General features: G+C 63.7%; 50 protein-coding genes (1 of these 50 only partly in view). 37 read left to right on the forward strand and 13 right to left on the reverse strand.

From position 1 onward, the window contains the following. Positions 1-11: 11 nt before the first annotated feature. The 6 genes from JQ587_RS04740 to JQ587_RS04765 all read right to left on the reverse strand — a co-directional run bounded on the left by JQ587_RS04740 (position 12) and on the right by JQ587_RS04765 (position 6,398). A complete protein-coding gene (locus tag JQ587_RS04740; RefSeq protein WP_212424541.1) occupies positions 12-716 on the reverse strand; it encodes a hypothetical protein in 705 nt (234 codons plus the stop codon). A 152-nt stretch (positions 717-868) separates the two neighbouring features. After that, positions 869-1,882 carry a serine hydrolase domain-containing protein gene (locus tag JQ587_RS04745; RefSeq protein WP_212424542.1) on the reverse strand — a complete coding sequence of 338 codons (1,014 nt, stop codon included), beginning with the start codon at positions 1,880-1,882 and terminating at the stop codon, positions 869-871. Between the two features lie 385 nt (positions 1,883-2,267). Next, positions 2,268-3,296, reverse strand: coding sequence for an ABC transporter permease (locus tag JQ587_RS04750; RefSeq protein ID WP_212424543.1), 1,029 nt, complete (start codon positions 3,294-3,296; stop codon positions 2,268-2,270). Between the two features lie 12 nt (positions 3,297-3,308). After that, a complete protein-coding gene (locus tag JQ587_RS04755; RefSeq protein WP_212300907.1) occupies positions 3,309-4,811 on the reverse strand; it encodes a sugar ABC transporter ATP-binding protein in 1,503 nt (500 codons plus the stop codon). 23 nt (positions 4,812-4,834) lie between these two features. After that, positions 4,835-5,857, reverse strand: coding sequence for a sugar ABC transporter substrate-binding protein (locus tag JQ587_RS04760; RefSeq protein ID WP_212300906.1), 1,023 nt, complete (start codon positions 5,855-5,857; stop codon positions 4,835-4,837). A gap of 136 nt (positions 5,858-5,993) precedes the next feature. Then, on the reverse strand, positions 5,994-6,398 hold the full coding sequence (locus JQ587_RS04765) for a globin (protein WP_212424544.1): 405 nt from the start codon (positions 6,396-6,398) through the stop codon (positions 5,994-5,996). Between the two features lie 481 nt (positions 6,399-6,879). Between JQ587_RS04765 and JQ587_RS04770 the strand changes: the two genes are divergently transcribed. The 8 genes from JQ587_RS04770 to JQ587_RS04805 all read left to right on the forward strand — a co-directional run bounded on the left by JQ587_RS04770 (position 6,880) and on the right by JQ587_RS04805 (position 16,017). Continuing rightward, on the forward strand, positions 6,880-7,254 hold the full coding sequence (locus JQ587_RS04770; protein ID WP_212300904.1) for a DUF2946 domain-containing protein: 375 nt from the start codon (positions 6,880-6,882) through the stop codon (positions 7,252-7,254). A gap of 85 nt (positions 7,255-7,339) precedes the next feature. Continuing rightward, the gene (locus tag JQ587_RS04775; RefSeq protein WP_249154176.1) at positions 7,340-9,808 is read left to right on the forward strand and encodes a TonB-dependent receptor; all 2,469 of its coding nucleotides are present in this window, start codon (positions 7,340-7,342) and stop codon (positions 9,806-9,808) included. A gap of 39 nt (positions 9,809-9,847) precedes the next feature. Then, positions 9,848-10,372 (forward strand): copper chaperone PCu(A)C, encoded by a 525-nt coding sequence (locus JQ587_RS04780; protein ID WP_212424546.1) that lies wholly within the window; start codon positions 9,848-9,850, stop codon positions 10,370-10,372. A 31-nt stretch (positions 10,373-10,403) separates the two neighbouring features. Next, positions 10,404-10,922, forward strand: coding sequence for a YcnI family protein (locus JQ587_RS04785; protein ID WP_212424547.1), 519 nt, complete (start codon positions 10,404-10,406; stop codon positions 10,920-10,922). Next, the gene (locus tag JQ587_RS04790) at positions 10,922-12,484 is read left to right on the forward strand and encodes a copper resistance CopC/CopD family protein (RefSeq protein ID WP_212424548.1); all 1,563 of its coding nucleotides are present in this window, start codon (positions 10,922-10,924) and stop codon (positions 12,482-12,484) included. Before JQ587_RS04785 ends, JQ587_RS04790 begins: the two co-directional genes overlap by 1 nt. Positions 12,485-12,631: 147 nt before the next feature. Beyond that, positions 12,632-13,951: a proline--tRNA ligase gene (proS, locus tag JQ587_RS04795; protein ID WP_212424549.1), complete on the forward strand. Its 1,320-nt coding sequence runs from the start codon at positions 12,632-12,634 to the stop codon at positions 13,949-13,951. 73 nt (positions 13,952-14,024) lie between these two features. Beyond that, on the forward strand, positions 14,025-15,305 hold the full coding sequence (locus JQ587_RS04800; protein ID WP_148773669.1) for a lipoprotein-releasing ABC transporter permease subunit: 1,281 nt from the start codon (positions 14,025-14,027) through the stop codon (positions 15,303-15,305). 7 nt (positions 15,306-15,312) lie between these two features. Then, positions 15,313-16,017, forward strand: a complete 705-nt coding sequence (locus tag JQ587_RS04805; RefSeq protein ID WP_212300898.1) for an ABC transporter ATP-binding protein — start codon at positions 15,313-15,315, stop codon at positions 16,015-16,017. A gap of 128 nt (positions 16,018-16,145) precedes the next feature. Here JQ587_RS04805 and JQ587_RS04810 read toward each other — a convergent pair whose 3' ends face one another. Next, positions 16,146-17,225, reverse strand: a complete 1,080-nt coding sequence (locus JQ587_RS04810) for a quinone oxidoreductase family protein (RefSeq protein WP_212424550.1) — start codon at positions 17,223-17,225, stop codon at positions 16,146-16,148. A 108-nt stretch (positions 17,226-17,333) separates the two neighbouring features. On the opposite strand from JQ587_RS04810, the gene JQ587_RS04815 reads away from it, so the two are divergent. Further along, positions 17,334-18,107: a helix-turn-helix transcriptional regulator gene (locus JQ587_RS04815; protein WP_212424551.1), complete on the forward strand. Its 774-nt coding sequence runs from the start codon at positions 17,334-17,336 to the stop codon at positions 18,105-18,107. A 98-nt stretch (positions 18,108-18,205) separates the two neighbouring features. On the opposite strand, the gene JQ587_RS04820 is transcribed toward JQ587_RS04815, so the two are convergent. After that, on the reverse strand, positions 18,206-18,919 hold the full coding sequence (locus JQ587_RS04820) for an SDR family NAD(P)-dependent oxidoreductase (protein ID WP_212424552.1): 714 nt from the start codon (positions 18,917-18,919) through the stop codon (positions 18,206-18,208). 180 nt (positions 18,920-19,099) lie between these two features. Here JQ587_RS04820 and JQ587_RS37010 point away from each other — a divergent pair, with 180 nt between their 5' ends. Then, positions 19,100-20,038: an AraC family transcriptional regulator gene (locus JQ587_RS37010; RefSeq protein ID WP_212424553.1), complete on the forward strand. Its 939-nt coding sequence runs from the start codon at positions 19,100-19,102 to the stop codon at positions 20,036-20,038. A gap of 6 nt (positions 20,039-20,044) precedes the next feature. Here the strand turns inward: JQ587_RS37010 and JQ587_RS04830 are convergent, their stop codons facing one another. Further along, on the reverse strand, positions 20,045-21,037 hold the full coding sequence (locus JQ587_RS04830; RefSeq protein ID WP_212424554.1) for an alpha/beta fold hydrolase: 993 nt from the start codon (positions 21,035-21,037) through the stop codon (positions 20,045-20,047). Here JQ587_RS04830 and JQ587_RS04835 point away from each other — a divergent pair. The 5 genes from JQ587_RS04835 to JQ587_RS04855 all read left to right on the forward strand — a co-directional run bounded on the left by JQ587_RS04835 (position 21,036) and on the right by JQ587_RS04855 (position 26,574). After that, entirely contained in the window at positions 21,036-21,374 is a 339-nt protein-coding gene (locus JQ587_RS04835) for a hypothetical protein (protein ID WP_212300892.1), read from the forward strand. The two genes, JQ587_RS04830 and JQ587_RS04835, sit on opposite strands and share 2 nt — an antisense overlap. 220 nt (positions 21,375-21,594) lie before the next feature. Further along, complete coding sequence (locus JQ587_RS04840) at positions 21,595-22,761, forward strand: serine hydrolase domain-containing protein (protein ID WP_212424555.1); 1,167 nt, start codon at positions 21,595-21,597, stop codon at positions 22,759-22,761. 84 nt (positions 22,762-22,845) lie between these two features. After that, positions 22,846-23,889: a LacI family DNA-binding transcriptional regulator gene (locus tag JQ587_RS04845; RefSeq protein ID WP_212424556.1), complete on the forward strand. Its 1,044-nt coding sequence runs from the start codon at positions 22,846-22,848 to the stop codon at positions 23,887-23,889. A gap of 226 nt (positions 23,890-24,115) precedes the next feature. Continuing rightward, the gene (locus JQ587_RS04850) at positions 24,116-25,513 is read left to right on the forward strand and encodes an ABC transporter substrate-binding protein (protein ID WP_212300889.1); all 1,398 of its coding nucleotides are present in this window, start codon (positions 24,116-24,118) and stop codon (positions 25,511-25,513) included. A 128-nt stretch (positions 25,514-25,641) separates the two neighbouring features. Next, positions 25,642-26,574 carry a dihydrodipicolinate synthase family protein gene (locus tag JQ587_RS04855; protein ID WP_212424557.1) on the forward strand — a complete coding sequence of 311 codons (933 nt, stop codon included), beginning with the start codon at positions 25,642-25,644 and terminating at the stop codon, positions 26,572-26,574. Between the two features lie 36 nt (positions 26,575-26,610). Here the strand turns inward: JQ587_RS04855 and JQ587_RS04860 are convergent, their stop codons facing one another. Then, positions 26,611-27,870: a hypothetical protein gene (locus JQ587_RS04860; RefSeq protein WP_212300887.1), complete on the reverse strand. Its 1,260-nt coding sequence runs from the start codon at positions 27,868-27,870 to the stop codon at positions 26,611-26,613. A 21-nt stretch (positions 27,871-27,891) separates the two neighbouring features. Between JQ587_RS04860 and JQ587_RS04865 the strand changes: the two genes are divergently transcribed. From JQ587_RS04865 to lpxB, 22 genes are all read left to right on the forward strand, one after another. After that, entirely contained in the window at positions 27,892-28,800 is a 909-nt protein-coding gene (locus tag JQ587_RS04865) for a transglutaminase-like domain-containing protein (RefSeq protein ID WP_212424558.1), read from the forward strand. A gap of 375 nt (positions 28,801-29,175) precedes the next feature. Further along, a complete protein-coding gene (locus JQ587_RS04870; RefSeq protein WP_212300885.1) occupies positions 29,176-29,898 on the forward strand; it encodes an outer membrane protein in 723 nt (240 codons plus the stop codon). Positions 29,899-30,424: 526 nt separating this feature from the next. Then, entirely contained in the window at positions 30,425-33,928 is a 3,504-nt protein-coding gene (gene dnaE, locus JQ587_RS04875; RefSeq protein ID WP_212424559.1) for a DNA polymerase III subunit alpha, read from the forward strand. Positions 33,929-34,157: 229 nt separating this feature from the next. After that, positions 34,158-34,556: a DUF2846 domain-containing protein gene (locus JQ587_RS04880; RefSeq protein WP_349629475.1), complete on the forward strand. Its 399-nt coding sequence runs from the start codon at positions 34,158-34,160 to the stop codon at positions 34,554-34,556. 61 nt (positions 34,557-34,617) lie between these two features. Continuing rightward, positions 34,618-35,358, forward strand: coding sequence for a carbonic anhydrase (locus tag JQ587_RS04885; RefSeq protein WP_212300883.1), 741 nt, complete (start codon positions 34,618-34,620; stop codon positions 35,356-35,358). A gap of 99 nt (positions 35,359-35,457) precedes the next feature. Then, positions 35,458-36,801: a S1C family serine protease gene (locus JQ587_RS04890; RefSeq protein ID WP_349629477.1), complete on the forward strand. Its 1,344-nt coding sequence runs from the start codon at positions 35,458-35,460 to the stop codon at positions 36,799-36,801. Next, entirely contained in the window at positions 36,798-37,760 is a 963-nt protein-coding gene (locus tag JQ587_RS04895; RefSeq protein WP_212300882.1) for an FHA domain-containing protein, read from the forward strand. The genes JQ587_RS04890 and JQ587_RS04895 overlap by 4 nt, the downstream gene beginning before the upstream one ends. Before the next feature lie 180 nt (positions 37,761-37,940). Continuing rightward, positions 37,941-40,442, forward strand: coding sequence for a caspase family protein (locus JQ587_RS04900; protein ID WP_212300881.1), 2,502 nt, complete (start codon positions 37,941-37,943; stop codon positions 40,440-40,442). Positions 40,443-40,651: 209 nt separating this feature from the next. After that, positions 40,652-41,641, forward strand: a complete 990-nt coding sequence (locus tag JQ587_RS04905) for a 30S ribosomal protein S2 (protein ID WP_212300880.1) — start codon at positions 40,652-40,654, stop codon at positions 41,639-41,641. Positions 41,642-41,777: 136 nt separating this feature from the next. Then, the gene (gene tsf / locus JQ587_RS04910) at positions 41,778-42,701 is read left to right on the forward strand and encodes a translation elongation factor Ts (RefSeq protein WP_212300879.1); all 924 of its coding nucleotides are present in this window, start codon (positions 41,778-41,780) and stop codon (positions 42,699-42,701) included. 61 nt (positions 42,702-42,762) lie between these two features. Then, positions 42,763-43,479 (forward strand): UMP kinase, encoded by a 717-nt coding sequence (pyrH, locus tag JQ587_RS04915; protein ID WP_212300878.1) that lies wholly within the window; start codon positions 42,763-42,765, stop codon positions 43,477-43,479. A 69-nt stretch (positions 43,480-43,548) separates the two neighbouring features. Further along, positions 43,549-44,112 carry a ribosome recycling factor gene (gene frr, locus JQ587_RS04920; protein ID WP_212300877.1) on the forward strand — a complete coding sequence of 188 codons (564 nt, stop codon included), beginning with the start codon at positions 43,549-43,551 and terminating at the stop codon, positions 44,110-44,112. Between the two features lie 12 nt (positions 44,113-44,124). Then, positions 44,125-44,883 (forward strand): isoprenyl transferase, encoded by a 759-nt coding sequence (locus JQ587_RS04925; RefSeq protein ID WP_212300876.1) that lies wholly within the window; start codon positions 44,125-44,127, stop codon positions 44,881-44,883. Beyond that, positions 44,880-45,722, forward strand: a complete 843-nt coding sequence (locus tag JQ587_RS04930; protein ID WP_349629478.1) for a phosphatidate cytidylyltransferase — start codon at positions 44,880-44,882, stop codon at positions 45,720-45,722. The genes JQ587_RS04925 and JQ587_RS04930 overlap by 4 nt, the downstream gene beginning before the upstream one ends. Positions 45,723-45,726: 4 nt before the next feature. Beyond that, on the forward strand, positions 45,727-46,950 hold the full coding sequence (dxr, locus tag JQ587_RS04935) for a 1-deoxy-D-xylulose-5-phosphate reductoisomerase (protein WP_212300875.1): 1,224 nt from the start codon (positions 45,727-45,729) through the stop codon (positions 46,948-46,950). Positions 46,951-46,994: 44 nt separating this feature from the next. Next, positions 46,995-48,146, forward strand: coding sequence for an RIP metalloprotease RseP (gene rseP / locus JQ587_RS04940; protein ID WP_212300874.1), 1,152 nt, complete (start codon positions 46,995-46,997; stop codon positions 48,144-48,146). A gap of 173 nt (positions 48,147-48,319) precedes the next feature. Next, positions 48,320-50,854: an outer membrane protein assembly factor BamA gene (gene bamA, locus JQ587_RS04945; protein WP_212424560.1), complete on the forward strand. Its 2,535-nt coding sequence runs from the start codon at positions 48,320-48,322 to the stop codon at positions 50,852-50,854. A gap of 148 nt (positions 50,855-51,002) precedes the next feature. Beyond that, a complete protein-coding gene (gene lpxD, locus JQ587_RS04950; protein WP_212424561.1) occupies positions 51,003-52,070 on the forward strand; it encodes a UDP-3-O-(3-hydroxymyristoyl)glucosamine N-acyltransferase in 1,068 nt (355 codons plus the stop codon). Then, positions 52,067-52,528 carry a 3-hydroxyacyl-ACP dehydratase FabZ gene (fabZ, locus tag JQ587_RS04955; RefSeq protein WP_036010015.1) on the forward strand — a complete coding sequence of 154 codons (462 nt, stop codon included), beginning with the start codon at positions 52,067-52,069 and terminating at the stop codon, positions 52,526-52,528. The genes lpxD and fabZ overlap by 4 nt, the downstream gene beginning before the upstream one ends. 192 nt (positions 52,529-52,720) lie before the next feature. After that, a complete protein-coding gene (gene lpxA / locus JQ587_RS04960) occupies positions 52,721-53,512 on the forward strand; it encodes an acyl-ACP--UDP-N-acetylglucosamine O-acyltransferase (protein WP_212424562.1) in 792 nt (263 codons plus the stop codon). A 19-nt stretch (positions 53,513-53,531) separates the two neighbouring features. Further along, the gene (locus JQ587_RS04965; protein ID WP_212424742.1) at positions 53,532-54,392 is read left to right on the forward strand and encodes an LpxI family protein; all 861 of its coding nucleotides are present in this window, start codon (positions 53,532-53,534) and stop codon (positions 54,390-54,392) included. Further along, a complete protein-coding gene (lpxB, locus tag JQ587_RS04970) occupies positions 54,389-55,567 on the forward strand; it encodes a lipid-A-disaccharide synthase (RefSeq protein WP_212424563.1) in 1,179 nt (392 codons plus the stop codon). Before JQ587_RS04965 ends, lpxB begins: the two co-directional genes overlap by 4 nt. A gap of 110 nt (positions 55,568-55,677) precedes the next feature. Here the strand turns inward: lpxB and JQ587_RS04975 are convergent, their stop codons facing one another. The 3 genes in view from JQ587_RS04975 to JQ587_RS04985 are tightly spaced (at most 10 nt apart) and all read right to left on the reverse strand, a layout consistent with a single transcriptional unit that may run on beyond the window. Beyond that, positions 55,678-56,445 (reverse strand): SDR family NAD(P)-dependent oxidoreductase, encoded by a 768-nt coding sequence (locus tag JQ587_RS04975; protein WP_212424564.1) that lies wholly within the window; start codon positions 56,443-56,445, stop codon positions 55,678-55,680. Beyond that, the gene (locus JQ587_RS04980) at positions 56,442-57,557 is read right to left on the reverse strand and encodes an ABC transporter ATP-binding protein (RefSeq protein ID WP_212424565.1); all 1,116 of its coding nucleotides are present in this window, start codon (positions 57,555-57,557) and stop codon (positions 56,442-56,444) included. Before JQ587_RS04980 ends, JQ587_RS04975 begins: the two co-directional genes overlap by 4 nt. Before the next feature lie 10 nt (positions 57,558-57,567). Further along, positions 57,568-57,671, reverse strand: partial view of a carbohydrate ABC transporter permease gene (locus JQ587_RS04985; protein ID WP_212424566.1) — the 3' portion only. 754 nt of this gene lie beyond the right edge of the window; the window shows 104 of its 858 coding nt (coding positions 755-858); its start codon lies off the right edge, out of view; it ends in the stop codon at positions 57,568-57,570.

The following is a 57,671-nucleotide window of genomic DNA, read 5'->3' on the forward strand; positions in this document are numbered from 1 at the left end:
ACGAGAACGCCTCAGGAGCGGCTTCCGCTCGGGCTGACCGGTTGAATTATGTTTCTATTGTCATCCACATATCCCTCAGTGAGATGCGGAATGTAAAATGCGATGAAAGTGACGAACAGGTCGTCGGGAGGGCCTGTCCATCCGTGAGCGATGAAGAGCACCGCGATGTTGGTCTCGCGGGCCAATTCAGTCGCGACTTCCTGCCAATCGATCTTCTGTGAGGAGGCATCGTTGAGACGTTCGAAGACAAATACTCCCGGCTTCGGATGTCGGTTGAAGAATTGTATCGACAAGCTGGTCCGTCGCTCAATTGCAGCTCTGATCGCTTCTTCAAAAGGGAGCCGGTCATAATCGAGCAGCGCCTCAAGCAGGCGCAGTATGCCATCCTTGAGCTGATCAAGGTTGTCAAAGCCGCCGCCAATTTCGAAGTGCTCGTCAAGCACAGGACGAAGCAGCAGATTTGCTCGGTCTCCGAAAATTTCGATTTCATAGTCCTCGAAAGTTACCGATACATATTTTGAACAGAACAGGCCCGACCATCTGTACGTACTGCCTGGCAGAATTCCCCTTCGTTGAAGTAAGGATATCGCTTCTTGGTGAAGCGCGGACTGAAAGTCTGAGAGGTAGGCGTGTCCAGGGAGAATAGGTGGCCAAGACCGCTCGCTCCGAGAGACCTCAACCATTACAACTTTCGGCATTTTATCTTGATCAGTCACGCGAGCGCACCTCGACAGAGATGCAACTTGCCACTTCCATACATCTCACACCAGTAACGACAGTGACGCCTAATGGCCCATAGGCAAAAGCGCGGTTTGCCTCATCGCGGCCTGCTTCGCGGGGCCTCGCGGACGCGACCTGCTAGCGTTCCTCAATTGCCGAGAGCGACGATTTGCCGAACCAGGTCGAGAAAAGTCGCGGAGTGAATTCCCTTCTGGCTTTGATCCAATTCAACGACCTGAACGGCGACCAAACGCTTCTCCGGCACGATCACGATCAACTGTCCTCCATAGCCGTTCGCAAAGATGGCGTCTCGTCCCCAGGTGCCGCCATCGAGGATCCACCACAGATAGCCATATCCCCGGTCTTTTCGATCGGTCTCCGAATAGGTCTTGGTCGACTCCGCCGTCCATTGCGATGGAATGACGGGGACATCGTTCCATCGCCCCTTGTTGAGGAACAGCAATCCAAAACGTGCAAGATCCCGCGCGCTCATGCTGAACACATAGGCGGGAAAAAGAGAGGAATGATCTCCAATGAATGTCCCGTCACGGGCCGTGAAATCCTGCATCCCCAGGGGACGTGCAACCAGCTTCTCGAAGCTGTCAAACACGTTCGAGCCTGTCGCCTTCTCGTAGATCGCACCAAGCGCATTGAAGTCCCAGTTGTTGTAATACCAGAACGTTCCAGGCGAATGACTGCCGCGCGGCGGGCGCATCGATTTCTGGTCGCGCGTCTCGTAAGCCGCCGGGTGATAAACCCCGGAGCGGGCCATGAGCAGCTGGCGAACCGTTGCCTGCTTCTCGCCGGCCGTCAGCGACGGGGCGGTGTCGTCGATGCCCAGCTCCCCCAATGTGCTTTCGAGTTTGATCTGGCCGCGTTCGATGGCGACGCCATAGAGAGCACTCAGAAAACTCTTTCGAACAGAGCGAACATTGACCTTGCGGGTGACGTCGCCCGATGTCGCGACCACGAGGCCGTCCTGCACGATCATGACCGCGACCGGCATGTATTTGCGGGCGTAGCTCTGCACGGCGCCTTGAAGCGGAGAGAGCGGCGCGGGTCCGGTGGCTCCGAGGAACTGCCATTCAGCCCCGGGCTCGGCACTTGCCCATCCCGAAAAGACTAGCAAGGTCACGACCAGTGCTGAAAACCGCTTGACCATGGCTGGCTCGGAGATTTGGCAGAGGAGTGAGGGAGACGACTGCGGGGCGTATCACGCAGGCGAAGGCGCCGGGTTGAGCTCAGTGCTGCCCAGGCACCCGGTCATTGCCATGATGACATGCTACCCCTGTTTTGCCCGACGCGTCAAACTTTATTTCGGAAATAGCGCAGGTCGTTCCGCAGGAAATTCCCCCATGATTTGTACTGTGCATGGGGTTGATTTTGCGATTCTTCCTTCACCTCGCCCCGCTTGCGGGGAGAGGTCGGATCGCACTTGCGATCCGGGTGAGGGGGGTACCGGTCCCTCGACGATCTCACGTGTGGCGAGAGACCTCTCACCCCAACCCTCTCCCCGTAAGAACGGGGAGAGGGGGAAACAGCATCGGCTAGTCCGCCGCCTTCTCTCGCAAGTGCTGCGCATAGACGTTGATGATCAGGGCCGCCAGCAGGATCACGCCGCGGATCAGGATCTTCAGAAAGCTGTCGATGTTGACGTGGTCGAGGCCGTTATTGAGGACGCCGAGAACGAAGAGTCCGACAATGGTGTTGCCGATGCCGCCGCGGCCGCCGAACAGGCTGGTGCCGCCGACGACGACGGCGGCGATGGAGTCGAGCAAATAGGTGTCGAACTCGTTCTGTTGCGCGCTGCCGAAATGGGCGACACCGAGCATGCCGCCGATGCCGGAGCAGACCGCCGAGATCACCATGACGCTGCTTAGGATGAGCTTGACATTGAGGCCGGAATATTCGGCCGCCTCGCGATTGCCTCCGACCATGTAGACGTAGCGGCCGAAGCGCGTGTAGGTCAGCACCAGGTGTCCGCCGAGCAGCATGATGGCGGCGACGATGACGATCCAGGGGATGCCGCCGATCGAGCCGGAGCCGAGCGTCGAGATGAGGCTTGGCACCTTGTAGGCGATCTGGCCACGCACCAGGAGGGCCGAGATGCCGGCAGCGATCTGCATCATCGCCAGCGTCATGATGAAGGAGGGGATGCCGATCACGGTCAGCCCCAGCGCGTTGACGAGGCCGAGAGCAGCACAGAGCAGGAGCGCCAGCAGGATCGCGGCGACACCGGGAAGCGGGATGTTGGGAATGTTGACGTAGGATTCCTGCAGCGTGAAATAGGCGACCGCGATGCCGGTGACGTTGGCGATGCTGGCGATCGACAGATCGATCTCGGCGCAGAGGATCACGAAGGTGAGGCCGACGGCGATGATGCCGGTCACCGACACCTGCGTGAGGATGTTGCCGAGATTGTCGATCGTCGCGAAGGAAGGGCTGGCAAAGGCGAAGAAGGCGGACAGGAAAATCAGCGTCAGGAACGGGGCGATGTTGCGCATCTGCGAACGCAGAAAGGATGCAAGGCTCCGTGTGCGCTGATCCGCCGCTGGTGCCGTCTCACTGCTCGCCATTGTGCTTCTCCGTCACGCCGCTTCCAGCAGGCGGTCTTTGCTGACCGGCTCGTTCTTGAATTCCCGCACCAATGCGCCGCGCTTGAGCACGAGGATGCGGTCGGCCAGCGACAGCACCGTTTCCGGCTCGGTCGACAGCACGATGATCGCGAGCCCCTTGGCGCGGAGGTCGCGCACGATGTTGATGACGTCGTTCTTGGCACCCACATCCATGCCGCGGGTCGGCTCGCACAGCACCAGCAGCTTGGGCGGATAGGTCAGCCATTTCGCCAGCGCGACCTTCTGCTGGTTGCCGCCGGAGAGCATGCCGAGGTCGAGGCCGACCACCGGCGGCCTGATCTGGAGCTGCTCGACCTGGCGCTTGGCGATATCGCGCTCCTGCGCCGGCTTGAGCAGCAGCGACGAGATGCGGTCAAGGATGCTGATCGAGATGTTCTTGTAGACCGGCTCCTGGTGAAACAGCATGGCGCGCCGGCTCTCCGGCACCAGCGCCACGCCGGCCCGCCGCGCCGCCGCCGTGCTGGCAAAGGTCTTTGGCTTGCCGTCGACGGCGAGCGTGCCGGCGTCCGGCTTCAGCTTGCCGAACAGGATGCGCGACAGCTCCTGCTGGCCGCAGCCCATGAAGCCGTAGATGCCGAGGACTTCGCCGGCGCGGGCCTCGAACGAGACGTCCTTGAGGCTGCGGGCCAGCGACAGCTGATCGACCTTGAGGACGATCGAACTGTCGCTCGGCCGCGGCAGCATCAGATCGTCGGTGTAGCTGTGCTCGAGCACTTCGCCTCCGCGGCCGATCATGGCCTCGATCAGCGCGCCCTTGCTGGTTGCTGCGCTTGCGGTTTCCGCGACCTTCCGCCCGTTGCGGAACACGGTGACCGTGTCGGACACGCGCAGAATGTCCTCGATGAAATGTGAGATGAAGACGATGGCCGTGCCTTCTTCACGTAAGCGCCGCAGCGTCGTAAACAGCCGTTCGACCTCGGGCGGGGAGAGGGCGGAGGTCGGCTCGTCCAGGATGACGATGCGCGCGCCCGAGAACAGCACGCGGGCGATCTCGATCAGCTGCTGCAGCCCGATCGGCAGGTCGCCGAGCCTGCTCATTGGGTCGACGTCGATGCCGAAGCGTGCGAGCTGCTCGCCGGCCTCACGCGCCATGCGCCGCCATTGCACGAGGCCGAGGGCGTTGGTCGGCTGGTTACCGAGAAAGACGTTCTCCGCGACCGTGAGATCGGGTGCGACGGAGAGCTCCTGATGCACCATGGCAATGCCGGCCGCATGCGCATCGCGCGCCGAGCGGAAATGCGTTTCCTGGCCGTCAATCAGGAAGCGACCGGAGAATTCCGTGTGCACGCCGGCGATGATCTTCATCAGCGTGCTTTTGCCAGCGCCGTTCTCGCCGACGAGACCGTGGATCTCGCCGGGGAGAAGCGCGAAGTCGACACCACGAAGCGCCTCGACGCCGCCGAAGCTCTTCGTGATGCCCTGGAGTTCCAGGATGGGCTGTTGACCCTCAGGCATGCAAGATCAGATCTTGGAGGATTTCAGATCAGGAAGTGATCCTGCATCCACTGCATGCCGGCGGCATTGGCCTTGGTCACGACCGGTCCGTCGGTGACGACGTTCTTGGGAATGCCCTGGCCGCTCTTCTCGCCGCCGGCGACCGCCGCAACACCGGCGATGATCGCGCCGCCATGGATGCGGCAGGACGGATTGCGCACGGTCGCGTACATCCGGCCCTCGCTCACCGCCTGGATCGCCGGCGGCATCGCGTCCACACCGCCGATCAGGATGTTGGTGCGGTTGTGCGCCTTCATGATGTTGGCGGCCGCCAAAGCCATGTCGTCGTTGTGGAAGAACGCCGCGTCGATCTGCGGATATTTGGTCAGATAGGTTTCCCAGAGCCGCGCGGTCTTGGAGACGTCCCAATCGGCCGGCTGGGTGTCGAGCACCTCGATACCCGGGAACTGCTTCACCACCGAGTTGAAGCCCTTGGCACGGCCCTGCGCACCGGTATGGCCGAGCGCGCCTTGGGTCATGATGATCTTGCCCTTGCCGCCCATGGCGTTGCAGAGCGCCTGCGTCACCGAGGCCCCCATGAACTCGTTATCGGGGGCAAGGAAGGAGTGGACGTTGATCTGGTCAAGCGGCGCAATCAGCGTGTCCATGTCGATGACAGGTGTGCCGGCGTCGATCATCTTCTGCACGGGCTGGGTGAGGGTGCCGATGCCGAAGGCCTGGATCGCGACGAAATCCCATTTCTGCGAGGCCATGTTGTCGATCGCCGCGCGCTGCTTCACTGCGTCGAGCTGGCCGTCGAACCAGGTGACTTCGACATTGAACAGCTTGCCCCAGAATTCCGCGGCCTGCTTGCCCTGGGCGCACCAGGTCGCCTGAAGGCCTGCGTTGGAGAACGCCGCCTTCAGCGGCTTCTCGCTTCGTCCAACTTCGGCTGCAAGTGCTGGGTTTATGCCCATGCTGCCGAGGATGGCAGTCGCGGCGCCGGCGGTCGCTGCCGCCTGAAGAAGATCGCGCCTCGTCGTCGAGAAATCTTTCGTCCCGGACATCGCTCGCTCCCATAAATTTTATCGTCGGCGCGTCATTGATTGCGCTACCGAGACGGAAAGTGTCTCACAAGAGTTGATGCCACTCAATGTGCAATCAACGCGGAATCGTCGCGGGGTCTTGGTGCAGCGCAAAGCGCTACGCTGTGATGCCGGCGAAGGCTTCGATGTCCGTGAGAAGCTGCTCCCATGCGCATGACATCTCGGGTGACCATTCATCGCCGAGCAGGTCTCGCAGCGTATCCCTGATGACGGTGAAGAAGGCGATGAACAGCTGGCGAGGCGTGCCGTACCCATCGTGCGAGGCGACTTCGCAGGCAATCATCCGGAATTGGCCACTGCGCTCGCCGGCGAAGTCGAGGGTCGCCTCGATCGTCAGTGCAAGCATCGATCCCATCACGAGTTCGCTGCCTTGGGACCGGAACATCGCCCGCGTTTCGGGATGCTCGCTGAAGAGCCGTTGACAGACGAGGGGCGTGAGATCGGCGCAGCGCCAAGCCGCAAGCTCAAAGCTTTGCTCGATCGGGTTGGGAGAAGTACTCATCGGCCCATCAGCCGCAGATAAAAAAAGAGCGGGGCCCTAGCCCCGCTCAAAAATTGTGTCGACCCTATTATCCCCGATTCTAAGATTTGATCTTGATTGGCGGGGCGACGCTGCGTTTTGCGCGCCAGGGGCTCCTCCCGAGACTTGGACCACCAGACCTCAACCTCACGGTCAGGCCTGAGCAAGGGGGATGCTAGATCAACTTTTCTCACTTGTCATCATTTTCGGCAACGATTGTTCAAAATTCGAGCAGTTGACGCAATGATCGGGCTGTTAACCCCTTAAGTATATGACAAATATAAGAATTATGTGGGTATTTCAGGTCGGGCGGACTGCCACAAATGGTGGACGCGGTCCCCCGGCGGGTCCCGCCGAACATATTTTTCGAGAAATTTGCGCAGCCCCAACCAGCTGGCCGAAGTGACCTCGACTCGGACGAGGCGTGGTGTTTAGTTAGCCCGGCCAACGAATGGTTCGGCGGATGCGCGGACGGCTGCAAAAATTCCTACCGATTGTCTTGCTCGCGCTGGTGATGCAGGTGCTGGCGCCGATTGCCGCGTGTTGGGCGGCCGGCCAGGCCGTTGCCGATCCGCTTGGCGCCGGCGTCATCTGCCATAGCGCCGGCGAGCAGGGCGGCCCGAGCGGCCAGAATGGCTCGCCGACCGCACATGCCGGCGCCTGCGCGCTGTGTTGCCTCGCGCAGGCCAACGCATCTTTCGATTCGCCGCCGCAGGCAGCGTTCTCCGTTCCCTTCCGCCACGCCGAACGCGTGGCGTGGCACGAGGCCGCCGCGTCCGTTGTCGCACCCCACAAGGGCTTAAGCGCGCAGGCGCGGGGGCCTCCCCACTTTTCCTGACGACCCTTCGTGATTGCCTCGGTTCATCCGTTGGCGATTGATGCTGTCGAATGGCCGGAAAGAAAGCCGGCGTCAGGAATGCCCCATGTTATCTCGTCATGCCCGCTGCGGCGTGAGTGTCGTTGCCGTTCAGGCCGCGCTGCTTGCCTCGTCGAGCGGCGTTTTCGCCCAGGGCAGCCCAAGGGAGCTGCCAAGAGAGCTGCCCGCAGTGACCGTCGACGCCCCCGCGACTGTGAAGCCCAAGCCGCGCAAGCCCGTGCAGACCGCCGGCACCAGGAGGAATTCGGCAAATCCGGCGGCCGAACGGCCGGCCTCGGCCGCTGCAGCCGATGAGCAGGGCGCGGGCAGCGCCCGGGCATCGCTCGATCAGCCGGCGGCGGTGGCGCGCTATCAGCTGCCGCAGCGCTCGTTCAGCATCACGGCAAAGCAGGTCGACGAGACTATCAACCTCAAGGACCCCGAGGACGCCGTCAAATACATGCCGAGCCTGTTCGTGCGGAAGCGCAACGACGGAGACAATCAGGCGGTGCTCGCGACCCGAAGCTGGGGCCTGAACTCCAGTGCTCGAACGCTGATCTATTATGACGACCTGTTGATCTCGGCGCTGATCGGCAACAACAACTCTGGCGCCGCGCCCAAATGGAATCTGATCTCGCCCGAGGCGATCGGACGGGTTGATTTCCTGAATGGTCCCTTCGCGGCCGCCTATCCCGGCAATTCCATCGGCGGCGTTCTGCTGATCACGTCCAAGATGCCGGACAAGCCGTTTGCGGTTGCCAAGGAAACCGTCTCGGTGATGCCTTGGAATCAATACGGCACCAAGGACACCTACGTGACCAGCCAGACCAGCGCCGCCGCAGGCAATCGCGACGGCAAACTATCCTGGCTTGTCAGCGCGAACCATCTCGATAGCTACCAGCAACCGTTGTCTTACGTGACCAACGGCAGCCTTCCCGCGGGAACGACGGGAGGTTACCTTGCCCTCAACAAGACAGGTCAAATCGCGGATGTGGTCGGCGCAGGCGCGTTGGCGCATTCGCAGCAAACCTCGGGCAACCTTCGGGTAGCCTACGACGTCTCTCCGCTGGTGCAAGCCACGTACTCATTCGGTGTCTGGAACAATCATCAGACGTCGGATCCCCAGACCTATCTGAAGTCCACCGTGACCGGTTTGCCGACTTTCGCCGGCATCACCGGCTTTGCCAGCAACAAGTATACCTGGGATCAGACTCACATCAGCAATGCGGTTGCGCTCAGAAGCGACACCAAGGGGACGTTTGATTTCGATTTGTCTGCGTCGAGCTACAACTATCTCCATGACACTTTGCTCAATCCCTATACCGTGGTCCAGTCGCCGGGGCTCGGCTACTCGCTCAATGGCAAGGCGACACGGATGGACGGCACCAATTGGCAGAATGCGGATGCCAAAGGCATCTGGCGTCCGTTCGGCATTGATGGTCCGCACGAGATCAGCTTTGGCGTGCACGGCGATCGCTACCGGCTCGAAAATCCCGTCTACGCCTCGACTGTCTGGTTCAATGCGCCCTCGACCGGCAACGGACAGCTTTATTCGACCGGTGTCGGCGAGACGCGCACTGAGGCCCTCTGGGCGCAGGACGCCTGGAAGATCACCCCGATCGTCAAGCTGACGCTTGGCGGACGGCTGGAGAGCTGGCAGGCGGTCGAGGGCTTCAACCTCAACACCACGACGACGGGCGCCGGCGTCGTCACCTCGGCAGTGCCGACGTGGCAGCCGGGGCTGTCTTCAACCAACTTCTCGCCGAAGGCATCGCTGTCGTTCGATCCCAACAAGGACTGGAATGTCACCGCGAATTTCGGCGAAGCCTACCGCTATCCGACGGTGACCGAACTCTATCAGAACATCAGCGTGGGCGGCGTCACCTATCTCGCCAATCCTCTGCTGTCGCCGGAGCAGGATTTCACCGGCGAACTCAATCTCGAACGGCGCTGGGTCGACGGACGGGTGCGGCTCACCATGTTCGGTGAGCGGACCAACAATGCGCTGATCTCGCAATCGACCACAGTGACGGACGCAAGTGGGGCTCAATCGGTGCAGACCGCGGTCAGCAACGTTGCGGCGATCCGCATGCAGGGCGTGGAGTTGTCGGCGGACAAGGACAATGTGCTGGTAGGCGGCCTGCAAGTCTTCGGCAGCGTCATCTACGTCGATTCCAGGATCATCTCCGATCCGAACTGGAAAGGCCCGACCAGCGTGGTCGGCAAGCGCGTACCCTTCGTCCCTGACTGGCGCGCCAAGTTCGGTGTTACCTATCGGCCGAACGACAGCTGGGCCTATACGGTTGCGGCGCGCTATAGTGGCAAGCAGTATTCGACGTTGGACAACACCGACAGCGTTTCGCACGTCTACGGCGCCTTCGATAACTTTTTCGTTGTGGACTTGAAGATCCACTACAGCGCGACGAAGAATTTCGCGTTCGACTTCGGCATCGATAATCTCTTCAACGAGCAGTATTTCCTGTTCCACCCGTTCCCGGGGCGAACTTTCGTTCTCGCCGGCAAGTACACATTCTGACAAATGAGACTCTCAACGACGACAAGAAAGGCAACCGACATGAACAATCTCTCACGCATTCTCGCGCTCGCGGCGTTCTCGGCCGTTGTGATCGCGGCTCCCGTCCGCGCCGACGACGTCAAGGCTGGCGATCTCGTCATCTCGCAAGCGTGGAGCCGGGCAACGCCGGGCGGTGCCAAGGTCGCCGGCGGCTTCCTGACCATCGAGAACAAGGGCTCTGCACCCGACAAGCTCGTGGCAGTTACCGCTGAGATCGCCGGTAAGGCCGAGGTTCACGAGATGGCAATGGACAATGGCGTCATGAAGATGCGTCCGCTGGACAAGGGCCTCGTCATCGAGCCGGGCAAGACCGTGAAACTCGCTCCCGGCGGCAACCATCTGATGCTCCAGGATCTGAAGGGTCCGTTCAAGCAGGGTGAGAAGGTGCCGGTGACGCTCGAATTCGAAAAGGCTGGCAAGGTCGTCGTCTCGCTCGATGTCCAGGGCGTCGGTGCCCAGGCCCCCGGGGGTGGGGGAGGCATGATGATGAAGAAGATGCCCGATCATTCGGGAATGAAGATGTGATGCGTGTGATCTAATTTCCGGGAGATCGAGTATGTCGAAGGCACTCTGGCTGATCCTGATGGCTGCGCTGGCCGCGTCACCTGCGGCGGCGCATGTTTATCTGGAAGGCAAGCAGGCTGCGGTCGGTGCATCCTACAAGGCCGTCTTCGCCGTGCCGCATGGCTGTTCCGGCTCGCCGACGGTCAAGATCCGCGTGCAGATCCCGGAAGGCGTGATCGCAGTGAAGCCGATGCCGAAGGCCGGCTGGAACGTCGATGTCGTGGAGGGCCAATATACCAGTGCGTACGACTATCACGGCAACAAGCTGACCTCGGGTGTGAAGGAAGTGGTGTGGTCCGGCGGCAAGCTGCCGGACCACAATTACGACGAGTTCATCGTCAGCAGCTTCCTCACCGACAGCCTGAAGCCGAACACCACGCTGTATTTTCCGGTGGTGCAGGAATGCGAGAAGGGCGTCAGCCGCTGGATCGAAATCCCGGCGGAGGGCGCTGGGCATTCGCACGACGACAAGTCGCCGGCGCCCGGCGTGAAGCTGCTGTCCAAACCGTAATGCGTCTTCTCGCTGCGTTCGCGATGCTGCTTGCCATCGCCGGCACTCCGACCAGCGCGTCGGCACATGCGGCGCTGATCTCGGTCGAACCGGCGAGCGGAAGTATCCTTGCGAGCGCGCCGAAGGCGGTGGAGCTGCGCTTCAACGAGGCGGTGACGCCGGGCGCGATCCAGTTGATCGACGGTGCGGGCAGGGCGCGCGACGATGCGCGTGTCACGACATCGGGCGAGGCAATCACGGTTGCGATGCCGCCGGACTTGCCGAAGGGCACCGCGGTCGTGAGCTACCGGGTGATCTCGCAGGACGGTCATCCCGTCGCGGGATCGGTGATCTTTTCGATCGGCGCGCCGACGGCCACGCAGCCCCGGGCCAAAGCGGATGGCCGATTGAGCGCGATGATCTGGTTGTCTCGGATCGGTCTCTATCTCGGGCTCTTCGTCGGCGTCGGCGGCGTGTTCTTTGGCCGCTGGATTGCTTGGTCGATGACGGCCATGAGGGTACCGCGCGCAGCGCTGCTTTTGGGTCTGCTAAGTGCCGCTGTCTCGTTGGGCGTGTTGGGTCTCGATCTCCTTGGGCTGCCGCTGGCGGCGATCGTGACGGCGGCTCCTTGGACCATCGCATTTGCGACCAGCGCCGGCCTCGCCTCGAACGTTGCCATCGCGGCGATGCTGCTCGCGCTGATGGCGCTGAGTCGCGTGTGGTACGCGCGCGCTCTTGCGGTCGTCGCCTTCATCGGTGTTGGCCTATCGCTCGCCATGACCGGGCACGCGGCAACGGCATCGCCCGAGGTGCTGACGCGACCGGCGGTCTTCGTCCATGGCCTCGCTGTCGCCTTCTGGATCGGCGCGCTGACGCCGCTTGCAGCGCTGCTGTCGAAGCCGACACCGGCGGTGCTACCGCTCCTCAATCGCTTCTCGCGCATCGCAGTGCCGGTGGTCGCCGCGCTGGCGTTGACCGGTCTCGTGCTCGCAATCATCCAGCTTGAAAAGCCGGCGGCGCTGGTCGAGACGACCTACGGCCTCATTCTCTCGGTCAAGCTCGTGCTGGTCTTGTTCCTGCTGGCGCTTGCCGCGCTCAATCGTTACAGGCTCACACCGGCGCTGGTGAAAGATCGGGGCGTCGCAACCGTACTCAAACGCTCGATCCTGCTCGAATGCGCTGCCGCGCTCAGCATCTTCGCCGTTGTCGCCGGCTGGCGCTTCACGCCGCCGCCGCGGACCATCGTGCCGGAGACGCCCCTGGCGATCCACATCCACACCGACAAGGCGATGTTCCAGGTGCTGGTGTCCCCAGGCAAGGCCGGCGTCGACGATTTCGTGCTCCAACTCATGACCGGGGAGGCGACGCCGCTGCAGGCCAAAGAGGCGAGCCTGACGCTGAGCCTGCCGGAGCGCGGCATCGAGCCGATGGAGCGTGACGCCGAACTCGGGCCTGATGGCTATTGGCACGTGCGCAAGGTCGAGTTGCCCTTCGCCGGCCGCTGGCATGTGCGGATCGACGCGTTGGTGACCGATTTCGAGAAAATCACACTCGAGGACGACCTCGAGGTCGCGCCGCCTTAAGGCGAGCACGGTTCGAGTCGAACCTGAAGTCGACGGAAAAATGACAGGAATTCCGTCACGTTAGCGGCTTTTCCTCATTCCCGGCCTTGTGTTTTCGCTCCCAATCCGGTTTCACTGCAACTCCTCACTGATTCCCAGAGTATTGCCATGCGGTTGTCGCGGTTCTTTCTGCCCATTCTGAAGGAAAATCCGAAGGAGGCGGAGATCGTCTCGCATCGGCTGATGCTGCGCGCAGGCATGATCCGGCAGGAGGCGGCCGGTATCTACGCGTGGCTGCCGCTCGGCTTCCGGGTGCTGAAGAAGATCGAGCAGATCGTGCGCGAAGAGCAGGACCGTTCCGGCGCGCTGGAACTGTTGATGCCGACGCTGCAGCTCGCCGACCTCTGGCGCGAGAGCGGCCGCTACGATGCCTACGGCCCGGAGATGCTGCGCATCGCCGACCGGCACAAGCGCGAGCTGTTGTACGGGCCCACCAACGAGGAAATGATCACCGAGATCTTCCGCGCCTACGTCAAGTCCTACAAGAACTTGCCGCTCAATCTCTATCATATCCAATGGAAATTCCGTGACGAGCAGCGTCCGCGCTTCGGCGTGATGCGCGGCCGCGAATTCCTGATGAAGGATGCCTATTCCTTCGACCTCAACGAAGCCGCTGCGCGCGTCGCTTACAACAAGATGTTCGTCGCCTATTTGCGCACCTTCGCTCGGATGGGGCTGAAGGCCATCCCGATGCGTGCCGAGACCGGCCCGATCGGCGGCGATCTCAGCCACGAATTCATCGTGCTCGCGGAGACCGGCGAATCCGGCGTTTTCATCAATCGCGACGTGCTGGATTTGCCGGTGCCTGGCGAGGACGTCGACTATGACAGCGACCTGACGCCGATCATCAAGCAATGGACCTCGGTCTATGCCGCGACGGAGGACGTTCACGATCCCGCGCGGTTCGAGCAGGAAGTGCCGGCGGAGAAGCGGGTGAACACGCGCGGCATCGAAGTTGGCCAGATCTTCTATTTCGGTACGAAATACTCCGAGCCGATGAAGGCGATGGTGGCGGGGCCTGACGGCGTCGATGTACCGATCCACGGCGGCTCTTACGGCGTCGGCGTCTCGCGCCTGCTCGGCGCCATCATCGAGGCCTGTCATGACGATGCCGGCATCAAATGGCCGGAGGCGGTGGCGCCGTTCCGCGTCGCGATTCTCAATCTCAAGCAGGGCGATGCGGCGGTCGATGGCGCCTGCGAGAAGCTCTATGCCGAGCTCACTGCCAAGGGCGTCGACGTGCTCTATGACGACACCGACCAGCGCGCCGGCGCCAAATTCGCCGCCGCCGACCTGATCGGCATCCCCTGGCAGATCATGATCGGGCCGAAGGGGCTGGCCGACGGCAAGGTCGAGATCAAGAAGCGCAGCGACGGCTCCCGCGAGACCATGTCGCCAGCGGACGCGGTCGCCCGGCTGGTCGGCTGAATATTGTTCATCGCCCGATATCGCGGCCGCCAATCCGGCCACAATTGACCCCGAATCATGGGATTATCGAGCGATGGATGAAACCATGACCGAGACCGTTCAAACCGCGCCTTTCGCGCCCTTCGAGTGGATGCTGTCGGCGCGCTATTTGCGGGCGCGCCGCAAGGAAGGATTCATCTCGGTCATCGCCGGGTTCTCCTTCCTCGGCATCATGCTCGGCGTGGCGACGCTGATCATCGTGATGGCCGTGATGAACGGCTTCCGCAAGGAGCTGCTCGACAAGATCCTGGGGCTGAACGGCCATATCCTGGTCCAGCCGCTGGAATCGCCGCTGACCGACTGGAAGGACGTCGCCGAGCGCATCAGCCAGGTTCAGGGCATCCGGCTGGCTGCCCCGGTCGTCGACGGCCAGGCACTGGCGTCCTCGCCCTGGAATGCCTCGGGCGTGCTGGTGCGTGGCATCCGGTCAGACGATCTCAACAACCTCACCTCGATCGCCAAGAACATCAAGCAGGGCTCGCTCGAGGGCTTTGACGACGGGCAGGGCGTCGCGATCGGTCGGCGGCTCGCCGATCAGCTGTCGCTGCATGCCGGCGACAGCGTGACCCTGGTCGCGCCGAAGGGCGCGGTCACCCCGATGGGCACCACGCCGCGCATCAAGCCTTACAAGATCGTCGCCGTGTTCGAGATCGGGATGTCCGAATACGATCTCGGCTTCGTCTTCATGCCGCTCGCGGAAGCGCAGGCCTATTTCAACCGCAGCAGCGACGTCACCTCGATCGAGGTGTTCACCACTAATCCCGACCGCATCGACGCCTTCCGCAAGGCGGTGACGGAGGCAGCGGGCCGGCCGGTGTTCCTGGTCGACTGGCGGCAGCGCAACTCAACCTTCTTCAACGCGCTGCAGGTCGAGCGCAACGTGATGTTCCTGATCCTGACCATGATCGTGCTGGTCGCAGCGCTCAACATCGTCTCCGGCTTGATCATGCTGGTGAAGGACAAGGGCAGCGACATCGCGATCCTCAGGACGATGGGGGCCTCGCAGGGCTCCATCATGCGGATCTTCCTGATCACGGGCGCTTCGATCGGCGTGGTCGGCACGCTGGTCGGCTTCTTCGTCGGCCTCGTGATCTGCCTCAACATCGAATCCATCCGGCAATTCCTGTCCTGGCTGACCAGCACCGAATTGTTTTCGCCGGAACTCTATTTCCTGTCGAAGCTGCCCGCCGAAATCGACGTCGGCGAGACCACGGCCGTCGTCATCATGGCGCTGACGCTGTCGTTCCTGGCGACGCTGTATCCGTCGTGGCGCGCCGCGCGCCTCGATCCCGTCGAAGCGTTGCGGTACGAGTGAGGGGCTGATGGAGCAGCAGCAGGGGGCGGAAGATGTACCGGTCATCTATCTCCACGAGATAAGACGGCAGTACCTTCAGGGCGAGGCGGCCCTGACGATCCTCGACAACGCCAAGCTCGCGCTGTGGGCGGGCCAGTCGGTCGCGCTGGTGGCGCCGTCGGGCTCGGGCAAGTCGACGCTGCTGCACATCGCGGGCCTGCTCGAGGCGCCCGATTCCGGCGAGGTCTACGTCAATGGTGCGCCGACCTCGCAATTGCCTGACATCGAGCGCACCCAGCTTCGCCGCAGCGATATCGGGTTCGTCTACCAGTCGCACCGGCTGCTGCCGGAATTCTCCGCGCTGGAGAACGTGATGATGCCGCAGATGATCCGCGGCCTGAAGAAGTCCGAGAGCGTCAAGCGTGCCAAGGAGATCCTCGGCTATCTCGGCCTCGGTGATCGCATCACGCATCGGCCTGCGGAGCTATCGGGCGGCGAGCAGCAGCGCGTCGCGATCGCGCGCGCGGTCGCCAATGCGCCGCGCGTGCTGCTGGCGGACGAGCCGACCGGCAATCTCGATCCGCACACCGCCGACCACGTGTTCCAGGCGCTGATGCAGCTGGTCAAGGCGACCAAGGTCTCCATGCTGATCGCGACCCACAACATGGAGCTCGCGGGCCGCATGGACCGGCGCGTGTCGTTGTCGAACGGCCAGGTCATCGAGCTCGAATAGAAAACGCGAAAACAACCCCATGCACAGTAGACGGCCGTTGCCGGCTACGGTCGGGGGAATGTCTCCCAACCATCTGACATATCGGACAAACCGGCTGCGACGGCGCATCGCTGCAGCGGCGGGGCCTGTTATGGCCGGATCACCGTCAATTTGAACGGCCCGCCATTGGCCGCGGCATGCGCCACGGCCTCATTGACGTGGTCGAGGTCGAAGTTCGTCGTCTGGTACTCGTCGAGCCGCAACAATCCCGCGCGCACCAGGCCGATCAGGCGGCTCGCCGCATCCGGCGGATACATCCACACGCCGTGGATGGAGATGCAGTTGCGCATGATCCAGGGGTAGGGCAGTTCGAGGCCCGCACCGCCGGCCATGCCGACACCACCCATCAGCACGACGCGACCATAGGCGCGAACCGTCATGACCGCCGCGCGCACCACGCTCGTGCTCACCGAGGGCGGCATGATGTCGAGCACGCAGTCGATCGAGCCTCCCGCCGCGCGCTTCATTGCCTCGCGGTCGTCGTCCTCGTGACCGGTGAGCCTGACCGGCTTCACCCGCGCGCCGAAGCGGCGGACGAGGTCGGCCAGGATCGTCTCGTTGCGGCCGGGCGTCACCACGCAGGCCGCCCCCATTGCGAGTGCGACGGAGACGGCGGCGCTGCCGAAATTGCCGGTGGCCCCGCTCACCAGCACGGTCTCGCCCGCTTGCAGGTTTGCAGCGAGAAAGCCGCCATAGGGCACCAGCGCCGTTCCCAGCGCGCACCATTGCGAGGCTTCCGCGGAGGTGATCTGGCCAAGCTTCTTCACGTTCTCGGTCGGCACGCGCATCTGCTCGGCATACGAGCCGTGGCGAAAATGCTGCTGCAGGCGCATGCCGCCAGGGCCGGCGGCCGTGAGCCCTTGCAGGGCGATATCGGGCGCCACGATGTCGTCGCGCGAGCGCACCGTCGGGTCGCAGAACACCCAGTCGCCAATGCTGAGCTTGGTGGCATCAGGGCCGATCGCGCGCACCCGGCCGATGCCGCCAGGGCCGGGGATGATCGGCAGGGCGAGCGCGCAGTTGCGCTCCCCGCTGAAGACTTCGTTCATGTAGGACAGGACGCGCGTGGCGACGACATCCACGATGACCTCGCCGGTGCCGAGCACCGGATCCGGCGCGGTCTCGACCACCAGCGGTGATCCCAGGGATTTAAGGATGGCAGCTTTCATGATGTTCACCTCAGAGACGGGTGATGCTCATATGCGGCGGCCTTGAAGGGACATGAAGGCCTGGTATTATCCTAGTATTCCCAAAACCCTCCATCACGGGAACACGCCATGGCCGATCCACGCCGCGTCGAATTCGGCGATTTCCTCCGCTCCCGCCGCGAAAAGCTGTCGCCGAAGACTGTCGGGCTCCCCGCAGGCCAGCGGCGGCGGACCGCGGGGCTCCGCCGCGAGGAGGTCGCCCAACTCGCCGGCATCGGCGTCGACTGGTATATCCGCCTCGAGCAGGGACGCACCGTCAGCCCGTCGGTCACGACCATCGATGCGCTGGCGCGTGCGCTACGCCTCAGCAAGACCGAGCATGCGCATCTCAAGGATCTCGCGCGCGACGGCGCGAGGGGCACGTTCACCCGCGAGGTGGTGCCGCCGCCGATCCTGCGCCTGGTCGAGAGCCTGCCGCACCCGGCCTACATCACCGGGCGGCGCTGGGACGTTCTGGCCTGGAATGCCGCCGCCGAGGAGATCTTTGCGTTCGGGCGGCTGCCGGAGGATGATCGCAACACGCTGCTCTTGATGATGACCAACAAGAAGACCCGGAAATCCTATGGCGCGGGCTGGGCTGACGTGGCCAAGCGCATGGTCGCGATGTTTCGCGCCACCCACGACGTCTGGGCCGGCGATCCCGCCTTTGCGGAATTGCTGACGCGGTTGCGCGAAGGCAGTCCCGAATTCGTCAAATGGTGGGGCGCGCACGAGGTGCACGGCACCTTGTCGGGCCACAAGACCATGACCCATCCGACCAAGGGCGTGCTGCATTTCGAGCACACGAGCTTTCAGGCCAATGACGATCCCGCGCTGAAGCTCGTGATCTATACGCCGGTGTGAGGATCGATGCTGACAACCGCGCCCATGTATTCTCCTCGAAAGATCAGCTCGTGGTGTTCGGCTTTAAGTACGGGGACAGTTCGCGCTGGCCTGCTTGTTCAAAGTCCTGGCGGCGGTGTGATGTAGCCGGGCATCTCGGCTGCGAGCGTACCCTTCAGCATCGCCGTCCCCTTGTCGGCCATCACCTCGCTCTTGCCTGCGGCGAGAGCGTCAAAAGTCTGGCGCACCACGTCGTCGGGGCTCGCCTTCGGCACGTCGATGCCGTTGGTCAGGTCGGTCTCCATGAAGCCGACATGGAGCCCGAGCACCTGGACGTTGCGCTCACGCAGGTGAAAGCGAAGCTGGTTGGTGAAGCTCCAGGCGGCCGTCTTCGATGCGGCATAAGGCGTCAGATAGGGCCGCGGCAGCCACACGATATCAGAAAGCACGTTGATGATGGCGGCTTGCGGCTTGGCCGCCAATATGTGCTCGAACGCCTGCGTCACGCGTATGACGCCGTAATAGTTGGTGTCGAACATCCGGGTCGATTGCGCCTCCATGTCCGGGGCAAGAGGATTGGCGATCAAGGCGGCAATGCCGGCGTTGTTGATCAGCAGATTTGTGTCCGCAGCCAGTTCGGCAGCTGCGGTGATCGACGACCTATCCGTGACATCGATCCTGACCGGGATCGCGCCGGGCTCCAGGAACCCGGTCGTGTTGCGCATGCCCGCGTAGATCTTTCTTGCACCGCGACGACGTGCCTCGCGTGCAAAAGCCAATCCCAGGCCACGATTTGCCCCAGAGATGAACACTGTTGCGTTTGCGACGTCCATGACGGATCACCTTTCGAAGACGCGTCTTTGTCAAAAGGCACGTGTCTTGATCTCGACCATAGGGTCGCGCCCTGATCTGGTCTGGTAGGAAACAGCCTCCACTGGTATGAACCGCCCAGCGGCATCTGACGATCTCGTGAAGATTCCGCGTTCGCTTGCTCCGCATTCTGATGCGTGCATGTGAACGGTTCGTCAGAGATCCAGGGGATTGCCAGCGTGCTCGCCGACCGGATTTCCGCAGCAATTGGCCGGGGATTCAAGATCCCGCCACCGCCGACGATCGCCGCACGAATTGCGGGAACGTCTCAGATCGCCTTTTCGCGCTTCAGGAATCTTGAATCCAAGCCGGGACTCTCCACTCCATCTACTCGGGAGGAGGCGTTCGTCCTCAATATCCCGTTGATGCCGGCAAAATACGCGGTCGTCTCGATCGACGGCAGGCGTCAGTCGGTCGTTCAATCGCCGGGCAAGGCTTATCTCTTTGACCTGACCTCCAAGAACGAAGTGAGCCTCGACGCGGTCTATGACAGCGTGCGTTTTCACGTTCCTCAGGCGTCCATCGATGACGCAGCCTATGAAAGGGGCTTGCCTCGCGTCGGCGGTCTCCATGCAAAGTCGCTTGGACAGGATGACCCGGTTCTCTATGGATTGGCTCTTGCGATACTGCCGGTTGTGATGGATCCCACGCGAGCGACGGCGGCATTTCTGGAATATGCAGCCCTGGCCGTGCATGACCATTTGATCTACACTTATGGCGGTCTGCCCAGAGGAATTCAGGCGGTGGGTGGATTGGCGCCGTGGCAAATCCGCCGGGCGTGTGACTTCATCGAAGCCAATCTGGCCGGCGATCCATCCATCGTGGCGCTCAGCCAGGAGTGCGGCATTTCAGCCAGTCATTTCGCGCGCGCCTTTCGCGTGTCGCTCGGCATGACGCCGCATCAATGGATCACGAAGAGGCGCATCGCGCGTGCAAAATCATTGATGAGCCAATCGGCCGCGACCCTGGCCGAGATCTCGCTTGTCTGCGGATTTTTCGACCAAAGTCACCTCGGCCGTCATTTCCTGAAGGAAGAAGGTCTCAGCCCGGCTCTGTGGCGTCGCAGGCAGGGCGCGCGATAGTCACGATCAGCCCGATGCGAGCAGGAGCTGCGCAACCTCGGCCGGCCTGTCGATCATCAACCAGTGACCGGCCTCGACCGGCTTGACCGTGCTGTGCGAGTAGTTCGCCGCGATCGCGGCTGCTGTGGTGGAGGTCAAATAGGGATCCATGACGCCCCAGATGAGCGTGACTTTCGAGGTGGACCTGCGGACGTCAGGGAGGCGCGACGTATTGTAGGCCACGCTCTCGCGCACCTGCCCGGTCATCTGCGCAAAGGCAGGTCCCGCCCCGCCGGCGAAGTTGCCGTTGACGATCGGTCGCACGATGCCGACGAAGCGCTTCCTCAATTCCTCGGGCATGTTGACCTGGAAGTGGTTGTCCTGGAACGTGATCAGCCAGTCCATCTTCTCAGGACTGGCAAGAAATGCCTGGGCAAGCTGCTTGAGCCAGGGGTCGCCGAACACCTCGATGATTTCGGGTAACCGCCATGTCGGCGAGTCCGAATAGTAGCAGTTCATCAGGCAAAGCCAGTCAACGCGATCGGGATTGTCGAGAGCATAGTTGGCGGCGCAGGGACCGCCGGAATCGTGACCGACCGGAACGAATTTGTCGATTTTCAGCGCGTCGACGACGGCTGCCAGGTCTCCGACCTGCTGTTTGAACGTATACCGATAATCTCCGGCTGCGAGCTTCTCCGACTGGCCGAAGCCGAGGAAGTCGAACACGACCACCCGCCTGCCGGCCCGGGTCAGATATGGCACCAGGTAATCGTAGATGTGAAGATTGTCCGGGAAGCCGTGCATCATGACAAAAGCCGGATCTTTGCCGGGATACTCGCGCGCGTAAATGATGTGGCCGCCGCTCGATATCCGGTGCTCGACATAGGGAACGGCGGATGCCATTGGCGGCTCGATCCTCGCGTCGCTCTCGGTTGCACCGGCTCGATCGGTCAGCGCGAGGGCCAGGCCGCCGGCGGTCGCGAGCAGCAGGTCACGGCGTGAGGCTAGATTTGCGTGCATGAAAGAGTCCATCTCACAATTCCTTTCCAAGGCTGGTCTGGATTTGCTGGCGGCGATTTGGCGGGCGCGTCTGATCGCGCCGCACGACAATTTCGTCGCGATCAGGCTGCGGCTTCTCGTACGATCCGCGCCCGATTTGGACATTTCGATCGCAAAACGCACGGACCTGCAAGCTGACGCGCTGCAAGGCGTAAGCTTCCCGTCAGGATCGCGGCTCGGGATGGGCATAGCGGTCGGGTCATTGCATACGGGACGTTGCCGTGGCGATGGCCGTCGCAAGTTCTGTCGACGACTCCCGAGCACACGAGCTTTCAGGCCAATGACGATCCCGCGCTGAAGCTCGTGATCTATACGCCGGTGTGAGGGCGCAAAAACACGGCAATCACGCGACGGCCTTTTTGACGACCGACGGCGAAACCGAGCACAGTCTCGTGCATGTCGCGACGTGCCTACAAAGCAGGGCCGAAGTTCGAGCGCCATGATTGCAGCCAACGCAAAGTAATGCTACAAATCGTAGCATTCGTTCGCGGTCGAAAGCGAGGTCGACGAGGGATCGGATGAGGCGTCGGCAATTCATTTCGCTTCTCGGCGGGGCTGCCTTGGCGCAAATCGCCGGGCCTCCGGTCTGCGCTGACTCACCGGCCAACTGTGCCGCTCCGGCAAAGCGCGATGATGGCTGGTCCGTTCTATCGGCCAGTGGAGACAACGACGTCGACCAGGCCGCGCTATGCAGGATGGCCGATCGCCTCGAAAGCTCCGGCGCCAACATTCACGCCGTGCTGATCGCTCGCCACGGTAGATTAGCGTTCGAGCGATACTTCAGAGGATCCGATGAGGTTGCCAGTCGCTTCTTCGGCGTTCTGGTCAAGGACATCAGCTTCGACGCCGATACACTCCATAATCTAAAATCGTGCTCGAAGAGCGTCGCGTCGCTCGTAGTCGGGATCGCGATCGACCAGGGCTTCATCCGAAGCATCGACGAACCAGTCGTCAGCTTCTTTCCCGAATTGTCCGAGCTGCGGTCCCCGGACAAGGATCGCATCCTGCTCTCACACGTGCTCACCATGTCGATGGGCCTAAAGTGGGTGGAGGCAACTCCGGCGACAGGGGACGACAACGACGAAGTGCGCATGCATATGGCGCAGGATCCCTCTCGTTACGTCCTCGGTCTTCCTGTGACGGCACCGGCCGGGCAGGGGTTCTTCTACAACACCGGTGCGCTCACGCTGCTCTCGGCGATCGTTCGCAAGGCCACCGGCCGTCCGCTCGATGAATTCGCGCGCACGGTGCTGTTCGATCCGCTCGGCATCAACGAATTTGAGTGGAGCAGGGTCAAGGGCGACAGCGATGCCGGAGGCGGATTACGCCTGCGGCCTCGCGATATGGCGAAAATCGGCCAACTCGTCCTCGCCGGCGGTCGCTGGAACGATCGGCAAATCGTTTCCAAAGCATGGATCGAGGCGTCGACCACCATGAAGCTTAAGGCGGATGACTATCAATCTTACGGATATTTGTGGTGGTTGGGACGTTCTCGCCTCAATGGGCGCCTCGTCCCGTGGATTGGCGCACTCGGCCGAGGTGGCCAGTCGATCCGCATCGTCCCGGAGCTCGATCTCGTTGTCGCGGTCACCGCGGGATACTATCAAGACTACAGTCCTGAAGCCTTCAAATTGCAGTACGGCGTGTTCAGGGATGTCTTGCAGGCTGTCTCGCCTCCGGCGTAAGGCCCCGCAAGCCTCTTTGCGAAACGATGAAGTTTCGAAGTAGGTTCACCAATTGCTACGCGATCACCGGGATGGACTTGGACTGTGACTGGCAAACGAACGCGCGAGGGAAGCGGCCGCGTCAAGCTCGAGGCGGTTGCAAGCGCCGCGAAGGTATCGACGGCCACCGTGTCGCGGGTGTTCAACGAGCCGGACAAGGTCTCTGAAGCAATCCGGGAGCGCGTAAAGGAAGCTGCCCGCGCGCTCAACTGGATTCCGAATGCCGCGGGAAGGGCGCTTGCCTCGAGCCGAACGCATATTGCGGGGGCGATCATCCCGACGCTCGACAACGAAATCTTCGCGCATCAGATCGGCGGCATGCAGGCGGTGTTCAGCAATGCCGGCTTCACGCTGTTTCTGGGCTGCTCCAATTACGATCCGCTCGAAGGCTTGAGGCAGGCGGAGGCCATGCTCGCGCGGGGCGTGGAGGCGATTGCGCTCGTCGGTGAAAACCATCCCGAAGAGCTCTTTGCGGCCTTGAAGGCCCGAGACATTCCCTACGTCGTCACGTACTCCTACAGCAAGCTGTCCGAACATCCCTGTATCGGCTTCGACAATCGTGCCGCGTTCGCCCGGATCACGGATCATCTGCTCTCCCTCGGACACCGGCGCTTCGCCGGCATCTTCCAGCCGGTCGCGAACAACGATCGTGTGGCCGCCAGGCTTGCCGGCGTGAGGGAGGCGCTGGCGGTTGCGGATCGGCAGATGCCGGACGAGAATTTGCTGATTGGTCCCTCCACGCTGGAATTCGGCGCCGAGAGTTTTTCGCGGCTGATGACGCGGGAGGGAGAGGCGCGACCTACGGCCATCGTGTGCGGCAACGACAACATCGCGCTCGGCGCCTTGATGGCTGCCAATGCCCTCGGCCTCAAGGCGCCAACGGGCTTCTCGATCACCGGGTTCGACGATCTCGCGATCTCGTCGCGCTTCACGCCACGTCTGACCACCATGAAGGTCGACAACCAGGCGATCGGGACGTTGGCCGCCAGCGAGCTCCTCGCCGTCGTTGCCGGCCACAAGACGAGGCCACAGTCCAAAGAGATCGTGCCGGTGTTGCAGGTCAGGGACAGCTCGGGCCCGCTGGCTTGACGATCGCGGGTGATGTCCGGGCGGGGAAGGGCGCCTTTGCCTGCTTGACCGGCGAGATGGCTGACCTGCACCGAATGGAAATCGGTTCATATCATTGAAAGACAACAGAAATCTGACCTTTCGGTGAAATTGACACCCTGTATGTAAGCGCTTACATACGATACGGCTTGTCGTCATAAACGTAGCGAGCGTTTCGCAAGGAAGCGCCATCGGAGGAAATGCAGGAATGCGCCTTGGTCTGTCGAAAACACTGAACGGCTGCGCCGTCGCAGCCACGCTTCTGCTGAGCACCTTCGCGATAGCGCCGGCGGCCCACGCCGAAGAGAAGCTCGTGGTCTGGTGGAACAAGGGCTTTTACTCGGCCGAAGAAGACGCGCTGCTCCAAGCGATTCACAAATTCGAAGCCAAGACCGGTGTGAAGGTCGAGCTGTCGCAATACGCGACGCAGGACGTCATTCCGAAGACCGTTGCGGCGCTCGATTCCGGCACGGTGCCTGACGTCGCCTATGCCGACACCTTCAACTTCCAGAGCGTTGGCAAATGGGCCGCCGAAGGCAAGCTCGAGGATCTCGGCGCCATCCTCACGCCGATGAAGGACCAGTTCGACAAGAGCGCGCTCGATACGGTCATGCTGCAAAACGAGCAGACCAAGAGCAAGAGCTACTACGCTTTCCCGGTCAAGCAGGCGACGCTGCATCTGCACTACTGGAAAGACATGCTCGAGGAGGGCGGTCTCAAGGAAAGCGACATTCCGAAGGACTGGCACGGTTTCTGGAATTTCTGGTGCGACAAGGCGCAGCCAGCGGTTCGCAAGGCAAGCGGCAAGCGCGTCTATGGCATCGGCCTGCCGATGGGCGTGGACAGCAGCGACAGCCTGATCGGCTTTCTGACCTTCGCCGAGGCCTATAATGTCGTCATGGTCGACGACAGCGGCAAGCTGCTGCTCGACGATCCCAAGGTGAAGGCCGGGCTCGTGTCCGCGCTCAGGGATTACACCGAGATCTACAAGAAGGGCTGCGTTCCGTCCTCCGCGACGAGCTGGAAGGACGCGGACAACAACGTCGCCTTCCACAACAAGACGACGGTGATGACCTTCAATCCGACCATCTCGATTCCCGGCAAGTGGCTGGATGACTCGACCAACCAGACCCTGACCGCCGAGCAGCGGGACGAGGCCAAGAAGAACTACGAGGAGCGCATCCGGACACTGCCCTGGCCGAGCAAGCCGGACGGTACGCCGATGCACACCCGCAGCTCGGTCGTGGTCGGCGTGATCTTCCAGCAGGCCAAGAACAAGGCGCGTGCCAAGGAGTTCGTGCAGTTCCTGCTTCAGGACGAAAACCTGCAGCCCTATGTCGAAGGCGCGCTGGGCCGCTGGTTCCCTGTGAAGACTGCCGCCGTGAAGTCGGCATTCTGGAACGGGGACGAGCATCGCAAGATCCTGCGCGACCAGTTTGCGGCGGGCGTCGGCGGCTACGAGATGACGCGGAACTACAAGTTCACCACGGTCAACAACGAGAACGTCTGGGCGAAGGCCACCATCCGCGTGGTCCTCGACAAGGTGCCGCCGGAGCAGGCCGTCGATGAGATGATCGACCGCATCAAGAAGATCGTCAGCGAATAACGACAAGCGTCCGCAGCAGCGCACGGTGTTGCTGCGGACGGCCTCTTGCCAATGATCTATAGTCGCGAACCGGTAGCGGAGCCGCCGCCACCTTCGTTACCCCGTTCGACACGCTTTGGAGCCTGCCTGTGACCATCGCTCTCAAGGGCATCATTCCCGTGATGCTGACGCCGTTCACCGAAGCCAAGACGATCGACTATGCCGGCCTGGAAAGGCTGATCGAGTGGTATATCGCGAACGGGGCCGACGCGCTGTTCGCGGTCGCCCAGTCGAGCGAGATGCAGTTCCTGACGCTGGACGAGCGCGTGGCGCTGGCGAGGTTCGTCGCCAGGACCGCGGCAGGCCGGCTACCGGTCATCGCGTCCGGCCATATCAGCGAATCCAGGGAGGACCAGCTGACCGAGCTTTCCTCCATTGCCAAGACGGGCGTCGACGGATTGGTGCTGGTGACGAACCGACTTGCGTCCCTGGATCCGACGGGGACTAATTTCACCGACAATCTGACCTGGCTGCTCGACCGGCTGCCCAAGGACATGAGCCTCGGCCTCTATGAATGCCCGGCGCCGTTCCGCCGGCTTCTCTCCGATGATGAGCTGGCCTTTTGCGCAGACAGCGGCCGCTTCGCAATTCTCAAGGACGTCTCGTGCGACCTTCCGACCGTGCAGCGCCGGGTCAAGCTGACCCAGGGCACGCCGCTGACGATCGTCAATGCCAATGCCGCGATCGCCTTTGACGCGATGAAGTCGGGAGCTCCCGGGTTCACCGGCGTATTCACGAACTTCCACCCCGACCTCTACAAATGGCTGCTGACGCAGCATCAGAAGCATCCGGTGCTGGCGAACGAGCTTTCGGTCTATCTCGCGCTCGCCGCGATGGCGGAGCCGATGGGCTATCCCAAGCTGGCCAAGCTCTATCACCAGCGGCTCGGCACCTTTTCCTGCACCGAGAGCCGGGCGGTCGATTTCGACATCCGCGAGCGCTTCTGGGCGCTCGATGTGCTGATCGACAAGATCGTCGAGGGACAGGAGTCGTTCCGCGCGAAGATCGCAGCGGCACGCTGAGCACGACGGACGTCGCCGGCGCAAATCTCGATGACGTCAGGGCGACGGCGCAGCCGGTGGCGTTGCCGTAGCCTTCGGCAGAGACACCGCCGGCCAAGGGCTCTTCGCAGCGGGCGTCGCCGGTGGGCATGATGCTTCGAGCTGCGACCACGCCGAGGGCAGGCCCGTGGCGTCGATGTCGAACGTTGTCACGTCTGCCGCTTCGTCGGACTTCCGCGTGGTCTCCCGGACATGGAGGGAGCGGGACGCCATGATCGCCCTGAACGTGCCGAAATCGAGCGAGCCGCTCCACATTTCGTATTTGCCGGCCCGCATCGGAGATCCTCCGGCTTGCTCGTTGGGGGCGGCGTCTGCCGTCATCATGATGGTGCGTTTGCCCACCGACGCCTCGTCGATCTCGGCCGCGAACATCAGCGGCACGCGATTTTTGCGGTCGCAGTAAAGGCGCCACTCCATCGTTCGGAACGACGGGCCGCCTTCGTTCTTCAGCGTTGCGAACTTGCTGACATAGGGCGAGGTTGCTTTCTCCAGTCGCCACTTCGCCTCGGCTAGCGCCCGCGTGTCGATGCCGAAGCGGTACAGCTCGGCGCGCGTCAGCATGTGCAGATCTTCGAACTTCACCGTCCGGATCAGATCATCGAGCTCGCGGCTGATCCCCATCGCCGCGATATAGGCCGTGCGCTCGCGGTCGGCGGTTGCGGTTCGACGCTGCCTGAATTCTGCGAGCAACGCCGGCGGCGGATGGCCCTGAATGGCGAAGACGAGCCTGGAATTGTGGACCGCCAGCGCGGCGTCCGGTGCCACCTCGCGCGATGTCGCGCCGAGAAACAGGTAGCCGCAGGCCGAGTTGCACATCGCATGGTGAGTGGTGAGCTCGGCTTCGATCTCGCCGCCTGCGTTCTTCGCCTTCAGGCACGCGGCATCCACCTGCGTGCCTGCGGCACACGCCGCCGCAATCGTCTGGCCAACGCGCGCGATCGCCTTGCGGCCGCGCAGCAGCCGCCCGATGATGTAGGACTGCTCCACGTTGCCGCCGGGCGAATGGAGATAGATCGGACGCTGCGTGTCCTTGACGCCGGCGAGAAAGCGGCGGACGCGGGACGCGGCGTTGCCGTCGAGCTCGCCCTCGATGGCGATCCAGCGGTCGCAGCCCGGCCCGCATGCATCGGGCGCCCCCTTGGCAAGATAGATCGTCAGCCTGGACGCAAATCCCGCCTTCTCGGCCGGCGTCGGTTCTGCGCGCAATGCGCCGGAGATCGTCAGCGAGGCCACGAGGAGCAAGGTACGGGCGAGCATGAAATGAGAAGACCAGGCGCGATGAAGGAGACGATCTCACGTTACAGGACGATCGGAGCGTCTACAACTTTTAGTGGCGCGCTGGGGCGCCGCGAGCTTATGCTGCTCCGGATGAATGAACCTGCGACGCTCGACGACTACGCCAGCCATAGCCCGCTGAGCGATCCCGGCGTTCATGCCGGTCTGATCAGCGACTTGCCGCTGGATATTCCAGCGGTGTGTCGCATCCTGCACGGTCTGCTGATCCACGAGGCCTGGATCGAGAGGCAGGGCTTCGACCCGGCTGCGTTTTCCGGTCAGAGCCGCGCCACGCTGCCGGTGTCCAAACGTCTGGATCAGCTTCTGGCGATTGACCCTCGGCCGCTGACGATGGCGCGACCGGGCGAATTGAGAGCCTTGGCAACGTGCCGGGATTTTGCGCTGATGTTGTGCGCAATTCTGCGCCAGCACGGCGTGCCCGCCCGTGTCCGCTGCGGTTTCGGCACCTACTTTTCAGGTCATCCCTATCACGATCACTGGGTGTGCGAATACTGGATGCGGGACGAGCAACGCTGGGTGCTGGTCGATGCCGAGCTCGACGAGCCGCACCGCAATCTCCTCAAATTCGATTTCGAGCCAATCGATGTGCCGCGTACGGCGTTCATCACCGGTATCGAGGCGTGGAAACGCTGCCGGTCCGGCGCGATGGATCCCGAGCAACTGGGGCACGGAACGACGACTGGAATGTTCTTCGCGCGCGTCAACCTGGCGCGTGATCTGCTCGCGCTCGCCAAGAGCGAGACCTCAGCATGGGATACGTGGCGCGCGGCGCGCGAGCCGCACTATGCGCTCGACGATATCGCGCTGTCGCTCTGCGATGATCTGGCACGGCGGGGCGAGCAGGGGGCCGTCGCAATCGCTCCGTCGTTGAGTGTTCCGCCCTGGCAATGAGAAAGCAGGGCGTTTGCGCGCGTGGACGATTTCGAGAGGCGTTGCGTTCTCGGCGTCCGCAATTGTGGCGATCGCGCGCGAGAATGTGGCGACAATGGGGAGAGGAAATGATGCGCGCGTCTTCGATTCCTTGATCACACAATCGTGCGCGCGACGTTGTTACGCGCGCACGCAATGCACGCCGCGCAGCACACGTTGGAATCGCTGAAAACTCTTGTTTCAAGGGGTTTCCGCGCTTCGCGCGCTAAACACTCGTTAATGAAACAGGGCCCTTTGGCGTGAACTGTTGCGTCGAGGTTACAGCAATTCCGTCGATCGCTGGTATGAGGTCGCCATGGCCCGGGGGCCTAACGACGAAACTGGAACGGGATTCAAATGAACAAGAATATGTTGCTCGCTGCTGTGAGCCTCGTCGCGATCAGCGCGACTGCACCGGCGCTGGCTGCTGACCTCGCTGCGCGTCCTTACACCAAGGCGCCTGCGATGATCGCCACGGTCTATGACTGGAGCGGCTTCTACATCGGTATCAACGGCGGCGGCGGTTCCTCGCACTCGACCTGGGATCTCGTCGGCGGTGGCCGCGAAGGTTCTCACGATGCGACCGGCGGCACGGTCGGTGGCCAGATCGGCTATCGCTGGCAGTCCGGCCAGTGGGTGTTCGGCGTGGAAGGCCAGGGCAACTGGGCCGACTTCTCGGGTGACAACGTCAGCGCGCTGTTCGCCACGCGCAACCGGTCGAAGATCGATTCGTTCGGTCTGATCACCGGCCAGATCGGCTATGCCTGGAACAACGTGCTCCTCTACGTGAAGGGCGGTGCGGCCGTTGCGGGCACCAAGTACGAGGTGTCCAGCACTGCCACCGGCGCGCTGCTCGCCTCGAACAGCCAGACCCGTTGGGGTGGCACGGTCGGTGCCGGCCTCGAGTACGGCTTCGCGCCGAACTGGTCGGTTGGCGTCGAGTACAACCACATCTTCCTGCAGGACAAGGACGTCACCTTCGCGCTGGTGCCGTCGACCGATCGCATCCGTCAGGACGTCGACATGGGTCTCGTCCGCCTGAACTACAAGTTTGGCGGCCCGGTCTTGGCCAAGTACTGAGCAGAGCACTGAGACTGATCGCTTCGCAAGAAGCGGTTGTCGAAAGCCCCGGCCTTCGCGCCGGGGCTTTTTTATTGCGTGAATTCAGCGAGTTAACCATTTCGTTTCGAGCCGCCCCAGATCGCTTGACTCCATAGAACGAAATGAGAACAATGTTCTTCATACGTTCTGGTGATGGAGCAAGCCATGTTCAGGATTTTCGTGGAAGAAGCCGCTGCACTGACGTCGATCGCGCTGTTCGTCGGGATGATCGCGATCTGGGCTCAGGTGATTCCGCAGCTCTGATGCTGCGGTGCTGGAGCAGCGGTCTTGTAAACCGATGCTCGGGAACCATCTCGTGGCCCTTTTCTCATGGCTCTTTTCTCGCGGCCCTTGGGGAAAAGCGGGATGAGGCGGCCGATCGGCGGCTCCGGCGTGGACTCTGACGCGGCGAGCCCCCACCATTGTGAGGCGAGTCGCCCGAACATCACGCCTTGGGGCGCCGGCGACCGCTCCAACTCTTCTCACAAGAGGCCGTCACGCGACCATGCCGAGCGCCGGATTTGTCCACCTTCACGTTCACTCGGCCTATTCGCTGCTCAAGGGCTCGATCAAGATCGCCAAGCTCGCCGAGCTCGCGAAGAAGGATCACCAGCCGGCCTTGGCGCTGACCGACACCGACAATCTGTTCGGTGCACTCGAATTCTCCGACAAGATGGCGGGTTCCGGCATCCAGCCGATCGTCGGCTGCGAGCTCGCGATCGATTTCGGCGACCAGGATCCCAACGCGCGCAACGCGCTTCCGCCCTCCCGCGTGGTGCTGCTGGCCGCGCAAGAGCGCGGCTATCGCAGCCTGATGCGGCTGAATTCGCGCGCGTTCCTCGAATCACCCGACAGCCACGCGCCGTTCATCAAGTTCGATTGGTTCGACGGCGAGACCGAAGGGCTGATCGCACTGACCGGTGGCCCGGACGGACCGATCTCGCTCGCGCTCGCGAGCGGCCAGGCCGACATTGCGGCTGCACGCTGCGAGCGTCTCGCCGGCCTGTTCGGCGATCGCCTCTACGTCGAATTGCAGCGCCACAACCTCGACAAGGAACGGCGCGTCGAGAGCGGGCTGATCGACATTGCCTACGCGAAGGGCCTGCCGCTGGTCGCGACCAACGAGCCGTATTTCGCCGCGACCGACGATTACGAAGCGCATGACGCGCTGCTGTGCATCGCCGGCGGCCGGCTGATCGCCGAGACCGATCGCGTGCAGCTTACGCCGGATCACCGCTTCAAGACCCGCGCCGAGATGGCGGTGTTGTTCGCCGATATTCCGGAGGCGCTGGCCTCCACGGTCGAGATCGCGGAACGCTGCTCGTATCGCCCGATGACGCGCAAGCCGATCTTGCCGTTCTTTACGGTCGGCGCCGCCGGCAGCTCGGATGCCGCCGCGGTCGAGGCGGCCGAATTGAAGCGGCAGGCGGAGGAGGGGCTCGCCAGGCGGCTCCGGGTGCACGGCCTGTCGCAAGGCATGACGGAGGAGGATTACAACAAGCGCTTGGCGTTCGAGCTCGACGTCATCATGCGCATGAAATACGCGGGCTACTTCCTGATCGTGTCCGACTTCATCAAATGGGCGAAGAGCCAGGGCATTCCGGTCGGGCCGGGCCGCGGCTCAGGCGCCGGCTCGCTGGTTGCATGGGCGCTGACCATCACCGACCTCGACCCGATCAAGTTCGGCCTGCTGTTCGAGCGCTTCCTCAATCCCGAGCGCGTCTCGATGCCGGACTTCGACATCGACTTCTGCCAGGACCGCCGCGGCGAGGTGATCCAGTACGTCCAGCAGCGTTACGGCCGCGACCAGGTCGCGCAGATCATCACCTTCGGTACGCTGCAGGCGCGCGGCGTGCTGCGCGACGTCGGCCGCGTGCTGCAGATGCCCTACGGCCAGGTCGACAAGCTCACCAAGCTCGTGCCGCAGAATCCGGCCGCACCGGTGACGCTGGCGGCTGCGATCGAGAGCGAGCCGAAGCTTCAGGCGTTCCGCGACGAAGACCCGGTGGTGGCGCGCGCCTTCGACATCGCGCAGCGCCTCGAAGGTCTGACCCGGCACGCCTCGACCCACGCGGCCGGTATCGTGATCGGCGATCGCCCTTTAAGCGAACTCGTGCCGATGTATCGCGATCCGAAATCCGACATGCCGGTGACCCAGTTCAATATGAAATGGGTCGAGCCGGCCGGCCTCGTCAAATTCGACTTCCTCGGCCTGAAGACGCTGACCGTGCTGGACGTCGCGTGCAAGCTGCTCAAGCCGCGCGACATCCATGTCGATCTTGCGACGCTGCCGATCGACGATGCCGAGAGCTACCAGATGCTGGCGCGCGGCGAGGTGGTCGGCGTGTTCCAGGTTGAAAGCCAGGGCATGCGGCGCGCGCTGGTCGACATGCGCCCCGACCGTTTCGAGGACATCATCGCGCTGGTCGCGCTGTATCGCCCGGGCCCGATGGCGAACATTCCGACCTATTGCTCGCGCAAGCACGGCGACGAGGAGCCGGAGTATCTCCATCCCGTGCTCGAGCCGATCCTGAAGGAGACTTTCGGCGTCATCATCTACCAGGAACAGGTGATGCAGATCGCGCAGGTGATGTCGGGCTATTCGCTCGGCGACGCCGACCTGCTCCGCCGCGCCATGGGTAAGAAGATCCGCGCCGAGATGGACAAGCAGCGCGACATCTTCGTTGCGGGCGCGGTGAAGAACGGCGTGCCGAAGGGGCAGGCCGAGACCATCTTCGAGCTGCTGGCAAAATTCGCCGACTACGGCTTCAACAAGAGTCACGCGGCGGCCTATGCGCTGGTGTCCTACCACACCGCCTACATGAAGGCGCATTATCCGGTGGAGTTCATCGCAGCGTCGATGACGCTCGATCTCAACAATACCGACAAGCTTTCCGAATTTCGCTCCGAGGCCCAGCGGCTTGGCATCAAGGTCGAGCCGCCGAACATCAATCGCTCCGGCGCGACCTTCGAGGTCGGCGACAAGGTCATCTACTATGCGCTCGCCGCGCTGAAGGGCGTCGGCATCCAGGCCATCGACCAGATCATCGAGGAGCGGACCAAGCGGGGGCTGTTCACCTCGCTCGCCGACTTTGCGGCGCGCGTCAATCCGCGTGCGATCAACAAACGCATCATCGAAAGTCTCGCGGCCGCCGGCGCCTTCGACACGCTGGAGCCGAACAGGGCGCGGGTCTTCGCCGGGGCCGATTCGATCCTGGCTGCTTGCCAGCGTGCGCATCAGGCCGAGACCATCGGTCAGAACGACATGTTCGGCATGTCGGCGGACGCGCCGACCATCATGCTGCCGCAGATCGAGCCGTGGCTGCCGGCCGAACGGCTGCGCCGCGAATACGATGCGATCGGCTTCTTCCTGTCGGGTCATCCGCTCGACGATTACGCCACCGTGCTGAAGCGGCTGCGTGTGCAGAGCTGGGCCGAGTTCTCGCGTGCGGTGAAGACCGGCGCCACCGCCGGCAAGGTTGCGGCGACGGTGGTGTCGCGCATGGAGCGGCGCACCAAGACCGGCAACAAGATGGGCATCATGGGGCTCTCCGATCCCACGGGCCATTTTGAGGCGGTGCTGTTCTCCGAAGGCCTCGCGCAATATCGCGACGTGCTGGAGCCGGGCGCTGCGGTGCTGCTCCAGCTCGGCGCCGAGCTCCAGGGTGAGGACGTCCGCGCGCGCGTGCTGCATGCCGAGCCGCTGGATGACGCCGCGGCGAAGACGCAGAAGGGCCTGCGCATCTTCGTGCGCGATACCAAGCCGCTGGACTCGATCGCCAAGCGCCTGGCCGGACCGGAAGCCGCGGCCGCGAACGGCGCCACGCCAAAGATCGGCAGTCCCGGCATCGCGCCGCGCTCCAACGGCGACGGCGAGGTCTCGTTGGTGATGATGCTCGACCTCGAGACCGAGGTGGAGATGAAGCTGCCCGGCCGCTTCAAAGTCTCGCCCCAGATCGCCGGCGCGATCAAGGCGGTCGCGGGCGTCGTGGATGTGCAGCAGATCTAGCGCCGTTCCAGGTCATTTGCGTTGTCAACGTCGGGTTGCTGTTGCAACCTGGCGGTGATTTTGGCTAGCATCCATGCCGGGGAATAGGCTGGGGTGCGTGATGCTGCGATTGGGCGTGTTGTTGTTGGCCGTTGGCGCCATGCTGACGGGCTGCGTCAGCGATCAGGTCGGAACCGACTTTGCATCCGTGTCACGGAAGATCGGACCTCCACGCGGCGGGCAAGCGCGCGTGGTTTTCTTGCAGGACAAGCGCGAGGGCCTGAGCATGGCCATCTGCGGCTGCGAGGTGAAGCTCGATGGGACATCGCTCGGGCGGGTCGTGGCCGGCAAATATGCCTATGCTGATCGTCCGGCCGGTCGGCACGACGTGCTGGTGACCGAAGCGCTTTTCCCCGGCGACACCAAGCGCGAGATCGTGATGGAGGCCGGACGGACGCACTTCTACCTGATCAAGAGCAGCGCCAGGCACGATGCGGCGACGGGTGGAGCGATACTCGGTGGCTTGGCCGGGCTCGCAGTCGTGTCGGTTGCGACGGCGGGGGAGGCCAATCCCGGGCCGGCAGAGCTTGTCGCATTGGACGAGGCGACGGCGCGAACGAAGCTCGCCGAATTGCAAGCCATCAACTAAGATGCGCGCCGCGGCACGGCTGCGGCGGTCCAGCCGCAGCGGTTGCTCGGGAGAAAAAAGCATGTGCGAAAAATGCGCTCGCGTTACTGATACCGGGATCGGCCCTTCGCGGAGATCGTTCATCCATTTCTCCGGTGCTGCACTTGGGCTCGCCTTGAGTGGCGCGGCCTTCGCCAAGGACAACAAGGCGCCGCCCAAACCCCAGAACGTGCTGTCGCCGGACGCTTCGTTGAAGCGGCTGATGGAAGGCAATGCGCGCTATGTCGACGGCGTATCGCGGCGCCACGATTTCAAGCACGAGCGCGAGGCGCTGGCTGGTGGGCAGAATCCGTTCGCGGCGGTGCTGAGCTGCGCCGACTCGCGCATCGCGCCGGAATATGCCTTTGACACCGGCCGCGGAGATCTCTTCGTCTGCCGCGTTGCGGGCAATTTTGCCGGCACCGAGACCATCGCCAGCATGGAATATGCGGTCGCTGTTCTCAATACGCCGCTGATCCTCGTGCTCGGCCATGATGCGTGCGGTGCCGTCGATGCGACGCTGAAGGCGATCAAAGGCAACACGTCGCCACCGGGGCACATTCCCGCGCTGGTCGACGCGATCGCGCCGGCTGCCAAGGCCGCGATGCAGCAGGGCGGCGAGGTGCTCGACAAGGCGATCCGGCAGAACGTGATCGACAATGTCGCGAAGCTGAAATCGGCAACTCCGATTCTCGACGCCGCGGTCGCGCAGAGCAAGCTCAGGGTGGTCGGCGGTGTCTATCGGCTCGCGACCGGCGCCGTCGATTTGATCGCCCAGGGATGAGATGCCTCGCGTCCGTGCTTCGGACGAAGCCGGACCATGTTGCAGCCCCTCCGTGCTTTGGCTATGCAACCTTGCGTGCATTTGCGCGGGAGCAGGGACTTGCAAAAATCGTTTTTCGGCGCGCTGGTGCGTGCGATCGGATTGTCGGTTCTGATCGCGGTGTGCGCTTCGGACATGGCGTCGGCGGCGCAGGGTGAAGGTTCGGTCGCCGAGCGCATCTATGCGGCCGCGCCGCCGCGCTTGCTGCAAATCCGTACATTGGTCGCGGATGCCGGGCGCCAGACCTCGATCGGTTCGGGCTTCCTCGTCTCTGCGGACGGACTGGCGATCACCAACTATCACGTCGTCTCGCAGGCCGTGCTGGAGCCGGACACCTATCGGCTTGAATATATCGCCGCCGACGGCAGCCAGGGCAAGGTGACGCTACTGCGCGTCGATTTGCCGAACGATCTTGCGCTGGTCCGTATCGACAAGAAGGACGTGCCATTCTTTGCCTTCAACCAGGCGGCGCTCGAAGGCAAGCTCGCCAAGGGCGAGCGGCTCTATTCGATGGGCAATCCGCTTGACCTCGGCTTCACCATCATCGAAGGCACCTATAACGGCGTCACCGATCATACCTACACCGATCGGATCCATTTCTCCGGCGCGCTCAATCCCGGTATGAGCGGAGGCCCGGCGGTCGCTGCCGACGGCAACGTCATCGGCGTCAACGTCGCAACGCGCCGGGGCGGCCAGCTCATCAGCTTCCTGGTGCCCGCGCGGTTTGCGGCGGATTTGCTGCAGCGATCCGGTGAGAATGCCAGATCCTCTGACGTCAAGCCGTCCGATATCAAGGACGAGGTGGGCCGGCAATTGGTCGCGTGGCGATCAGGACTCTACAAATCGCTGGGTGAAGCGGATTTCCGCTCGGACACGTTCGGTCGCTACCGCGCGCCCGCGGCGCAGGCGCTCTGGTTCAACTGCTGGGCCAGCACCAATGCCAGCGACACGCCGAAGCCGCGCGCCAGCGTCAACTCCACCGAATGCAGCAGCGACACCAGCGTGTTCGTGGCGTCCGACCTCAACATCGGTGCGATCAACATCAATCATTCCCTGGTCAAGACCGTCGACCTCAATCAATTCCAGTTCGCAACCTATCTCATCCGGATCAGTCAGCCCCGCCTCAGCGTCGGCGGTCCCTTCAAGAAATGGTACACGCCGGAGCGGTGTCACGAGGACTTCGTCCAGGCCGGCGCGGCGCCGCAGCATCCGCCGCTGCATGTCGTGTGGTGCGCGCAGGCCTACCGGCAGTTCGAAGGACTTTACGACGTGTCCTTGATCGCGGTCACGCAGGACCAGTCACTTGAAGCGTTGGTCTCGCGGCTGAATATGCAGGCGGTCGGCTATGACGACGCCATCGCGCTCGGCAAGCGCTTCCTCGAAGCGGTGCAGGCCGGCAAATGATGTGGATCGAGATACTCTCGCGACAGCGCGAAGTCGCCGCACGCGTTCGCATCGCCGCTTCCGAGGTGCGCATCGGGCGGGGCTACGACAACGATGTCGTGATCGATGATCCCTACGTGGCCGCGCAGCATCTGCGCGTGGTCCGCCGCGACGATGGCAGCCTTTTCGCCGAGGACGTCGGCAGCGCCAACGGCACATTCATCGACGGCAGCAAGACCAGGCTGTCCGATTTCGTCGTGGACGGAAAGCAGCCGATCCGGATCGGGCAGACTTACCTGCGCATTCGCGACGTCGATCACGAAGTCGAGCGTGAATTGATTGCGCCGCCCGAGCGGCATGTCTTGCCGATCATCCTGGCGCTCGTCATCGGTGTGTTGATCCTTGCGATCGACGCCCTCAAGATCTGGCTGACACAGACAAGCGAGCCGCGCGCATCGGCCTATTTCACGCCGCTGCTGACGGTCGCCGGGACGCTCCTGGTCTGGGTCGGGCTGTGGGCGCTGCTCTGCCGCATCTTCACCGGACGCTCGCACTTCCTGCGCAATCTCCTGATCGTGTTGATCGGCCTCGCTGCCTTTTCGCTCTGCAACGAGTTCGCGCAATATGCCGCATTCGCCTGGACCTGGCCGTGGGGCGTCAGCTACGAGTATGTCGCGGGATGGCTGATCTTTGCGATCGTCTGCTTCGGTCATCTGCGCGAGATTGGGCGCAGCCGGCTGTGGTTGAAAGGGGGACTCGTCGCGGCTTTGCTGGCGGGCGGCATCGGCGTGCAAACGTTGCAGCAATCAGAGGCCTTCACCGATTCCGGACGGCAGCGGACGGTGCATTGGCTGATGCCGCCGATGTTGCGTGCGGTTCCAGTCAGTAGCGAGGACGCCTTCTTCGACAAGATCGGCAGTCTGAAGGGCGAGCTCGATACCGACCGCAGTCAGGCTCGCCCGGGCGAGCCGCGCCTTTGATGCGAGCGGGCCACGTCACCCTGCGAGAGAGGGTGGCCGTTGGGTCCGGCGAAGCTGACATGATCCTGACAAGCCTGCGCGCCATGGCGCCGCCTCAATCCGAGCCTTTCGTTCAAGTGCCGTTCAGCCGGCCGCGCGTCTCATGCGCGCTGGCACCTCAACAACAATAACGAGCGAGCCATGCGCGGGACACACAAGATCTTCATCTGCTTTTTGCTGCCGATCCTGCTCGTTGCGGGCGCGCTCGGTCCGGTGGGCGCGCAGCAGCAGGAAAAGCGCATTGCGCTCGTGGTCGGCAACGGCGCCTATTCGAAGTCGCCGCTGGCAACCACCGCGAACGATGCCGGCCTGATCGCGCAGACGCTGCAGGCGGCGGGCTTCGACGTGGTCGGCGCGCGCGATCTCGACGGCGACACGCTGCGCAAGAGTCTTCGCGATTTCATCCAGAAGGCGCAGGCCTCAGGCCCCGGCACCGTCGCGATGATCTATCTGGCCGGCTATGGCGTGCAACTCGCCGGGGAGAACTATTTCATCCCGGTCGATTCCAACATCGCGCGTGACACCGACATTCCGACGGAGGCGCTGCGTATCAGCGACTATGCCCGCCAGCTCGCCTCGATCCCGCTCAAGGCCAACGTCATCGTGCTCGATGCGGCGCGCGCGCAACCCTTCATAGAGGGCGGCCAGCAGCCGATTGCGAGCGGGCTGGCGCTGGTCGAACCCGATCCGAACATGCTGATCGCCTTCAACGCGGCGCCCGGCACGGTGGCGCCTGAGGAGCCGGGGCCCTACGGCATCTACGCCCAATCGCTGGCGGAGATGATTCGCACCGGGGGCCTGTCGCTGCCGGAGGTGTTCGACCGCGTTCGCCTCCGCGTCAACGAGAGTTCCAAGGGCGCGCAGGTGCCCTGGGACGACCAGAAGATCACCGCGCAATTCGCCTTCTTCGAGCGCGCGCCTGATGCGCCGCCGCCGCAGGCCGCACCCGATCAGGTCGCCGCGATCCGTAACAAGCCGATGCGCGATCTCGGCGTGCAGGACGCCTATGCGGCCGCGCTCGAGCGCGACACGCTGCCGGCCTACGAGGATTTTCTTGCCGCCTATCCCGGCGATCCCTTGGCGAAGCGCGTGATGGCGATCGTGGCGGCGCGCCGCGAAGCGATTACCTGGCGGCGGACTTATCGCGCCGACACGCCTGATGCCTATTGGTCTTATCTGCGCCGCTATCCGCGCGGGCCGCATGCGGGCGATGCCCGGCGCAGGCTTGCGATCCTGACTGCGCCGCTCGAGCCGCCGCCGACATTCGCGATGATGGACTACGACGTTCCGCCTCCGCCGCCGGAGGAGGTGGTCTATGTCGACCGTCCGGTGCTGTATTTCAGCGATCCTGATTTCGGCTTTGCGCCGCCACCACCACCGCCGATCTATTTCTGCCCGCCGCCACCGCCCGATTTCGTGGTGCTGCCGCCGCCGCTGCCGGTCGTCGGCCTGTTCGTGCTGCCGCAGCCGGTGTTCGTGCCGATTCCGGTGTTCTACAGTCCGCCGGTCTATGTCGCGCCGCCGCCGAACAACATCATCTACCAGAACATCCACAACACCACGGTCATCAACACCGTGATCAACCAGCCGGCGGCCGCGCTGCCGGCCGGCAATGCCGCCGCGGCCGCAGCCGTTGCGGCAAATGGACCAGGGCGCGCGGCCGGGATGACGCAGGTGCCGACGGCGGTGAAGCTTCAGGCGCAGGCGATCCAGGCCCATCCGAACCAGCCGCTGAAGCCCAGCCAGGCGGCGTTGGTCAGCAACCCGACGGCAAAGCCGGCTGCGATGATGGCGAGGCCGGTCAACGCCTCGCCAACGACGGTTGCCCCGACGGCACCGCCGGCGCCAGGTCACGCGCTTCCGGCTCCCGGATCGCAGAATACGCCGCCCGCTCCAGGGGGGGGCGGATCGCAGCCCTCGGTCCAGACGCCGAGCGGCAAGCCTGCTCCGACGGCAGCCGCACCCGTGGGCACGCCGGCGCAGGTCAACGCGCCCGCAATCGCTCCCGCGCCAGGACAGCCAAAACAGCCTGACGCACACGCGCTCCCCGTTCCGGGGGGCCATGGCGCGCCGCCGGTGCCCGGTCGAGCCGGTGCGCAGCCGTCCGCGATCCAGGCGCCCGGTAGTCAAGCTCCCGGCGGCAAGCCAGCTCCAACTCCGCCGGCGCCAACTGCTGCGGCACCGGCCACCTCAACGCCGCCAACGGCGGGAAACCCGCCAGGCCATGCCGTCGCGCCGCCGCCGGCGTCTGTAACCGCCAAGCCGGCCGTAACTTCCGTCAAACCGACGGCTCCTCCTCCGCCACCACCGGTGGCCCGGCAGCAAATCAGGCCGGAACCGCCACACGTCGCTGCGCCGCCGCCGCGTCCGCAGATCTCGGCGCGGCCTCCGCCGCCCCCGCCGCCCCCGCCGCCAGCGCGTGCAGCCCCACCGCCGCCGCCGCGGGTGGCTGCACCGCCGCCACCCCGTCCGGCGCCGCCGCCGGTTGCAGCCGCCCGTCCGGCTCCCCCGCCGGTGGCAAGACCGGCCCCGCCGCCTCCGCCACGGGTTGCGGTCGCGCCGCCGCCGCGTCCGGTGGCGCCGCCGCCACGGCCCCCTGCGGCCCCGGCGAAAAGATGCCCGCCCAACCAGCCAAAGTGCTAGCGGGCAGGGCGGAAATCCCGAGATGGGCCTTTCGCGGGCGATAAAAGCCCCGAAAGGCCCTTATTTCCTTGCTTCTGGCCGAAATGGCGCTATATAGCGCGCCATCTCACACGGAAGCATGGCTCACAAGGCCGTCCGGTGGCAGCCGGGGCGACAACGCTCCGTCTTGCTCACACGCTTCCGGAGGAACCAACCGGAGAATTAGAACGATGGCACTACCCGATTTCACTATGCGTCAGCTCCTCGAAGCCGGCGTGCACTTTGGTCACCAGTCTCACCGCTGGAATCCGAAAATGGCTCCGTTCATTTTCGGCGCTCGCAACAACATCCACATCGTTGACCTCGCCCAGACCGTGCCGATGCTGCATGCGGCTCTCCAGGCCGTCAGCGACACCGTTGCCAAGGGCGGCCGCATTCTGTTCGTCGGCACCAAGCGCCAGGCGCAGGATGGCGTCGCGGACGCGGCCAAGCGCTGCGCGCAGTACTTCGTCAATTCGCGCTGGCTCGGCGGCACGCTGACCAACTGGAAGACGATCTCGGCCTCGATCAAGCGCCTGCGTCATCTCGACGAAGTGCTGGCCGGCGGCGAAGCCAATTCCTACACCAAGAAGGAGCGCCTGACGCTTCAGCGCGAGCGCGACAAGCTCGATCGCTCGCTCGGCGGCATCAAGGACATGGGCGGTCTGCCCGACCTGATCTTCGTGATCGACACCAACAAGGAAGACATCGCGATCCAGGAAGCCCAGCGGCTCAACATTCCGGTCGCGGCGATCGTCGACACCAACTCCGATCCGAAGGGCATCACCTATGTGGTGCCGGGCAATGACGACGCCGGTCGCGCCATTTCGCTCTACTGCGATCTGATTGCGCGTGCCGCGATCGACGGCATCTCGCGCGCCCAGGGTGATTCCGGCATCGACATCGGCGCCTCGGCCCGCCCGGTCGCCGAAGATCTCCCCTCGGCCGGCGGCTTCCAGGGCCTTGCCGGTCCGCGCGGCACCGCCGACGACCTCAAGAAGCTCCCGGGCGTGTCGGGTGCGATCGAGAAGAAGTTCAACGACCTCGGCATCTTCCACTACTGGCAGCTCGCCGAGCTCGACCATGACACCGCGCACACGATCGGCGAAGAAGTCGGTCTGCCCAGCCGCGCGGATGCCTGGGTGGCCAAGGCCAAGGCACTGACCGCGGAAGCGGAATAGTCAAAAAGAGCGATGAGTTGGCCGGACAAGGTCCGGCCGCCATTTCATTCAGTTGACGCGAATTCCTGAGATGGACCGCGGCGGGGCAATGGATGCCACGCCGCGGCGAACCGGCAGGCAAGAAGGATTTTCAACGATGGCAACGATCACTGCTGCGATGGTCAAGGATCTGCGCGAGTCCACCGGCGCAGGCATGATGGACTGCAAGGCCGCGCTGACCGAAAACGACGGCAACATGGAAGCGGCGCAGGATTGGCTGCGCAAGAAGGGCCTGTCGAAGGCCGCCAAGAAGTCGGGTCGCGTCGCGGCCGAGGGCCTCATCGGCGCGGTCACCAAGGCCAACAAGGGCGTCGTGGTCGAGGTCAACTCCGAGACCGACTTCGTCGCGCGCAACGGCCAGTTCCAGGGCCTCGTCAAGATGGTCGCCCAGGTCGCTTTCGATGCCGGCGCCGATGTCGAGAAGATCAAGGCCGCCAAGGTCGGCGACGTCACGGTGGAAGCCGCGATCAACGACGCGATCGCCACCATCGGCGAGAACATGACGCTGCGTCGTGCAGCTTCCCTTGAAGTGAGCCAGGGCGTGGTGTCGAGCTACGTCCACGGCGCGGTCGTCGATGGCGCCGGCAAGATGGGCGTGATCGTCGCGCTGGAATCGCCCGGCAAGGCCGACGAGCTCGCAGCGCTCGGTCGTCAGATTGCGATGCATGTCGCGGCGGCCAACCCGCTCGCGCTCGAGCCGTCCGGCCTCGATCCGGCGGTCGTGAAGCGCGAGAAGGACGTGCTCGCCGACAAATATCGCCAGCAGGGCAAGCCGGAGAACGTGATCGAAAAGATCGTCGAGTCCGGCCTGAAGACCTACTACAAGGAAGTCTGCCTGCTCGAGCAGGCCTTCATCCACGACACCGGCAAGTCGGTGGCGCAGGCGGTGAAGGAGGCCGAAGGCAAGGTCGGCGGGCCTGTGAAAATCGCGGGCTTCGTGCGCTATGCTCTCGGTGAGGGAATCGAGAAGCAGGAATCCGACTTCGCAGCCGAGGTCGCGGCGGCCAGCGGCAAGAAGTAAGCGCCGGAACACCTCCTTCCGGCGCGCCGCCGGAAGCGGCGCCCGGACAAGGAAAGTGCGCATGACAGATCCGGTCTATCGTCGCGTCGTGATCAAGCTGTCCGGCGAATATCTCGCGGGACAGCAGGGTTTTGGCATTGACCAGCCGACCATGGACCGGGTTGCGGACGACCTGATCGCCGCCCGTCAGCTCGGGACCGAGGTTGCTGTCGTGATCGGCGGCGGCAACATTTTCCGCGGCGTCGAGGTGTCCTCGCGCGGTGTGTCGCGCCCGACCGGCGACACCATGGGCATGCTTGCCACCATGATGAACTGCCTCGCGCTCGAAGCCACGATCGAGCGCAAGGGCGCGCCGGCGAGGGCTCTCTCGGCGTTCGTCATGCCGGAGGTTTCCGAGCTGTTCACTCGCGCTGCGGCGCACAAATACCTCGCCGAGGGCCGGATCGTGCTGCTCGGCGGCGGAACCGGCAATCCGTTCTTCACCACGGACACGACGGCGGTGCTGCGCGCTGCCGAGATCGGCGCCCAGGCGGTGCTGAAGGCGACCAATGTCGACGGCGTCTACTCGGCCGATCCGAAGAAGGACCCGTCCGCCACCCGGTTCGAGCGGCTGACGCATTCGCAGGCGATTGAGGGCGGCTACAAGGTGATGGATGCGACCGCCTTCGCACTTGCCCGCGAGACATCGCTGCCTATCATCGTATTTTCGATCGCGGAGCCCGGTTCGATCGGCGCGATTCTGCGCGGCGTCGGCCACGGGACGATCGTCGCCGGCTGACGGCTCATCTGGCGCGCGCCCTCGGCGAAGGGCGCGACGAGGGCGCCGGGATATTGAAGGAGAAACGTGATGGCCACGGGTAATTTCGACCTCAACGAAGTGAAGCGCCGCATGCAGGGCGCGGTCGCCTCGCTCAAGCATGAGCTCGGCGGCTTGCGGACGGGGCGCGCGGCTGCGTCGATGCTGGATCCGGTCCAGGTCGAAGCCTATGGCAGCCACATGCCGCTCAACCAGCTCGCCACCGTCAGCGTGCCGGAGCCGCGTCTGATTTCGGTGCAGGTCTGGGACAAGTCGATGGTGAAGCCGGTCGAAAAGGCGATCGTCGATTCCAATCTCGGCCTGTCGCCGGCGACCGAGGGCCAGGTGCTGCGCCTGCGCATTCCCGAGCTCAACGAGGAGCGCCGCAAGGAGCTCGTCAAGGTCGCGCACAAATACGCCGAAGCCGCCAAGGTCGCCGCGCGCCATGTCCGGCGCGACGGTCTCGATGTTCTGAAGAAGCTCGAGAAGAATCACGAGATGTCGGAAGACGATCAGAAGCGTCACGCCGACGAGGTGCAGAAGGTGACCGACGGCACCATCGCCGAGATCGATCAGCTGCTTGCCACCAAGGAAAAAGAAATCCTCACCGTCTAAGGTCTCTTTTCCATGTCCAACGCCACCGCGCCCGCTACCGAAGGACCCGACCGGTCCGACGCGCCTGCGCATGTCGCCATCATCATGGATGGCAACGGGCGTTGGGCGGCCGCGCGCGGTCTGCCGCGGGCGGAGGGGCATCGCCGCGGCGTGGAGGCCTTGCGCCGCGTGGTGCGTGCCTCGCACGAGCTCGGTATCCGCTATCTCACCATCTTCTCGTTCTCGTCCGAGAACTGGTCGCGGCCCGCGAGCGAGATCGGCGATCTCTTCGGTCTGCTCCGGCGTTTCATCCGCAACGATCTCGCAAGCCTGCATCGCGACGGCGTCAAGGTGCGCATCATCGGCGAGCGCGACGGCCTCGAGGGCGACATCTGCGCGCTGCTGAACGAGGCCGAGGAACTGACGCGCGACAACACGCGTCTCACGCTCGTCGTCGCCTTCAACTACGGCTCGCGGCAGGAAATCGCGAAAGCAGCGCAAAAGCTCGCGCGCGAAGTTGCGGACGGCAAGCGCGATCCCGCTTCGATCGATGCCGATACGCTCGGCGCCCATCTCGATGCGCCCGACATTCCCGACCCCGATCTCATCATCCGCACCAGCGGCGAGCAGCGCCTGTCCAATTTCCTGATGTGGCAGGCCGCCTATAGCGAACTGGTGTTCGTGCCGATCCACTGGCCCGATTTCGACAAGGCGGCGCTGGAAGGGGCGGTCGCCGAATTCGCCAGGCGTGAGCGCCGTTTCGGCGGCCTGGTCGCGAAAACCGCCTCGTGAGCGAACCCGACGCCGAAGCAGCGGGCGCGAAGCCTGCCCCGAACAATCTCGTGATGCGAGTTCTCGCCGCGCTGGTGCTCGCGCCGCTCGCCATTGCGGTCGTTTACGCCGGCGGCTGGCTGTGGGCGCTTTGCGTCACCCTGGTGTCGATCGGGCTGTTCGCGGAATGGCTGATGGTGGTGGGTGCAGGATCCGCCGCGCTGACCGGGGCAGGGACGGTCGTCATTGCCACTATGGGCTTGTGCGTAGCTGCCGGTGCGCTGAAGACCGCTGTCGTCACTGGCTTTGTCGGCGGTGCGCTCGTGACGCTGATCGCGCGCGGCAAGTTCGTCTGGGCTGCGACCGGCTTTGCCTATGCAGCGGCGGCGCTGCTGGCCTCGATCCTGGTGCGGAAGGATCTCGTCAACGGCTTCTCCGCGCTGATGTTCGTGCTGCTGGTGGTGTGGGCGACCGATATCGGCGGCTATTTCGCCGGCCGCAGCATCGGTGGACCGAAGCTGTGGCCGCGCGTCAGTCCCAAGAAGACTTGGGCCGGCGCGTTCGGTGGTTTTGCGGCGAGCCTTGCGGTTGCGAGCGGGTTTGCGGCGTTCGGCATCGGAAAAGCAGTTCCTCTGCTCCTCGTCAGCGCCATCCTGTCGGTGGTATCGCAGGCCGGCGATCTGTTCGAATCCGCGGTGAAAAGGCGCTTCGGCGTCAAGGATTCCAGTCACTTAATTCCCGGCCATGGCGGGCTTCTGGACCGCCTGGACGGCTTTGTCGCCGCCATCCTGGTGGCATGGATTATCGGCTTCCTCCGCCATGGTGTGCATAGCGCCGGAAGCGGTCTTATGGTTTGGTGAGGATATGAGCGCAGTCCCTTTGCGTAACAACAAGCCCGCTGTGGCCGACATCCGCAGCGTCACCGTCCTCGGTGCCACCGGCTCGATCGGCGACAGCACGATGGATCTGCTGCGCGCGTCGCCCGAGCGCTATCGCGTCGAAGCCTTGACGGCGAACAGCAATGTCGAAGCGCTGGCCAAGCTCGCGAAGGAATTCTCCGCGCGCTTTGTCGCGATCGCAGACAGCAGCAAGCTCGCCGAGCTCAAGGCCGCACTTGCGGGCACGAGCACCGAATGCGGCGCCGGCGAAAGCGCGGTGATCGAGGCGGGCGCGCGTCCGGCCGATTGGGTGATGGCCGCGGTGAGCGGCGCGGCCGGATTGAAGCCGGCTTTGGCTGCGGTCGATCGCGGGGCGCATGTCGCGCTCGCCAACAAGGAATGCCTGGTTTGCGCCGGCGATTTCTTCATGCAGCGCGCGGCGAAAGCGGGCGCCTGCATCTTGCCGGCCGATTCCGAGCACAACGCGTTGTTTCAGGCGCTGGCCTCGGGCAATCGCGACGAGCTGGTTCGCGTGATCATCACCGCCTCGGGCGGTCCGTTCCGCACCTGGAAGCCGGCCGATATCGAGCAGGCGACCCTCGAGCAGGCCCTGAAGCATCCGAACTGGAGCATGGGCCAGAAGATCACGATCGATTCCGCCTCGATGATGAACAAGGGGCTCGAGGTGATCGAGGCGTCTTATTTGTTCGCGTTGAAGCCGGATGAGATCGACGTCCTGGTGCATCCGCAATCGATCATCCACGGCATGGTCGAGTTTTCCGACCGTTCGGTGATGGCCCAGCTCGGCTCGCCGGACATGCGCACGCCGATTGCCCATTGCCTCGGCTGGCCCGACCGGATCAAGGGGCCGGCTGCCAAGCTCGATCTGGCCAAGATCGGCCAGCTGACCTTCGAGGCACCGGATTTCGAGCGGTTCCCCGGGCTTCGCCTGGCCTTCGATTCGCTCCGGCACGGGAAGGGGGCAACGACCGTCTTCAACGCCGCCAACGAGGTCGCGGTCGCGGCATTCATTGCCGGCAAGATCCGGTTCGGCGCGATCGCCCGGCTGGTGGAGGCAACGCTTGAGGACTGGATCCGCGGTGGGAACCACGGCCCCATGACCTCAGCGGATGATGCAATATCCGTTGACCATGTTTCGCGAAATAAAGCTGCCGCCCTATTGCCTCAAATTGCCTTAAAGGCATCCTAGATGGTTCGGGGCCAGGGCCTTGCGGCGCTGGATGAGGGAATTCGATGATCGACTTTTTTACCCATAGTTTCAATACGTTGAGCCATGGGCTCCTCGGTTACGCGGTTCCTTTCCTGTTCGTCCTGACCATCGTCGTGTTCTTCCACGAGCTCGGCCATTTCCTGGTCGCGCGCTGGGCCGGCGTGCGCGTGTTGACCTTTTCGCTCGGCTTCGGGCCTGAGCTCGTTGGTTTCAACGATCGTCATGGCACCCGCTGGAAGATCTCGGCGATCCCGCTCGGCGGCTACGTCAAGTTCTTCGGCGACGAGAGCGAGGCTTCGACGCCCTCGGCTGAGGCGCTCGCGGCCATGACGGCCGAGGAGCGCGCCGGCAGCTTCCATCACAAGAAGGTCGGTCCCCGCGCCGCCATCGTCGCGGCTGGCCCGATCGCCAATTTCATCCTCGGCGCGCTGATTTTCGCGGGCATGGCCCTGTATTACGGCAAACCCAGCACGATCGCGCGCGTGGACGGCGTCGTCGCCGACGGCGCCGCGGCCACCGCCGGCTTCAAGATCGGCGACGTCGTGGTCGAGATCGACGGCAAGCCGATCGAGAGCTTTGCCGATATGCAGCGGATCGTCGCGACGAGTGCCGGTTCGGCGCTGGTATTCCAGGTGAAGCGGGATGGTGCTGTGGTGTCGCTGACGGCGACGCCAGCGCTGCTCGAGCGCAAGGATCCGTTCGGCAACAGCCATCGGGTCGGCGTGCTCGGCGTCGAGCACAAGTCGCAGGCCGGTGAGGCCTCGACCGCGCCGGTCGGGGTCGGCGAGGCGCTCAAGATCGGGGGCGAGCAGGTCTGGTTCATCATCACCAGCACCTTCAAGTTCCTGGGCTCGCTGTTCATCGGGCAGGGCAATCCGAACGAGGTCAGTGGCGTCCTAGGCATCGCCAAGATGTCGGGGCAGGCGGCCAGCGCCGGGTTCCAGTTCGTGATCAACCTGTGTGCCGTGCTGTCGGTCTCGATTGGCCTCCTGAACCTGTTTCCGATCCCGCTGCTCGATGGCGGTCACCTTCTGTTCTATACGGCCGAAGTGGTCCGTGGCCGTCCGCTCTCGGAGCGGACCCAGGAAATGGGGTTCCGAATCGGGCTCGGTCTGGTGCTGATGCTGATGGTGTTTGCAACCTACAACGACATCCTTCGGATGGCGGCGTCTTGATAGGGGCTTTTTTGTGACGTTGCTCTTGGGCAACGTCTTGGACTGAAATTGAAATTGCGGCGCGCTCGGCCGTTTGCGGCGTCGGGGAAATTGGCTACAAGCGGCTTGAACTTGGGGAATCTCCCAGACCGGCTTCGGGGTTGGTCTGGTACGTTGATAAGGGCGCGTTGCGCATGAAGTTTGGACTGCGACTCCGGGGGGGCTTGCTCGCAACCCTGATCATGTTCGGCGCGCCGGTGGTTGCCCCGGTTGGGGCTGTTTTTGTGTCTTCGTCTGCGCTCGCTCAGACCGTGCAGTCGATTTCCGTCGAAGGGAATCGCCGCGTCGAGGTGGAGACGATCCGCTCCTATTTCAAGCCCGGCCCGGGTGGGCGCCTCGATCAGGGCGCCATCGATGACGGCCTCAAGGCGTTGATCGAGACCGGCCTGTTCCAGGACGTGAAGATCAACCGCGGCGCTGGCGGCCAGCTCGTCGTTTCCGTGGTGGAAAACCCGGTGATCGGGCGCATTGCGTTCGAGGGCAACAAGAAGATCAAGGACGAGCAGCTCACCGCCGAAGTCCAGTCCAAGGCCCGCGGCACCTTCTCCCGCGCCATGGTGCAGTCGGATACGCTGCGAATCGCCGAAATCTATCGCCGCTCCGGCCGCTATGACGTGAGCGTCGTGCCTGAAATCATCGAGCAGCCGAACAACCGGGTCGATCTGATCTTCACGGTCAACGAAGGCGCCAAGACGGGCGTCAAGTCGATCGACTTCATCGGCAACAATGCGTTCTCGTCCTATCGCCTGCGCGATGTCATCAAGACGCGCGAAACGAATCTGCTGAGCTTCCTCGGCAGCGGCGACGTTTACGACCCCGACCGCGTCGAGGCCGACCGCGACCTGATTCGGCGCTTCTACCTGAAGAACGGCTTCGCTGACGTCCAGGTCGTGGCCGCGCTCACCGAATACGATCCGGAGAAGAAGGGCTTCAATGTCACCTTCAAGATCGAGGAAGGCCAACAGTACCGCGTCGGCACCGTCGATTTCCGCACCAGCATCCCGAACTTCGACCCTAGCTCGCTGCGCTCGTTTTCGCGCGTCAATGTCGGATCGCTCTACAACGTCGAGTCGGTCGAGAAGTCGGTCGAGGATATGCAGATCGAGGCCTCGCGGCGCGGCTACGCCTTCGCGGTGGTGCGTCCGGGCGGCGATCGCAATTTCGATGCGCACACCGTCTCCGTCGTGTTCAACATCGACGAAGGTCCGCGCACTTATATCGAGCGCATCAACATCCGCGGCAACACCCGTACCCGTGACTATGTGATCCGTCGCGAGTTCGACATCTCCGAGGGCGATGCCTATAACCGTGCGCTGGTCGATCGCGCCGAGCGCCGCCTGAAGAACCTCGACTACTTCAAGAGCGTGAAGATCACGACGGAGCCGGGCTCCTCCAGCGACCGCGTGGTTCTGCTCGTCGATCTCGAAGAGAAATCGACCGGCGACTTCTCCATCTCCGGCGGTTACTCCACGACCGACGGTGCGCTGGCCGAAGTGTCGGTTTCCGAGCGCAACCTGCTCGGCCGCGGCCTGTTCGCCAAGGCGTCGGTCACCTATGGCCAGTACGCCCGCGGCTATTCGCTGTCGTTCGTCGAGCCGTATCTGCTCGATTACCGCGTTGCGCTGGGCCTCGACCTCTATCAGCGCCAGCAGCTGTCCAACAGCTACATCTCCTACGGCACCAAGACGCTGGGCTTCTCGCCGCGCCTCGGCTTCTCCTTGCGCGAAGATCTTTCGCTCCAGCTGCGTTACTCGATCTACCAGCAGGAAATCACGCTGCCGTCCAACCTGGCGAACTGTAACAACGTCATCGGTTCGTCGACGTTCAATCCGAGCCCGGCTTTTGCCGCCGCCAACGGCATCGATCTGACCTCGACCAACGGCCTCGGCTGCTACTTCGACGGCGAAGCCTCGCTGCCGGTGCGCAGGGAGCTCGCGAACGGCAAGACGCTGACCTCGGCGCTCGGCTACACGCTGACCTACAACACGCTCGACAACAACAAGAACCCGACCGACGGCCTGCTCATCGACTTCAGGCAGGACTTCGCCGGCGTTGGCGGCGACGTCTCCTATCTGAAGACTGCTGCCGATGCGAAGTACTACCAGTCGCTGGTGTCGGACCTCGTGGGCCTCGTCCATCTCCAGGGCGGTATCCTGAACAAGGTCGGCAAGGACGATCTGCGCATGCTGGATCATTTCCAGATGGGCCCGAACCTCGTCCGCGGCTTTGCGCCGAACGGCATCGGCCCGCGCGATCTGAATCCCTTCGGTACGCAGGACGCGCTTGGCGGCACCAAGTACTGGGGCGCCTCGCTCGAATTGCAGATGCCGTTCTGGTTCCTGCCGAAGGAAGTGGGTCTGAAGGGCGCTGTCTACGCCGACGCCGGCGGTCTCTTCGACTATCAGGGCCCGACGACGTGGTCGCTGACCAACGAAATGACCACGACCAAGAACTCGAACTGTACGCCATCGACCATCAGCCCGGCCACGGCTGGAACTTGTACCGGCCTAGTGTATGACAACGGCAATGTGGTCCGTTCGTCGGTCGGTGTCGGTTTGATCTGGGCCTCGCCGTTCGGTCCGCTGCGCTTCGACTACGCAGTGCCGCTCACCAAGGGCAAGTATGACCGCGTGCAGGAATTCCGGTTCGGCGGCGGTACCTCGTTCTAATTCGATCAGCAGGGCATGATTCGGCCACCTGGGAATTCCTTGGGGAGTTCCCGGGGGCCGGCCGCCAAAAAGATCGTGCTCAACTCATGAGATAAGGCATGATGCGGCCTGACCGCTTCATGCCGAAGCCGGACCGCGGCGGGGTGGAATGGCGCAGCCGACCTTCTTCAAAAAGCCGCCGGCCTCAACGCTGGCCGACATCGCCGCGCAGACCAAGGCGCTATTGGTCGACCCCACTAGGGGCGGTCATGTCATCACGGGCCTTGCTTCGCTCGACGAAGCCGGCCCGATGCATTTGGCATTTTTCGACAACCTCAAATATGCCGATGAGCTCAAGGCGACCAAGGCCGGCGCCTGCCTGGTCAGCCCGCGCTTCGAGGCCCAGGTGCCCCCGCATGTGGCGGTGCTGCGGGCGGCGCAGCCGTTCCGTGCCTTCGTTGGGATCGCCCGGGAATGGCATGGCGATGCGCTGCGCCCACAGTCCTGGTTCGGCAATGACGGCATCGCGCCATCGGCCATCATCGATCCCTCGGCGCGGCTGGAGGACGACGTCATCGTCGAGCCGCTGACCGTCATCGGCCCGGATGTCGAGATCGGCAGCGGCACCGTGATCGGCGCTGGTGTGGTCCTTGGTCCAGGCGTCAAGATCGGCCGGGACTGCAATGTCGGCGCCCGCACCGCCATCCAGTGCGCGCTGATCGGCAACAACGTGCTGATCCATCCCGGCTGCTCGATCGGCCAGGACGGCTACGGCTTCATCTTCTTCGGCCCCGAGGGCCATCTGAAAGTGCCGCAGACCGGCCGCGTGCTGATCCAGAACAATGTGGAAGTGGGCGCTGGTACCACCATCGATCGCGGCTCCTTGCGCGACACCGTGATCGGGGAGGGCACCAAAATCGACAATCAGGTTCAGATCGGCCACAATGTGACCATCGGCCGGAACTGCCTGCTGGCGGCCCAGATCGGGCTCGCGGGCAGCCTGACCATCGGCGATAACGTGGCGCTGGGAGCAAAGGTCGGCATCAACAATCACCTCAAGATCGGTGACGGGGCCCAGGTCACCGCGATGAGCGGCGTCAAGGACGACATCCCGCCGAACGGACGCTGGGGCGGTTTTTTTGCCAAGCCGACCAAACAATGGTTCAAGGAAATTATCGCGGTGGAGCGCCTGGTACGCGACAGCAAGGCCGATCCGAAGGACGAGGGACGGGAATGACGGCGGAATCACCTGTAAAATTCGAGCTGGTGGATATCAATGCGATCCTCCAGACGCTGCCGCACCGTTTTCCGATGCTGCTGATCGACCGGGTGATCAACATCCGGGCCGATTACAGCGGCATTGGCATCAAGAACGTCACGTTCAACGAGCCGGCCTTCCAGGGGCATTTCCCCGAACGTCCGGTCTATCCGGGCGTCATGATGATCGAGGCGATGGCGCAGACCGCCGGCGTGATCGGCATCAAGTCGGTCGAGGGCACCGAGAAGCCGCGGGCGGTGTATTTCCTCACCATCGACAAATGCAAGTTTCGCAAACCCGTGCTGCCCGGTGACACCATCGAGTATCACATGCGCTCGCTCGGCCGCCGCAAGACGATGTGGTGGTTTCACGGTGACGCCAAGGTCAACGGTCAGGTCGTCGCCGAAGCCGACGTCGGCGCGATGCTGACGGATTGAGGCCGCTTCTCGCGCGCCCAAGTTCAAGTGTTGGATGAGGTCGTTGATGCAGCGGCACGGCTGCTTCAGCCGGCATCTGAAACATGCCGAGATCATACGTCACTGGACAGATCGGGCGCAGTCGCGCTAACCAGCGGAAAGCCGAGCAAGTTCAACACATAGTCAGACCTTCTTGATAAGTAAGATCGCTTGATGAGTAAGATCGATCCCACCGCGCGGGTGGAAGACGGCGCCGTGATCGGCGAGGGCACCGAGATCGGGCCGTTTTGCATCATCGGTCGCAACACCCGGATCGGAGCCAATTGCAAGCTGATCGGACAGGTCACCGTCATCGGTCATACATCGGTCGGGGACAATTGCGTGATCTCGCCGTTCGCGGTGCTCGGGGGCGCGCCGCAGGACCTCAGCTACAAGGGTGAGCCGACCACGCTCGAGATCGGTTCCGGCTGCATCATCCGCGAAGGCGCGACGATGAACGTCGGTACGGTCAAGGGTGGCGGGCACACACGCGTCGGTACCGACGGCTACTTCATGAACAACAGCCACGTCGGCCATGACTGCATGGTCGGCAACAACGCGATCTTCGCCACCTCGGCGACGCTCGGCGGGCACTGCGAGATCGGCGACGCCGTCTATATCGGCGGACTGTCCGCAGTGCATCAGTTCACCCGCATCGGCTCCTATGTGATGGTCGGCGGTCTGTCGGGTGTGCGCGACGACATCATCCCGTACGGGCTCGCCAACGGCCAATATGCGGTGCTGGAGAGCCTCAACCTGATCGGCATGAAGCGGCGCAAGTTCACCAAGCAACGGCTTGCGACCGTGCGGGCGTTCTACCAAAAGCTCTTCCATGGCCCCGGCACCTTCGCCGAACGGCTGGAGGCGGTGCGGTCCCTTGAGAGCGAAGACCCGGCGATCGCCGAAATCCTCGGCTTCATCGGCAAGGGCAAGCGTCCGCTCTGTCTTCCCTCCATCGAGAAGTGACGCTGCAATGGCCGCGGACATGACATCGGCGGCTCCTGGGATTTCATCACCGGTCGGCGTGGTTGCGGGTGGCGGCGCCATGCCGTTCGCGGTCGCCGAGTCGCTCGCCGCGCGCGGCATCACGCCGGTGCTGTTTCCGCTTCGCGGCGCCTGCGACCCGGCGCTGGTCGAGAAATTCCGCCACCGCTGGATCTCGGTCGGCCAGCTCGGCCGCGCCATGCGGCTGTTCCGCGAGGAGGGCTGCCGCGATCTGATCTTCATCGGCACGCTGGTGCGGCCCTCGCTCACGGAGATCCGGTTCGACATCAAGACGCTGCGGCTGCTCGGCAATGTCATCCGTGCTTTCCGTGGCGGTGACGATCATCTGTTGTCCGGCGTTGGGCGGATCCTCGAGCAGGACGGCTTTCGCATGGTCGGCATCAAGGACGTCGCGCCCGACCTGCTGATGCCCGAGGGTTGCATCAGCCGCGCTTGGCCGGCCGACAATGCCAAGGGCGACATCGAGCGCGGGCGCGCGGTGCTCACCGCGCTCGGGCCGTTCGATATCGGACAGGCTGCCGTGGTGATCGACGGTCATGTGGTGGCGGTCGAGGACATCGAGGGCACCGATGCGCTGCTGGCGCGGGTCGCGCGATTGCGCGAGGAGGGCCGTATCCGCGCCGCCACGGGGCGTGGCGTGCTGGTGAAGGCGCCAAAGACCGGGCAGGATCTGCGCTTCGACCTGCCGACGATCGGCCCGCGCACGATCGAAGGCGTTGCCAAGGCCGGCCTTGCCGGCGTCGCCGTCATCGCCGGCAACACCATCGCTGCCGAGCCGCAGGCGATGATCGCGCGCGCCGACGCCAAATATCTCTTCGTCGTCGGTCTGCCCGCATCATGATGCAGACCCGCGATCCCAAGCGAAAGATCTTCCTGATCGCAACGGAGGAATCCGGCGACCGGCTCGGCTCGGCGCTGATGAAGGTGCTGCGCCAGCGTCTTGGCGACGGTGTGCAGTTCGAAGGTGTCGGCGGCCGCACCATGGCGCGCGAGGGCCTCGAGACGCTGTTTCCGATCGAGGAGCTGTCGATCGTCGGGTTCGCCGCGGTGCTGCAGCAACTGCCCAAGATCCTGCGGCTGATCCGCGAGACCGCGGATGCCGTGACGGAAGCTGCACCCGACGCGCTCGTCATCATCGACAGCCCCGATTTCACCCACCGCGTCGCCCGCCGCGTTCGCGCGAAGAATCCGGAAATCCCTGTGATCGACTACGTCTCGCCCTCGGTCTGGGCCTGGCGGCCGGGCCGGGCGCGCGCCATGCTCGGCTATGTCGATCACGTGCTCGGTCTGCTGCCGTTCGAGCCGGAGGAGTACCGCAAGCTGAAGGGGCCGCCCTGCAGCTATGTCGGCCATCCCTTGATCGAGCAATTGCCCTCGCTGCGGCCGAGCCCAGACGAGCAAAAGCGCCGCGACAGCGAGCCGCCGGTGCTGCTGGTGCTGCCGGGCAGCCGTCGCAGCGAGATCCGGCACCATCTGGACCTGTTCGGTGCAGCGCTCGGCCGGCTGCAGGCCGAGGGCCGCGCGTTCGAATTGATGTTGCCGACCATGTCGCATCTCGAAGCCACCGTCCGCGCGGGCGTGGCGCGCTGGCCGGTCAAGCCGCAAATCGTGGTCGGCGAAAGCGAGAGGCGCGCCGCGTTCCGGATCGCGCGCGCAGCGCTGGCGAAGTCCGGCACCGTGACGCTGGAGCTGGCGCTGTCGGGTATTCCGATGGTAACGGCCTATCGTGTCGGCGCGATGGAGGCCTTCATCCTGCGCCGCGCGATCCAGGTATCCTCGGTGATCCTCGCCAATCTCGTGATCGGCAAGGACGTGATCCCTGAATATTTGCAGGAGGACTGCACGCCGGAGAAGCTTGCGGCTGCCCTGTCCGAAGTGCTGGCGGACACGCCGATGCGCCGGCAACAGGTCGAAGCCTTTGCGCAGCTCGACACCATCATGTCGACCGGCAACAAATCACCGAGCGTACTCGCCGCCGACATCGTGCTTGCAACGATGCGGAAAAGCCGACGTTAAAAGACGATCCTGTCGAGGGGCAAAGCGAAGCGTGCCCACGATTTTTCTCTACTGCAGACAGGTGGTGGGCACGCTATCGCTTTGCCCATCCTACGATACTTCCCGTGCCGTTAGGCTAGCCCGCCGTCGACCCGGAAACACTGGCATGTGATGCGCTGGCTCGCGTCGGAGGCGAGGTACAGCGCCATGTCAGCGATGTCGTCGGGCGTCACTGCATCGGGAATGGCCTGGCGCGTTCGTAGCTCGGTGATGGCTTGCTCATTCGGAAACCACAGCCGGCGCTGCCGCTCGGTGATCACCATCCCCGGCGCGATCGCGTTGACGCGGATGCGGTCGGCGCCGAACTTGCGGCCCAGCGAATTGGTGAAGCCGACGATCGCAGCCTTGGCTGCGGCGTAGACCGGCAGCGCCGGTGCGCCGCGCATCCAGGCCACCGAGGACATGTTGATGATCGAGCCGCCGCCGCGCGCCTGCATCTGCGGCACCACGGCTTGCGCGGCGAAGAAGACGTGCTTGAAATTGACTCCGATCATCCAGTCGAAGTCCGCCGGCGTCACGTCGGCCAGCACCTGGCGCTGGTCATTGGCCGCGTTGTTGACGAGCACCGCGGCATCGCCGAGCGCTGCGTGGACCTTCGCCAGTGCGATGCGCAAGGCGTCGACGTCGAGGAGGTCGCAAGGTACGAACAACGGTGCGGTGCCGGAGGTTTTTGCGACCTCCTGCGCCAGCGCTTCGCCGGCCTGCGTATCGATGTCGAGGAAGGCGACGCGGGAGCCCTGAGCGGCAAAGGCTCGCACAATGGCTGCGCCGATGCCGCTGGCGCCTCCGGTGATCAGCACCACGCGATCCGCGAGGCCGGCATAGCTCGTCTTGGTCATGCGATCAGTCGCTCCGTCTCGGGGTCGAACAGGCAGATGCGCCGGGTATCCAGCGCAAAGGTAGCGGTGGCGCCCGGCGTGGGCCGGATATCCGGCGAGATGCGCGCCTGAGCAGGCTCGCCGCCAAGCCGCAGCAGGACGATGGTCTCCGCGCCTGTGGGCTCGACCAGCTCGACCGGCGCGGTGACGATGACGGGCGCGCCAACGGCGCCGGAGAACACGCGGTCCCCCTCGGCGATGCATTCCGGCCTGATTCCGAGCACCACCTCGCGGCCGACATAGGACACGGCGGCGTCGTAGCCCTGCAGGCGCAGGCGGACCTCGTCCGGCCGGCCTGCGCCGATCACCACCACAGGGCCGCTGCCATCTGCCTCGAGCCGCGCCGGCATCGTGTTCATCGGTGGCGAGCCCATGAAGCGGGCGACGAACAGATTGGCGGGATAGCGGTACACCGTGTCCGGATCGGCGAACTGCTGCACCACGCCACGATGCATCACGGCGATGCGGGTTGCCATTGTCATCGCCTCGATCTGGTCGTGGGTGACATAGATGATGGTGGCGCCGATCCGCTGGTGCAGCCGCTTGATTTCCATCCGCATCTCGACGCGCAGCTTGGCGTCGAGATTGGAGAGCGGCTCGTCGAACAGGAAGAGCAGGGGATCGCGCACCAGCGCGCGCCCCATCGCCACGCGTTGGCGCTGGCCGCCGGAGAGCTGCGACGGCTTGCGGCCGAGCAGCGGCTCGATCTGCAACAGCCTGGCGACGTTCGCCAGCGCCTTCTCCTGCTCCGTCTTGGCGACGCCGCGGCATTCCATGCCGAAGGTGATGTTCTGGCGCACCGTCATCGACGGATAGAGCGCGTAGGATTGGAACACCATGGCGATGTCGCGGTCCTTGGGCGGGACGTCGTTGACCACGCGCCCGCCGATCTCGATGGTGCCGTCGCTGGCGCGATCGAGCCCGGCGACGATGTTGAGCAGCGTGGACTTGCCGCAGCCGGACGGTCCGACCAGCACGGTGAATTCGCCGCTCTCGATATCGAGATCGATGCCCTTCAGCACCTCCAGATTGGCGTAGCGCTTGGAAAGGGCGCGAATGCTCAGTGCTGCCATGACAAATCCATCATTTCACCGCGCCGGCGGTAAGGCCGCGAACAAAGTACCTGCCGCCGAAGAGATAGATCAGCAGAGTAGGCAGGGCTGCGATGATGACCGCCGCGCTCTGTA

Source organism: Bradyrhizobium manausense (assembly GCF_018130615.1).
GTDB classification, from domain to species: Bacteria; Pseudomonadota; Alphaproteobacteria; order Rhizobiales; family Xanthobacteraceae; genus Bradyrhizobium; species Bradyrhizobium manausense_A.

Coding starts and splice junctions, on each gene's coding strand:
- lpxA (WP_212424562.1), top strand. CDS start 52,721: ATGAGTAAGATCGATCCCACCGCGCGGGTGGAAGACGGCGCCGTGATC.
- JQ587_RS04965 (WP_212424742.1), top strand. CDS start 53,532: ATGACATCGGCGGCTCCTGGGATTTCATCACCGGTCGGCGTGGTTGCG.
- JQ587_RS04800 (WP_148773669.1), top strand. CDS start 14,025: ATGGATGAAACCATGACCGAGACCGTTCAAACCGCGCCTTTCGCGCCC.
- JQ587_RS04835 (WP_212300892.1), top strand. CDS start 21,036: ATGAAAGAGTCCATCTCACAATTCCTTTCCAAGGCTGGTCTGGATTTG.
- JQ587_RS04975 (WP_212424564.1), bottom strand. CDS start 56,445: ATGACCAAGACGAGCTATGCCGGCCTCGCGGATCGCGTGGTGCTGATC.
- JQ587_RS04905 (WP_212300880.1), top strand. CDS start 40,652: ATGGCACTACCCGATTTCACTATGCGTCAGCTCCTCGAAGCCGGCGTG.
- JQ587_RS04760 (WP_212300906.1), bottom strand. CDS start 5,857: ATGTCCGGGACGAAAGATTTCTCGACGACGAGGCGCGATCTTCTTCAG.
- JQ587_RS04780 (WP_212424546.1), top strand. CDS start 9,848: ATGAACAATCTCTCACGCATTCTCGCGCTCGCGGCGTTCTCGGCCGTT.
- tsf (WP_212300879.1), top strand. CDS start 41,778: ATGGCAACGATCACTGCTGCGATGGTCAAGGATCTGCGCGAGTCCACC.
- dnaE (WP_212424559.1), top strand. CDS start 30,425: ATGCCGAGCGCCGGATTTGTCCACCTTCACGTTCACTCGGCCTATTCG.
- lpxD (WP_212424561.1), top strand. CDS start 51,003: ATGGCGCAGCCGACCTTCTTCAAAAAGCCGCCGGCCTCAACGCTGGCC.
- fabZ (WP_036010015.1), top strand. CDS start 52,067: ATGACGGCGGAATCACCTGTAAAATTCGAGCTGGTGGATATCAATGCG.
- JQ587_RS04745 (WP_212424542.1), bottom strand. CDS start 1,882: ATGGTCAAGCGGTTTTCAGCACTGGTCGTGACCTTGCTAGTCTTTTCG.
- pyrH (WP_212300878.1), top strand. CDS start 42,763: ATGACAGATCCGGTCTATCGTCGCGTCGTGATCAAGCTGTCCGGCGAA.
- JQ587_RS04980 (WP_212424565.1), bottom strand. CDS start 57,557: ATGGCAGCACTGAGCATTCGCGCCCTTTCCAAGCGCTACGCCAATCTG.
- JQ587_RS04765 (WP_212424544.1), bottom strand. CDS start 6,398: ATGAGTACTTCTCCCAACCCGATCGAGCAAAGCTTTGAGCTTGCGGCT.
- rseP (WP_212300874.1), top strand. CDS start 46,995: ATGATCGACTTTTTTACCCATAGTTTCAATACGTTGAGCCATGGGCTC.
- JQ587_RS04885 (WP_212300883.1), top strand. CDS start 34,618: ATGTGCGAAAAATGCGCTCGCGTTACTGATACCGGGATCGGCCCTTCG.
- JQ587_RS04805 (WP_212300898.1), top strand. CDS start 15,313: ATGGAGCAGCAGCAGGGGGCGGAAGATGTACCGGTCATCTATCTCCAC.
- JQ587_RS04820 (WP_212424552.1), bottom strand. CDS start 18,919: ATGGACGTCGCAAACGCAACAGTGTTCATCTCTGGGGCAAATCGTGGC.
- lpxB (WP_212424563.1), top strand. CDS start 54,389: ATGATGCAGACCCGCGATCCCAAGCGAAAGATCTTCCTGATCGCAACG.
- JQ587_RS04750 (WP_212424543.1), bottom strand. CDS start 3,296: ATGGCGAGCAGTGAGACGGCACCAGCGGCGGATCAGCGCACACGGAGC.
- JQ587_RS04830 (WP_212424554.1), bottom strand. CDS start 21,037: ATGCACGCAAATCTAGCCTCACGCCGTGACCTGCTGCTCGCGACCGCC.
- JQ587_RS04775 (WP_249154176.1), top strand. CDS start 7,340: ATGTTATCTCGTCATGCCCGCTGCGGCGTGAGTGTCGTTGCCGTTCAG.
- dxr (WP_212300875.1), top strand. CDS start 45,727: ATGAGCGCAGTCCCTTTGCGTAACAACAAGCCCGCTGTGGCCGACATC.
- JQ587_RS04770 (WP_212300904.1), top strand. CDS start 6,880: ATGCGCGGACGGCTGCAAAAATTCCTACCGATTGTCTTGCTCGCGCTG.
- frr (WP_212300877.1), top strand. CDS start 43,549: ATGGCCACGGGTAATTTCGACCTCAACGAAGTGAAGCGCCGCATGCAG.
- JQ587_RS04900 (WP_212300881.1), top strand. CDS start 37,941: ATGCGCGGGACACACAAGATCTTCATCTGCTTTTTGCTGCCGATCCTG.
- bamA (WP_212424560.1), top strand. CDS start 48,320: ATGAAGTTTGGACTGCGACTCCGGGGGGGCTTGCTCGCAACCCTGATC.
- JQ587_RS04815 (WP_212424551.1), top strand. CDS start 17,334: ATGGCCGATCCACGCCGCGTCGAATTCGGCGATTTCCTCCGCTCCCGC.
- JQ587_RS04840 (WP_212424555.1), top strand. CDS start 21,595: ATGAGGCGTCGGCAATTCATTTCGCTTCTCGGCGGGGCTGCCTTGGCG.
- JQ587_RS04870 (WP_212300885.1), top strand. CDS start 29,176: ATGAACAAGAATATGTTGCTCGCTGCTGTGAGCCTCGTCGCGATCAGC.
- proS (WP_212424549.1), top strand. CDS start 12,632: ATGCGGTTGTCGCGGTTCTTTCTGCCCATTCTGAAGGAAAATCCGAAG.
- JQ587_RS04850 (WP_212300889.1), top strand. CDS start 24,116: ATGCGCCTTGGTCTGTCGAAAACACTGAACGGCTGCGCCGTCGCAGCC.
- JQ587_RS04925 (WP_212300876.1), top strand. CDS start 44,125: ATGTCCAACGCCACCGCGCCCGCTACCGAAGGACCCGACCGGTCCGAC.
- JQ587_RS04810 (WP_212424550.1), bottom strand. CDS start 17,225: ATGAAAGCTGCCATCCTTAAATCCCTGGGATCACCGCTGGTGGTCGAG.
- JQ587_RS04790 (WP_212424548.1), top strand. CDS start 10,922: ATGCGTCTTCTCGCTGCGTTCGCGATGCTGCTTGCCATCGCCGGCACT.
- JQ587_RS04895 (WP_212300882.1), top strand. CDS start 36,798: ATGATGTGGATCGAGATACTCTCGCGACAGCGCGAAGTCGCCGCACGC.
- JQ587_RS04755 (WP_212300907.1), bottom strand. CDS start 4,811: ATGCCTGAGGGTCAACAGCCCATCCTGGAACTCCAGGGCATCACGAAG.
- JQ587_RS04865 (WP_212424558.1), top strand. CDS start 27,892: ATGAAGGAGACGATCTCACGTTACAGGACGATCGGAGCGTCTACAACT.
- JQ587_RS04860 (WP_212300887.1), bottom strand. CDS start 27,870: ATGCTCGCCCGTACCTTGCTCCTCGTGGCCTCGCTGACGATCTCCGGC.
- JQ587_RS04785 (WP_212424547.1), top strand. CDS start 10,404: ATGTCGAAGGCACTCTGGCTGATCCTGATGGCTGCGCTGGCCGCGTCA.